Below are 53,527 nucleotides of genomic sequence, written 5' to 3'. Positions count from 1 at the left end.
CTCCAATGCGCCTGAACGGACGGCGTGAAACGCCATCCGTTCAGCACAAAGCGTCGTGACGTCGTCGCGGATCAGGCGCCCGCGAGCGAGGCCTGGACTTTCTGGGCGACGTCGTTCGAAACCCACGACTTCCACATTTCCGGATGATCGTGGAGGAACTGCTTGGCCATCGTCTGACCGTCGATCTTCTTGCTGGTCATTTCGAGGATGGTCTTGTTCAGGAAGTCCATCGAAAAGCTGACTTTCCCGAAGGCCGCCATCATTTCAGGCTCAGCCTGGTAGAAGGGCGTCGAGACACCGACTTTCAGATGCGACACCAGATACGACGACGCGCATTGCGACGTGCTCTTGTCGGCCCGCAGCGTCTCCCAGCATTTCTGGTCGAACGGCGGCATCTTCAGTTGCACGAACTTGTACTTGGCCATCAGCGCTGCCGGTTCCCAGTAGTAGAACAGGATCGGCTTGCCACGCTGATAGGCGGACGAAATGGCTGCGTCGAGCGCGGCGCCGGTGCCCGGGCGGAAATTCGTATAGCTGTCGTCGAGATTGAGCACTTTCAGCAGACGCGTGTTGACACGCTCGCAGTCCCAGCCGGCCGGACAGTTGAGGAAGCGGCCCTTGCCCGGTTCTTCGTCGTCTTCGAAGAGATCCTTGTACTTCGGCAAGTCGGCAACCGATGTCAGGTTCGGTGCAATCGGCTTGATGCCGCGCGCCGGGTCGCCCTTGATGACGTACTCCGGCACGTACCAGCCTTCGTTGGTGCCGCCCGGCAACGTATCGCCGACCAGCTTGACCTGGCCGTCCGCGACGCCCTTGGCGATGATCTCCGAGCGACCCGTCCATTGTTCGCCCCAGACCTGCAGGTCATTGCGCGCCAGTGCCGTTTCGGTGGCGGCGGTGCTGCCGGGGATTTCATCGGTCTTGCAGCCATAGCCTTTCTCGGCGATATAGCGCAGCACTTCCGAGGTGAACGAACCGCTTTCCCATGTGACGCCGGCAAAGTGCACCGGCTTGCCGCTCGAGCACCAGGTGCCGGCGTGGGCGGCGGCCGGGAATAGGGCGCTGGCGGCAAGCGCTACACAGGCCGCGCGCATCCAGGGTTTGATCTGCATTGTCTGTCTCCGTTATGGGCGTTCGGGTGGGCCTCGTGCGAGGCGTCAATTGTCAGGCGTAAGTACTGCGTGAGCTTTGGGTCGCGGCCAGCACGTCTTCGTCGAGCGTGAGGCCGAGGCCGGGTGCGTCGGAGAGCGTGAGCCAGCCTTCGTGGTCGACATCGATCGGTTGCGTCAGCATGAAATCGCGGCGCTCGATCGACCATTCCGGCGGATCGTAAGGAAACTCGATAAAGGGCGCCGAAGCAGCGCCGGCCGTCAGATGCAGATTGGCTGCGAGGCCGATGCCGTTGCCCCACGTATGCGGCGTGAACACCTTGCCGCGCGCTTCGACCGCTTGCGCGAGCTTGCGCAGGCCTTCCATGCCGAGCGAACAGGCCACGTCGGGCTGGAACACGTCGAAGCAGTCGCGTCCGAGCAATTCATCGAATTCATAGCGCTCGCGGGTCATTTCGCCACCGGCGATGCGCAGCGTCGTGGCACGGCGCAACGCGGCGTAGCCGTCGTAGTCGCCGCGATGCAGCGGTTCTTCCATCCAGTAGACGTGCTGTTTTTCGAGTTCACGGGCGACTTCGAGCGCTTCGCTCACCGACCACGGCGTGGCGGTGTCCCATGGCATGCGCCAGCCCTGATTGCAGTCCACCATCAGTTCGAGACGGTCACCCACTGCGTCGCGCACGGCGGCGAGCGCGTTGAAATCGTCGGCGAGACTTGGGCGGCCAAAGCGGATTTTCAGCGCCGGGAAGCCGCGTGCAGCAATGTGCAGCGCCATTTTCGCCATGTCATCCGGGTGCCGATGCACGCCGCTCGAGGCGTAGGCGCGAATCCGGTTGCTGCGTCCGCCCACCATCTTCCAGCAGGGCTCGCCACGAATCTTGCCGGCCAGATCCCACAGGGCGATATCGAGCGGCCACGGACGGCCTGCGTGAAAGCCGATGTTATCGAGGACGGCGCTATGGCGCGCGAGGTCGAGCGGATCAGTGCCGACGAACAGGTGCTGGTAGTCGGCGAAGCCGTACATGGCGTCGCCGGAGCCAATTCCGACGTGGCCCGCGTCGTCATAGACGCGCACGATGGTGGCGGGGAATTTACGGCGCGGCTGGCTATCCCACGACGCCGGGAACGGCGGGTCGAGTTCGAGCTGGTGGTGCGTAATTTCAATCCGGCTGATACGAGGTGTCTCACGGCTCATCAAGCGCTCCAAAGTGGATGACGCAGTGCCGCATCGAGGCGGCATCTTGAATTTAGGAATGACGCCATGCTATGGAGGCCAACCGAGCAACTCAATCGCTTCAATTAAAATAAATGACTGCATGCAATGTGGTGAGATTGAATGCGTATCATGTTAATGACACCCATGGCATAGCAATGCCGCCGAGAAGGAGACCGTCGCATCATGGCGATGAACGCGTGGCTGCCCCGAATTGAAGCGGGCAGCGATCCCAAATACCAGGTTATAGCGCGAGCATTTGCGCAGGCCATCCTCAACGGCCAACTGCCAGCAGGCGAGAAACTGCCGCCGCACCGCTCGCTTGCCAACGAATTGCACGTGACCACTGGCACCATCAGCCGCGCGTATGCCGAGCTGGAACGCCAGGGGTTGGCGAACGCGCGGGTCGGCGACGGCACGTATGTGGCACAGGCACGGGCGCGCGAGATGTCGCCCGGCGGGGTGCATGGCATGGTGCGTCCGGGCATGCCGCAGCCGCCGGCGCTGATCGATCTGGGCCAGAACGTGCCCCAGTCGACCGGCGAGGCCGCTGCGCTGTGCGCCACGCTGCAGGAGATCGGCAGCGACGAACGGCTTGCCGCCGAATTGCTGCAATACGCGCCGGAAGCGGGCTCGATGCGGCATCGCCTCGCGGGCGCGGCGTGGCTCGGGCGCGCCGGCAGTCCGGCGAGCGCGTCGCGGGTGCTGGTGACGCAGGGTGCGCAGCACGCGCTGGCGTCGGTGCTGCGCGCGGTTGCACGGCCGGGGGATACCGTGCTGGCCGAGGTGGTGAGCTATCCGGGCATCATTGCGCTCGCGCGGCAGTTGCGGCTGCATCTGGTGGGCGTTGAAATCGATGCCGAGGGTCTGGTGCCTGCTGCGCTCGAATTGGCGTGCAAGTCGCTGCATCCGCGCGCCATCTTCTGCGTGCCGACTATCCACAATCCGACCACGGCGACCATGTCGAGCGAGCGGCGCGACGCCGTCGCCGAGATATTGCAGCGCCACAGCGTCTTGCTGATCGAGGATCTGGTCCCAGCCATGCTGCTGGAGGCGCCGCCCGAGCCGCTGGCGACACGTCTACCGGATCAATCGTTTCTGATTGCGGGCCTGTCGAAATCAGTCGCGCCGGGATTGCGCGTCGGCTACCTGCAGGCGCCGGCCGCGTGGTGTTCGAAGATTGCCGCGGTGATTCGCAGCGATTGCTGGATGACTGCCCCGTTGATGGCCGAGGTGGTTTCGCGCTGGATCGAGAACGGCGAGATGGAGCGATTGAACGGCTTGCAGCGTGCGCACATCGAGACGCAGCACGAGGTAGCAAACGAGGTGCTCAGGGGCGTGTCGTACCGGGCGGCCGCGACCAGCGCGCACTTGTGGTTGCCGCTGCCGGAACCGTGGCGCGCGGCGGAATTCGCGGCGGCGCTGCGTCAGGAGGGCGTGCTGGTGAAGACGGCGGATAGTTTCGTGATTGGCCGCAATGCGGCGCCGCATGCGATTCGCGTCTGCATGACCGGCGCACCCTCGCGCGAGGCGTTGGCGCGCGGTTTGTCGATGATCCGCACGACGCTGGATCACGGCCTGGAGAGCGGCATGGCGTCGTCATACGCGCCGTGAGGCGCCAGGCACCCGGCTTTCCCGAGTAAACCCGTCCGCGACACACGGCGTGCGGAGTGGGGTGAATGAGCCCTTTGTCACGAGCGGGGAAGGTGCGAGGACGCGCCTCGTCTTGGGCCGTTCCCGGCTCCGAACAGAGAGGGCTCACTGCGAGCTAGCGGTGTGAGCCCGCTTTCTTTTGCCTACTTTTCTTTGCGGCGGCAAAGAAAAGCAGGTGCCGCCCCGCACAGGGGCAACGCAAATAGACCCATAACAAAGCAAGGAAAGGCCAACAAAAACAAAAAAACCGAACTAAAACCCAAGCCACCGCAGGCACTCAACCCCAAACCTGGACGACAATACCCAAACCCAGCACCTTGACCCCTCGCGGAGCGGACAATGAGCACCCAGACCATCGCAGACCACCTGGCAAAAACACTTCACGCAGCCGGAGTCGAACGAATCTGGGGCGTGACCGGTGACAGCCTGAACGGCCTGTCGGACAGCCTCTACCGGCTGGGCTCGATCCGCTGGATGCACACCCGCCACGAGGAAGTGGCCGCCTTCGCGGCTGGCGCGGACGCCGCCACCACCGGCGAACTCGCCGTCTGCGCAGGCAGTTGCGGCCCCGGCAATCTTCACCTGATCAACGGTCTATACGACTGCCATCGCAATCATCAGCCGGTGCTCGCCATCGCGGCGCACATTCCGTCATCGGAAATCGGCCTTGGCTACTTCCAGGAAACGCATCCGCAGGAACTCTTCAAGGAGTGCAGTCACTACGTCGAACTCGTGACGAATCCCTCGCAGTTCCCACGCGTACTGGCCACCGCCATGCACACGGCGATCGTTCAGCAAGGCGTCGCCGTGATCGTGTTGCCGGGCGACGTTGCACTCGCCGAGGCGCCCGACGAAGTGCAAGGATGGGCGGCCACGCCGGAGCCCGCCACGCTGCTACCCGCCGCGGCTGATATCGACAGACTCGCCGATCTGCTGAACGAGGCCGAAGGCGTCACGCTGCTGTGCGGCAGCGGTTGCGCGGGCGCACACGACGAAGTGGTGGCCCTCGCCGACGCGCTCGGCGCACCGACCGTCCACGCGCTACGCGGCAAACAATACGTGGAGTGGGACAACCCGTACGACGTCGGCATGACCGGCCTGATCGGATTCAGTTCGGGGTACTACGCGATGATGTCGTCCGACATGCTGGTAATGCTCGGCACCGATTTCCCCTATCGCAACTTTTATCCATCGCACGGCAATATCGTGCAGATCGATCGCCGCGGCAGCGCGCTCGGAAAACGCGCGCCGCTGAAGCTGGGGTTGGTTGGCGATATCAGGCCCACCTTGCAGGCGCTGTTGCCTAAGCTCACTCGCAAGACTGACCGCGACTTTATCGAGCGGGCGCGTACCCATTACTTCGCGGCCCGCGTCACCCTCGACGATCTTGCGCGGCCGTCGGATCCCGGCAAGCCGATTCATCCGCAATATCTGACGAGTATCGTCGATGAGGTGGCCGACGAAGATGCGATCTTCACCGTCGACGTCGGCACGCCCACGCTATGGGCCGCGCGTTATCTGACGATGAACGGCAAGCGCAGCCTGCACGGTTCGTTCAATCACGGTTCGATGGCCAACGCCATGCCGCAGGCGCTGGGGGCGAAAGCGGCGCAACCGGGCCGCCAGGTGATCTCGCTGTCGGGCGACGGCGGCCTGTCCATGCTGCTCGGGGATCTGCTGACCGCACGTCAACTCGATCTGCCGATCAAGGTGGTGGTCTACAACAACAGTTCGCTCGGTTTTGTCGCGATGGAGATGAAGGCGGGCGGCTATCTCGACACCGGCACCGACCTCAGCCCGACCGATTTTGCAGCCATCGCGCAGGCCGCCGGAATCTACAGTGTGCGTGTAGAGGATTCCGAATCGATCGGCGATGCGTTGCGCGATGCCTTTGCGCATCCGGGGCCGGCGCTGATCGATGTGGTGACGGCCAAGCATGAACTGGCGCTGCCGCCGAAGATCCAGTGGGCCCAGGCGAAGGGCTTCAGCCTGTACATGTTGCGCGCCGTCCTGAACGGGCGCGGCGACGAGGTGGTGGAACTGGCGAATACGAATCTGCGCTAGCCGGGTGTGCCGTCAACGGTTTCGCGGAGGGCGTGGCTCGTATCGGAACACAGTAAAATATTGGGCTTTTCCAGCGCAAATCATCCGTTTGTCTGGGTGATCGACATGCCTATACATGCCTATAGCGGGGCGTAATTTTGAATAGTCCACAGCAGCAAGAAGGCCTGAAGCGCGGGCTGAAAAACCGTCACATTCAATTGATCGCGCTGGGCGGGGCGATCGGCACGGGCTTGTTCCTCGGCTCGGCCAGCGTGTTGCAGGCGGCCGGCCCGTCGATGATTCTGGGCTACGCAATCGGCGGCATCATCGCCTTCATGATCATGCGGCAACTCGGCGAGATGGTTGCGCAAGAACCCGTGGCCGGCTCGTTCAGCCACTTCGCCTACAAGTACTGGGGCGATTTTCCGGGCTTTTTGTCGGGCTGGAATTACTGGGTGCTGTACGTGCTGGTCAGTATGGCCGAGTTGACGGCAGTGGGGACGTATGTGCATTTCTGGTGGCCGGCGGTTCCCGCCTGGGTCTCAGCGCTGGTGTGTTTCGTGGGCATCAATGCGATCAATCTGGCCAACGTGAAGGCCTACGGCGAGACCGAATTCTGGTTTGCGATCATCAAGGTGGTGGCGGTGATCGGCATGATCCTGTTCGGCGGCTACCTGCTGATCAGCGGCCATGGCGGCCCGCAGGCGTCGATTACCAACCTGTGGGCAAACGGCGGCTTCTTCCCGCATGGTTTCCATGGTCTCTTCATGATGCTTGCCGTCATCATGTTTTCGTTCGGCGGTCTCGAACTGATCGGCATCACGGCGGCTGAGGCGGACGAGCCGCGCAAGAGCATTCCTAAGGCGGTGAATCAGGTGATCTACCGGATTTTGCTGTTCTACATTCTTTCGCTGGTGGTGCTGCTGTCGCTGTATCCGTGGAATCAGGTGGCCGCCGGCGGCAGCCCGTTCGTGATGATCTTCTCGCAGATCGGTTCGACCCTGACGGCGAACGTCCTCAACGTCGTGGTGTTGACGGCGGCGCTGTCGGTCTACAACAGCGGCGTGTACGCGAATAGCCGCATGCTGTACGGGCTCGCCGAGCAGGGCAACGCGCCGCGCGCGCTGATGAAGGTGGATCGCCGGGGCGTGCCGTATCTGGCGATCGGCCTGTCGGCACTCGCTACCTTTACCTGCGTGATCGTCAATTACCTGATTCCGTCCGAAGCGCTCGGCGTGCTGATGGCGCTGGTGGTGGCGGCGCTGGTGCTGAACTGGTCACTCATCAGCCTGACGCATCTGAAGTCGCGCAGGGCCATGGTGCAGGCCGGCGAGACGCTGGTGTTCCGGTCGTTCTGGTTTCCGGTCAGCAACTGGATCTGTCTCGCGTTCATGGCGATGATCCTCGTGATTCTCGCCTTGACGCCAGGCTTGTCCGCGTCGGCGTGGCTGGTGCCGATCTGGCTGCTGGTAATGTGGGGCGGCTATACGGTGAAGCGGCGGCGGGCAGGGGCGGCGCTTCACGCCACGCGCTAGGGTTCGTCAATCGCGTCGGAGAACGCATCAACGACGATGCGGTCCCACGATGTCCAGTTTCGCGATCCGCCGGTACAGGGTCGCCCGCGACATGCCCAAGGCCTGCGCCGCCGCGTTGGGCCGCCATTGATGATGCGTGAGCGCTTCGACAATGCGCGTACGTTCGTCGCGAGCGTCGTACTCGCGCGCTGGGATCGTCATGGTCAACGGCGGCTTGCCCACCGCCTCAGGATCGAGCAGCGCCGCAACGTCCGGCGCGACGTGACGCATGTCGACCCGCGACGAATCGCAAAGCGCACACGCATAACGCAACACATTGCGTAACTGCCGGATATTGCCGGGCCATGCGAAGCTTGCGAGACGCTCGGCGAGGCGCGGGTCGAGCGTCAAAACGTGGCCGGCCATTTGCGCTTCTTCGTCGAACACGGCTGCAATGACGTCGCGCACATCCGCGCGTTCGCGCAAGGGCGGCATCGGTAAGCAGGCGCCGCTCAAGCGGTAGTACAGGTCCTCGCGAAACGATCCTTCTGCGACCATCTGCGCGAGATCGCGGTGAGTCGCGCAAATCACGTCGATATCGACCCGCACCGGCGCATCGCCGCCGAGCGGCATCACCTCGCCCTCAGCCAGCACGCGTAGCAGGCGCGTCTGCAGATTGAGCGGCATATCGCCGATTTCGTCGAGAAACAGCGTGCCGGTATGCGCCTGGGCAATCTTGCCGCGCGCGCCGCGACTGCGCGCGCCGGTGAAGGCGCCGGGTGCGTAGCCGAACAGTTCGCTTTCGATCAGCGATTCCGGAATCGCACCGCAATTCACCGCGATGAAAGGCCGCGCGCGCCGCGCGCCTGAATCGTGCACGGCGCGGGCGAAGACTTCCTTGCCGACACCGGTCTCACCGAGAATCAGAATCGGCAGCCGCTTGCCGATCAGACGCAGCGCGACCGACGCGTTGTGGGCGATGCGGGCATCCGCGCTGCCCAGAAACCGGCTCAACGCGCCGACCTGAAGAGCGGCATGAGCGCCATGATGTGACGCACTGTTCGCGCCGGAGACGGCAGCCACGCGAGTCGAGATGCGCAACGGACGTTTGAGCGGCGCGCGAATCCGCGCATGGAGCGTCGAACCGGTGGCCCGCAGACGCAAACAGACAATGCCGTCGCTGCGTGCGGCGTCGTGCAGATCGAGATCGGCGGTGTCGAAGATATCGTCGATATGACGCGGACCGTTCAAGGCCGGAATGCATTCGCGCGCTTTGCGATTTGCCGCCACCAGGTTGCCGCATTCGTCGAAAGCGATCAGCACTTCCGGTTGCGCTTCGACGAAGTTGCGGCTTGCATGCCCGAACAGAATCCAGTGCTGCGTGGTTTGATTGAGGAAATAGCCGTCTTCGATCAGCCCCGCGCTTTGCCGCACCAGTTGAAACACGAGGCGTTGACTGTCGCGGTTATCTGGCGAGCGCACCGCGGAGGCGTCGAGCACGCCGATTATCTCGCCGGTGGGCGCAAAAATCGGCGCCGCGCTGCAGGTCAACGTCGTAAAGGCCGCGCGGAAGTGGTCGGTCTTATGTACGGTGATAGGCGCGAGATCGGTCAGTACGTTTGCAACGCCGCAGGTGCCTTCTTCGCGTTCGGACCAGCATGAGCCGATATACAGGCCCGCGTGCTTGAAATCGCTGCGGCGCTCGCGGTCGATCCGGTAGTCGATCGTGACGCCGTGCGCGTCCGTCAGCAGGACGCAATAGTCGGCCACGCGAATCATGTCGTGCAGTTGCGTCAAACATTGTCCCGAGGTGCGCAGGAAGGTTTCTTCCTTACCTTGGATCTCGCGCAATTCCGCCGAGGTCAGAACGCGGGGCCCGATCACCGCGCCCGGATCGAGCCGGTATTGTTCGAACGAGCGCTGCCACGATGAGACGAGCCGCGCGGAATCGGCGGGTGCGGGCAAGCGTCCTTCGATCGCGCCGCGCACGCGCTCGATATGCTGGGTTTGCGAAACGTATGGCATGGTCGGCTCCGGTCGAGCGACACACAGTCGGTTCAGGCTGATCTTGTAGCACATCCCGCTGCGTGAATCACACTGCAATGCAGCATGCGAGACACGTGAGACGGTCGTCTCACGATTGCATGAGACGCTGTTGCCAGGCGCCGCAATGCAGGCGCCATAAGGTTCAGCGCGACATTGACCGGCGCGGCTGTCTCGCCTCGGACGCGAGACGCGGGCCACGTGAGACATGTTGCGCGACGCGACGCGGTTCATTTGCCTTCGCTTTTGCACCTTTGCCGATAGTCACCACCACGCTGTTCAGCAGAAACACCCTTTAAACAAGGCACTTTCGCCGGACATCGTGCTGACTCCGAAACTTTGGCACACCCCTTGCAGTGTCTCCCGCACGACAAACGCGTCCAGGCGTGAACCCTGATCTCAGGAGACAAACACAGTGCCATCGCCTTTCACCGTTGGCGTCGTCGCGAATCCGGCGTCGGGACGCGACATCCGGCGCCTCACCAGTTACGCATCCGTGTTCCCGACCTCGGAGAAGGCCAACATGGTGGCGCGCCTGCTGGCGGGACTCGGTGCGCTCGGCGTGGACCGCGTGCTGACCTTGCGCGACCGCACCGGCGTCGCGGCGCTGTTGTTGCGCGCCATCGAAACACACGCGGTGGTGGGCACCCAGCAGCGTTGGCCAGCAGTCGATTTCATCGAGCAGCCGATCACCGATAGCGCCGCCGACACGCACGCAGGCGTTGCCGCGATGCTGCGGGCCGGTGTGGAACTGATCGCAGTCCTTGGCGGCGACGGCACGCACCGCGCGGTCGCCGCGCACTGTGGGCGGGTGCCGTTGCTGACGTTATCGACCGGTACCAACAACGCCTTTCCCGACTTGCGCGAGGCGACCGTCGCGGGGCTCGCCGGCGCGCTGGCCGCCTCCGGTGCCGTGCCGCCCGATGTGGCCTTCACGCGCAACAAGCGTCTCGTGGTGCGCTGTGTCGATGGCCGCAATCGCGGCCGGGTCGAGATTGCGCTGGTGGATGTCTGCGTGACCCGGCAACGCTTCGTCGGCGCGCGGGCGATCTCCGAGCCGTGCGATATCGAGTCGCTCTTTCTCACCTTCGCGTCGCCCGACGGCATCGGCCTGTCGTCGATCGGCGGCGCGTGGGCGCCGGTCGAGCGTACGGCTTCGCATGGCCTGCATCTGCGTTTTGCACGCCCCGGCGAGTCGGGCGTGCCGCTGGTCGCACCCATTGCACCGGGCCGCGTCGAGCGGGTGCTCATGCGCACCTGCGAGCGTTTCGAAGTGGGCGGCTGGACCCCGCTCGAGGCCGAACACGGCACGCTCGCATTCGACGGTGAACGCGAAATCGAACTGGAGCGTGGCGATCGATACGAAATCTTACTCGACTGGGACGGCCCACTCACCGTCGACGTCGAACGCACGCTGCGTTACGCGGCGTCGCGGCAACTGGTTCGTGAAGTGGCACACGTGGTCATGCAGCAAACGTAGTGGCGTAGAGGCAGGGCATTCATTTCAAGGAGACACACCATGTCGGTTGCAACGGATTTGAGCAAGGACGAACTGCTGAACGCGTATCGCATGATGCGTACGATCCGCGAGTTCGAGGAGCGTCTGCACGTGGAGTTCGCAACTGGCGAAATACCCGGTTTCGTGCATCTCTACGCGGGCGAAGAAGCGTCGGCGGTGGGCACCATGCTGCATCTGAACGATGCGGACTATGTGGCCACCACGCACCGGGGACACGGCCATTGCATCGCAAAGGGCGTCGACGTGCGCGGCATGATGGCCGAAATCTACGGCCGCAAGACCGGCGTGTGCCACGGCAAAGGCGGCTCGATGCACATTGCGGATCTGTCGAAGGGCATGCTCGGCGCGAACGGTATCGTCGGCGCGGGTGGCCCGTTGATCTGCGGTGCGGCGCTCGCGGCCAAGTACAAGAAATCGGGCGGCGTGGGCGTGTGTTTCTTCGGCGACGGCGCGTCGAATCAGGGGGTGATTTTCGAGTCGTTGAACCTGGCCTCGGTCTGGCGTTTACCGGCGATTTTCGTCGCGGAAAACAACGGCTATGCCGAGGCGACTTCGTCGACATGGTCGGTGGCGACCGACAACATCGCCGATCGCGCGAGCGGCTTCGGCATGCCGGGCGTGATCGTCGACGGTTTCGATTTCTTCGCGGTGCATGAAGCGCTCGGCGAAGCGATCGAGCGGGCTCGTCAAGGCGGCGGGCCGACGCTCGTCGAAGTGAAATTCTCGCGGTATTTCGGCCATTTCGAAGGCGATGCGCAAACCTATCGCGCGCCGGGTGAAGTACAGAAACTGCGTGACGAGAAAGATTGCCTGAAACGTTTCGAAGAGCGGGTGGTGCGCGCGGAGATGCTGGACAAGGATCAGTTGCGTGGCGTCGACGCGGAAGTGAAAGCCTTGATCGATTCAGCCGTGAGCGAAGCCAAGGCCGCGCCGTTGCCCACCACCGAGGATCTGTTGAGCGACGTGTACGTGTCGTACCCGTGACATCCGTCGCAGACCTAATCGATTCTCGCAGTTATTTTCATGGGATCAGAGTCAGCGCTCACGCGCCAACCCTGATCGACAGGAGACAGACATGGCACGCAAAATCACCTTCTCTCAGGCAATCAACGAAGCGCTGAGTCAGGAAATGGCCCGCGACGAAACCGTCATCGTAATGGGCGAGGACAACGCGGGCGGCGCAGGCTCGCCCGGCGAGCAGGACGCTTGGGGCGGCGTACTTGGTGTGACGAAGGGCCTGTTTCACAAGTATCCGGGCCGTGTGCTCGATACACCGCTTTCCGAGGGCGGCTATATCGGCGCGGCAGTGGGCGCGGCGGCATGCGGGATGCGGCCGGTGGCGGAGTTGATGTTCATCGATTTCATGGGCGTGTGTTTCGACCAGATCTTCAATCAGGCCGCGAAATTCCGCTATATGTTCGGCGGCAAGGCAGTCACGCCGGTCGTGATTCGTGCGATGCAGGGCGCCGGTTTGCGCGCGGCTGCGCAACACTCGCAAATGTTGACCTCGCTGTTCACGCATATCCCGGGTCTGAAGGTGGTGTGTCCATCCACGCCTTATGACGCGAAAGGCCTGCTGATTCAGGCGATCCGCGACAACGACCCGGTGATTTTCTGCGAGCACAAGCTGCTGTATGGCCGCGAAGGCGACGTGCCTGAGGAGTCGTATGCAATTCCGTTCGGCGAATCGAATGTCGTGCGCGAAGGCGACGACGTGACGATCGTCACATATGGCCGGATGGTGCATTACGCCACCGAAGCCGCAGAGAAGCTCGCCAAGGACGGCATTCAGGTGGAGGTCATCGACTTGCGCACCACCTCGCCGCTCGACGAGGAGACGATCCTCGAGAGCGCGGAGCGGACCGGGCGCGTCGTGGTGGTGGACGAAGCCAATCCGCGCTGCTCGATTGCCACCGACATCTCCGCGCTGGTCGCACAACGCGCGTTCCATTCGCTGAAGGCGCCGATTGAAATGGTGACGGCGCCGCATACACCCGCGCCGTTTGCCGGCGTGCTTGAAGATCTGTACATCCCGTCGGCCCAGCAGATTGCCGACGCCGTGCTGAAAGTGAGAGGGTGAGCGATGCCGATTCATATGATTACGATGCCCAAGTGGGGCCTGTCGATGGAGCAGGGGCATGTGAACGGCTGGCTCAAGGCGATCGGCGACAAGGTCGCCAAGGGCGACGAAATACTCGATGTGGAGACGGACAAGATTTCGTCCGGCGTCGAGTGTGCGTTCGATGGCATCTTGCGGCGGCAGATCGCGCAGGAAGGCGAGACCTTGCCGGTGGGCGCATTGGTCGCGGTGGTGGCAGACGCTGAAACGCCCGACGCGCAGATCGATGCCGACGTGGAAGCGTTTCAGCGCGACTTCGTGCCGGCCAGCGCGGAAGCGGGCGAAAGTGGCCCGCAGCCGCAGAAAGTCCAGATTGGTGGACGCACTGTGCGGTATCTGAAACTGGGCGAAGGCGGCACACCCGCGCTGCTGATTCACGGCTTCGGCGGCGATCTGAACAACTGGCTGTTCAATCACGCCGATCTTGCCGCGCATCGAGCCGTGTGGGCGCTGGATTTGCCGGGCCATGGCGAGTCGGGCAAAGCCGTGGATAGCGGCAGTCCGAAAGAACTCGCGGACGCCGTGATCGCCTTCATGGACAATCAGGGCATCGAGCGCGCGGATCTCATCGGCCATTCGATGGGCGCACTGGTGGCGATGACGGTGGCGGACCAGGCACCCGCGCGGGTTGCTTCGCTCTCCTTGATTTCCGCTGCGGGCCTCGGCAAGGAAATCAACGGCGCCTACATCAGCGGATTTGCAGAGGGCAGCAATCGCAACGCGCTCAAGCCGCAACTGACGAAGCTCTTTGCCGATCCTACGCTCGTCACGCGTCAACTCGTGGAGGATATCGTCAAGTACAAGCGGCTCGAAGGCGTGCAGGATGCGTTGCGCAAGATTTCCGCGGCCGCCTTCGAAGGTGACGTGCAGCGTGCGGGCTATCGTGAGCGGCTTACGGGGCTCGCACCTCGCATCCTGGTGATCTGGGGGGATCAGGATCAGATCATTCCGGCTTCGCACGCGCAGGGATTGCCGGGCGATATCCGCGTGCATGTGCTCGCAGGCAAGGGGCATATGGTGCAGATGGAAGCGGCCGCGGAGGTGAATCGCCTGCTCAACGACTTTGTCGGGCGCTGAGATGGACGCCGCCCTGCACGACGCGGGCGTCACTGCGCTTGGCCAGCACGGCAAGCGCAGTGGCGACAAACTTGCGCGGATTCCGGTGAAGGTCGTCCCGCTCACGAGCAGTGAGGTCTTACCGAAACCGCCCTGGCTGCACGCCCGGCCGATGATGAGCGAGACGGTCGCCGGGATGGCGGCGATCCTGCGCGAACACCGCCTGCATTCGGTGTGTGAGGAGGCGATGTGTCCGAATATCGGCGAATGTTTTGCCCAGCGCACCGCGACGTTCATGATCATGGGCGGCATCTGCACGCGCCGTTGTGCTTTCTGCGACGTCGCGCACGGCCGCCCGGAGCCGCTCGACGAGCGCGAGCCACAGCGGCTCGCCGAAGCGGTGGCGGCGCTCGGTTTGCGCTATGTCGTCGTGACTTCGGTGGATCGCGATGATCTGCGCGATGGCGGCGCGGGGCATTTCGCGCGCTGTATCGAAGCGTTGCGCGAGCACGTGCCGGGGATCCGTGTCGAAGTGCTGACGCCGGATTTTCGTGGCCGGATGGAGCGGGCCTTGCTCGCGCTGTCACAGGCGTGGCCGGATGTGTTCAATCACAACATCGAAACAGTGCCGTCGCTTTATCGGGCGGCGCGGGCGGGTGCGGATTATCGCGGCTCGCTGGAACTGCTTTTGCGCATGAAGCAGGCGAACGAGGCGGTGCTGACGAAGTCGGGCTTGATGGTCGGGCTTGGGGAGTCGGATCAGGAGTTGATCGGGACGCTGCACGACTTGCGTGTGCATCAGGTCGATGTCGTCACGATTGGACAGTACCTCGCGCCGTCGCGCTTTCACATGCCGGTGCGCCGGTATGTGGAACCGGGACAGTTCGCGGCATTGCGCGAAACGGCGCTCAAGATGGGATTTCGCGAAGTCGTGGCGGGGCCGCTGGTGCGATCGTCGTATCACGCGGATCAGGTGGCTGACGCAGCGAGGGGAGCGCTTGCGTGAAGGGGTGAGGTTGGCCGAGGTGACGCTCAGAAACGACAAACCCCACAGGCACGAAGCGCTTGCAGGGTTGGCGGTAAAGCTTTGCGAGACGAATTGCTGGTGCAGGGCCGGAATGGAAAAATTCCTGCTATCGCTTTGCTGGTGCGGGTTTGAGGAATTTTACTGGTATGGATAGCACCAAAAATACCACCGGGCGTAGGCGTTTGCGAGAAAGAGCGAGAGAAGGCCTATCGGCGAACTGGGCATACTGCAGTCGGACGAGTTCGACCCATAACCACCTTTCGATCTAGTGCAAGGGCTATGGAGGGTTGCAAGATGGAACGGCCATTCGCGCGGTCTCCCGGCTGGCAAGTTGTCGGCCGGAGCCGCCATTGATGCGAGCTGGGTTCTACGTCAGCAATGTGTTCGATTGCTGACTGTGGCGGCATCAAGCAGCCGAACGGCAGCTTCCTACATCGGCGAACTCACACTCCCGACCCGGAGCGGACTCTCGACACGCGGGTGCCACCGGTCGCTATCGCGACGTGATCGGTCATTGAAACCTTGGAACGTGCGCTTCGATCGGCGCGAAAGACATTTATCCGTCGCCGAGGCGAGGTGTGCGTCTTCAAAATTTGGTGGGTCACTCGATCTGACTTTCTTGAGACAAGTGCGATCGTCAATAGACTTGCCTTACGACCGCAGGAACCGTTCGACTTTCTTTTTCAGCACCGTAACGAGTTCGGGTTGCATAAATTCGTACCGGTCTGGTATATCGAGGCACACGATCTTTTTACCCCTAATCTGGGACGAAAACCCCTTCGAAAGCTTGGTCTTGTGCGCGCGTTCCATGACAAAGATCACCTGCGCCCACTCTATTTGCTCTGCTGACAGGACGGTCTCTGCGTCCGGTGCGAGTCCTGCAGAATCGGTCTCGACTCCTGGCCAAGCAGCGAACACCGCTTCTGCAGTTGGACTTCGAAGCCGATTACGGCTGCAAACGAAAAGCGCTCGATTCAATATGGCCCCGGGGATGTGACGTTCGTCGTATGTTAGCGGACACGACCGCTATCGGCGGACAACCGGTCATTCGTCTGACACTGCTGAAGGACCGAAGTTGGCCGGGAGGCCGACCAGCGGCTGTTTGGCATGAGTGACTTCCGCTGATGTGTCGGCGCACATTCCCTGCCGGCAGCATACAGGTTTTGCTGTGCCAATTTGCGGCATAGTGCGGCATAATGTGGCTCTCTCAGGTTCTGGCACGGCCCTCGGAATAGCCAGAATCTTCAGCCGACCCTAACCCGGTCGGCTTTTTTTCGACCTGAGCGTACGCACCGGCGGCTACGAGCGTTCGCTGCGACCGCCCACCTAGAAGCCATCGGCACCACGCGACCCGGAACCGCCTTTCGGATTCGCGACACCGCAACGACCGCTTCCAGAGGCGAACCGGCGTCTGACCGGCGCATTGGCCAGACAAGCGAATGACGCTTGCCGGCCGCATCGGGGCGATCTGAAGGGGTGCGTTTTTCGACTGGAGCGATCGACTTGCGTTTGCACACAGCCTCAACCCGAATCAGTCTTACGTGCCAGGCCGTGCCCGCTCATACGGTAGCACCGACATTCCGGGTTTTCGGCATGCGAAAAAGACGGGGTGCAAGTTGTCTACTCAGTCGTAGAATTTGATTCTGAGTCCATTCCTGACGACCAGGAGAGCACCGGTGGAGCGCCCTGAGCGTACGAGTCGAGGCGCGTCCGGTGTCAGGGCGCGGACTTGGTTAGAGGAGCGCGAAATGGCAAGTGAAGAATACGAAACGGACTATCTCGTGGTCGGTGCCGGGGCCGCCGGGATGGCGTTTACCGACGCGCTGCTCACGCATTCCGACGCCACGGTCACCATAGTCGATCGCCGCCATGCTCCCGGCGGACACTGGATCGACGCCTATCCCTACGTCCGTCTCCATCAGCCCTCCGCCTTCTACGGGGTCAGCTCGGTGCCGCTCGGGCAGGACGCGCTAGACGTGGCCGGGACGAATGGGGGCTACTACGAACTCGCCGGGGCAGACGAGATCCGGGCCTACTTCGCGCAAGTCATGCATCGCCGTTTTTTGCCCAGCGGGCGCGTCCACTACTTTCCGGGCAGCGATTACCTGGGAGGAAACCGCTTTGTGTCCCGGCTCGCGCAAAAGTCATGGAAAGTGCGTGTGCGGCGCAAGGTCGTCGACACCACGTATATCGAAGGCACCGTTCCCGCGACGAGCGCTCCCCCCTTCGAAGTAGCCAATGGCGTTCGCTGCGTGCCCGCAGGCGAGATCACGCGTATCACGGAGCGGCCTGAGCGCTTCGTCGTCATCGGTGCAGGCAAGACGGCCCTCGACACCTGTGTATGGCTGCTGGAACAGGCCGTGCCCGCTTCGTCCATCCGCTGGATCAAACCACGAGAGGCATGGTGGGTGAACCGCAGGTTCCAGCAGCCGCAAGCGCTGCTCCCAGACTCTTATCGCGGCATGGCGATCCAGCTCGAGGCGATGGCACAGGCGACGTCGATCCAGGATCTCTTTGCCCGCCTCGAAGCGGAAGCGTTCTTCCTTCGCATCGATCCCGGCCTCACTCCCACCATGTTTCGCGGTGCGGTGATCAGCGAGGCCGAGTTGGAGCTTCTGCGCCGGATCGAGGACGTCGTTCGCCTCGGCCACGTGCGCAGCATCGGGCGTGGAGAGATTGTCCTGGACGAGGGCCCCGTGTCGACGAACGAGGGGACGGTGCATGTCCACTGCGCGTCGAGAGGGCTGTCGCGACCACCTCTGCGCCCGATCTTCGAGACTGGACGAGTGACCGTCCAGCCATTCCTTTGGGGATTCGTGTGTTACCAGTTCGCGATGCTGGGCGTAATCGAGGCCACTGTACAGAGCGACGAGGAGAAGAACCATCTCTGCCCGCCCATCGCTTACTGGGACGCGAACACGGACTACTTGTCCGCGTTCCTTGCGACTCTTGCGAACGAACGGGCCCGGGCCGCCTACCCGGCACTTGCCAACTGGGCAAAGGAAACACGGCTCAATCCGTTCAGTGGGCTCGCGCACTACCGCGATGCCCCGAACGTCGTGGAAGCTCGTGAACGCATCAAGCGCTTCGGGGCGGCGGCAGTGGGCAATCTCGCGCAGCTACTGAGGACGAGCGCCGCTCAGGCAGGGGGCATCAGACACGCAAATTGAAACGTGGCTTGGATCGCTTCGGGCTGTTCAAGATCGCTCATGGCGTAAGGGCGAAGAGCGGCGGCTGATCGGGTTGGCCGATGATGAGATTTGTGTCATTGCCACGTCTGCGTCAGGTAACTGAGCGGAGCCGACGTCCAGATGGCCGACATGCGACCTGCGCCAACATCTCTTCATTGCCGTACCCGGAAGTACAGCCGGTCCGGTCATCGCGGATTTCGGCCGGGTGTCGAACTACCGTACCGACCCTGAGCAGCCAGTGGTTCCCCCGCAAGTTGTGTGGCCGCTTTCAAACTTGGAGCGGTCGGTCCCGTCCACAGGTTGACTGATCGAAAGCAGTTACCACGCTTCATGCAATCCGTCTCGGCGTGGGGACCTTCGACATCTCCCGATCCGTTTGCATCCGTGCCCGCGCTTTATGCCTGCCAGGAATGACTGTTATCAACGGCGCCTGCCTTCTTCGAGCGGACGCCGACCTTCATCATTTGCTCATCGTCAACCAACAGGAGCAAAACGATGATTAACTTCCAAACCTACACGATCGATAATGCACCGGCCGCTTCGAAGGCCAGTCTCGAAGGCACGAAGCGCGCCTTTGGCTTCGTCCCCAACCTGCAGGCGTATATGGCTGAATCGCCGGAACTGCTGGCCGGTTACTCCGCGCTGTGGGACCTGTTCTCCAAAAGCACGCTGACACCGCACGAACAGCAGGTCGTCTACCTCACCTCGAACTTCGAGAACGACTGCCACTACTGCATGGCCGGCCACAGCACGCTCGCGAAGATGATCAAGATGGACCCGGCTGTGATCGATGCCCTGCGCGCCGGCACTGCGCTGCCTGATGTGAAGCTCGAAGCGCTGCATCGCTTCACGACGATCGTCGTGCGTGAACGCGGTTTTGCGACCGACGCTGAAGTCGACGCTTTCCTCGCCGCCGGCTATACGCGCCGCAATGTGTTCGAGGTGATTCTCGGCGTGGCGACAAAGGTGATGAGCAACTACACGAACCACATCGTGCATACGCCTTACGACGCCTTCATGAAGGGCAACGAGTGGACCAAGCCCCAGACGGCTGTTGCGGCCAGCGTCTGAGCGCAGGTTCGAACTCAATCACCCGATACAGGAGAAGATCATGTCATTGCAAGACAAACTCGACGCGTTCAAGGCGGACTTCAAGGGCGGCAAGCCGCCGTTCTACGCACCGCCTGAGATTCACCCGATCATGGAGCGCGCCACCGCCGAGCTGATCGCAAGCGGACAGGCGGCTCGCGCAATCAAGGCCGGCGACCGCGCACCCAGTTTCACGCTCAAGGATCAGGACGGCAATGAAGTGTCGTCGACGGAGCTGCTACGGCGCGGACCGCTGGTCATCACGTTCTATCGCGGCGTATGGTGTCCGTACTGCAACATCGAACTGCAGGCGATCAACGAAGCGCTGCCGCAGATCGAAGGATACGGCGCGAGCGCTGTGGCCATTTCGCCGCAGACCGCTGTGAACAGCCGCAAGTCTGTGCGTGATAACAAGCTCGGCTTTCCCGTGTTGAGCGACACGAACGGCGAGGTTGGCGCAGCGTTCGGCCTGCGCTTCGCGCTGCCTGACTATCTGGTCGATCTTTACAAGGCCCTGAAGAACGATCTGCCCGCGTTCAACGGTGTTCCGTCATGGACATTGCCGATGCCCGCGCGCTACGTGATTGGCCAGGATGGCATCGTGCTGTATTCGGAGGTGAATCCCGACTACACGTATCGTCCGGATCCGGTCGATATGTTCCCTGTCCTAGAGCGTGCGAACGCAAAGGTTTAAGCGGGCGCACAAGCCGTCGCCGCCTTCGGGCGGCTTTTCTTTTCCCTCATTTTATTCACACCCACTGACCATCATGACAAAGCGTACTTTTCTGGTGACGGGCGCCACCAAAGGCATCGGTCTCGCGCTCAGCGAGCGGCTCGTCGCGGCAGGGCATCAGGTCATCGGCATCGCTCGTTCGCACGCGGCGTTTCCTGGCGAACTCGTCACGCTGGACCTCGGCGATCGCGGCGCAACCGACGCAGCATTGCGCGAGTTGGCGCAACGCCGTCGCGTCGACGGCATCATCAACAACGTCGGACTGGTTCGGCCGCAACGTGTTGAAGCGGTCGATCTCGATGTGCTCGACGAAGTCTTCTCCGTGAATCTTCATCCGGCCATCCAGACAGCGCAAGCATTTTTGCCCGGCATGCGCGAGCGCGGCTGGGGGCGCATCGTCAATATCTCCAGCCTCACCATTCTGGGCATCACGCAACGCACGGCTTATGCCGCTGCAAAGGCCGCGCTCGTTAGCTTCGCCCGTACATGGGCGCTGGAACTCGCCAAGACAGGCGTCACGGTGAATTCGGTGGCACCGGGTCCGACCGAAACGGAGTTGTTTCGCGCCAACAACCCTCCCGGAAGCGAAGGCGAACAGCGCTATCTGTCCGGGGTGCCCATGGGGCGCTTCGGAAAGCCGGAAGAGATCGCCGCCGCAATCGCGTTCCTGCTTTCCGATGATGCGGGTTTCATCACCGGGCAGACGCTCTTTGTCGACGGCGGCGCCTCAGTCGGCAAGGCCGGAATCTGAAGGCAAGCTGTCGGTCGGTCTGGCAAACAGGCTTTCGACGAAGGCGACAAAGGCGCGCGCTTTCGTCGTTGCCATACGCCCGGAAGGAAAGACAGCCCATACATCGACGCCCGGCAGCGTCCAATCCGTGAGCGCCGCCTGCACGGAGCCGTCCGCGTGTCCGAAAGCCCATGAGTCTCCACCGCTGCGCATCGCGTGAACGATCGCCCGATGCTGGCTGAGTTCGGCGGGCGAACGCGGCACCCCATGTCGCGCGAAGTACGCCTTCGTGCCGACAACCATCCGTTTTCCGCTTGCGACACGACGCGCCGTCATCGCGGAGTCGTCGAGTCGGCCCATGCGCAACGCGACGTCGACGCCTTCCTCAAGCAGATCGATCGGACGGTCGTCCATGACGATCTCCACGTCGAGGTCCGGATGCTGCTCGAGGAACGCCCCAAGCGCTGGGATGACATGCAGCCTCGCGAAGGTCACGGCGGCGCCCACGCGTAGCCTCCCGACCAGTCCCTCCGACGACTCACGCACCGAATGTTCCGCGCGATCGGCTTCTTCGATCGCCAGGCACGCATGTTCATAGAACCGCTGGCCAGCATCGGTGGGCGTCAGGCCACGAGTTGAGCGCAAGAGGAGCCGGGCGTTCAGATGCTCTTCCAGTTGCGCGATCGATTTCGATACGGCGGGCTGTCCAATCTGAAGCCGACGCGCCGCAGCCGAGAACGAGCCAGCCTCTACGACGGCGGTGAAGGTTTCCATTGCGGCCAGGCGATCCATGCGGGCGGTGTCTCGGTAGTGGAAAAAGGTATTGAAAAAAAAGGGAGGGCCAGTCCCGCTGAGCGCGAGCGATATCGCGTCGCACGCCGACGACCGCGCAACTCTACCGCAGCCAGATGCTCTGACCGCCGCGCGGCGACAGCGTGCCTTGCCACAGTCTCCGTCAGCGTCGGGATGGCACCGCGCGACCGACCCCAAGGTGTGCTCATGCCTGAGCGGAATAGCTTCTATCGCCGCGACAGTGCTTCCGGGACAGACGCCAATCGCCGAAAGTCACGTCATCCCATTCAAGGTTTCAGGAGTCAAATCCATGTATCAGGTCTACGCATTTTCCACGCCGAATTCCGTCAAGGTGCCGATTGCGCTCGAAGAACTTGGCTTGCAATACGAACTGCACGCGGTGAACGTCCGGAAGGGGGAGCAAAAGCGCGCCGATTTCGTCGCCTTGAATCAGAACGCCAAGGTGCCGGTGCTTCGCGACGATGAACGTAGCTTCACGCTGAGCGAGTCGGCCGCGATCCTCGTCCATCTCGCGGAGCGTCACGGCGCGTTGCTGGCGCAGGAGCCGCTCACGCGCGCGCGTACCTTCGAGCAGCTGTTTGTACATGCATCCGGCCTCAGTCCGGCATTCGGCCAGGCGGGATATTTTCTGCGCTCCGCACCAGCCGGCTCGTCGGAGCACGCGCTGGACCGCTTCGCGCAGGAGGCCCGTCGCCAGCTCGGATTGCTCGACGCTGTGCTTTCTACGCGGACCTTCGTCGCGGGCGAAGACTTCTCCATCGCTGACATCGCCCATTTCGGCTGGATCTGGCGCCGGACGTTTCCGGATCTGACACTGGACGATGTGCCGAACGTGCAGCGCTGGTACGACGCAGTATCGAATCGCCCGGCGGTCGGACGGGCAATCGCAAGAATCGAATCGCTCGCCGAAGACAGGCAGGCAGCGTGAAAAATACCGTGTCGAAATCCCGTTTGTTGATTGCGTTCGCCACTCTTTCGATCGCAGTGGGGATCGTTATGAGCCGTCCGACATCGATGCAACGATCCGTGCCGTTATTTGGCGCCGCGGTGAGCGCGGAGCTTGCCCGCGTCATAGGCTTCGGCATGGTCTAGATATCGCGCAGCATTTGCCAACCTCGAATCAACGCCTACGTGAACAAAATGGACAAACTCTTCAGCAGTATCAATGTCGGACCTTTCGAACTCGATCACCGCGTCGTGCTCGCCCCGCTCACGCGTATGCGCACCGAACATGGCAACGTCCCGGGCGATCTGATGGTGGACTACTACATGCAGCGAGCGTCGAGTGGTGGTCTCTTGATCAGCGATGCAACCGCCGTCTCGCCGCTCGGCATTGCTTATGTCGACGCACCGGGGATCTTTAACGAAGAACAGATGCGAGGATGGAAGCGCGTGACCGAGGCCGTGCATGCGAAGGGCGCCCGCATCTTCCTGCAAATGTGGCATGCGGGGCGTCAGGCGCATCCGGCCAACACGGGCGGGCTGATGCCAGTAGCACCGTCGGCGTTGCGATCACTCGAACATGCGGCGATCCGCGACGGGAACGGAAACGTCGTCGAAGCGGAACTGGTCGTGCCGCGCGTACTGGAGATTGACGAGATCGCGGTCATTGTCCAGCAGTTCCGCCGTGGTGCCGAGCTTGCAAAACAGGCTGGCTTCGACGGTGTGGAACTGCATGGCGCGAATGGATACCTGTTCGAGCAGTTTCTGCTGGACGGAACCAACCAGCGTACAGACTGGTATGGCGGCGAGATCGAGAACCGCGCGCGCTTTCTGTTTGACACGCTCGACGCCGTCGTGTCCGTGTGGGGACCGGGTCACGTGGCGCTTCGTCTGTCGCCGAGCGGAACGTACGGAACGATGTCAGACAGCGATCCGCACGCCACGTTTGGCTATGTAGCGCGCCGTCTCAACGACTATGAACTGGCGTACCTGCATGTCATCGAACCCCGCATTCGCGGCATCGTCGAGCAGGCAACCCAGGAGGGCGACGTGATGTCGAAGGACATCAGACGCATCTATCGGGGGACCGTCATCGCGGCCGGCGGGTTTACGGGAGACAGTGCGGAACAGATCATTGCCGATGGCCACGCTGATATGGTCGCTTTCGGACGGATGTTCATTTCCAATCCGGATTTACCGCACCGTCTGCGCAACCGGAGTCCCCTTACACCGTACGACCGCTCGACGTTCTACGGTGGCGATTCGCGAGGTTATACCGACTACGCACGCGATTCTGCGACCACGGCGTAACAGAGCGCGTGGGTCACCGGTCGGGCGCGCGCCGGAAATGGTAGACGGGGCCACCGGCGCGTCTTCGGTGCAAAGCGGCCATTTGAACGTCCGATGTTCGAAGTGGTCGAGCGACTGCTCCTGGCCGCACTCTGTCTACCAGTGATCGGCAGCACGCGACCCGCTGCTCCTCGACGAACTCGCGCAGACTTCTCAAATACAGCTTGAAACGGACGGTCAAGGCCATCCAGGCGGTTCGAAGTTTAGTGTCGATCGGGACCTCCGTTGACGAGCAAAAGGACTTATTCGCCCGTTCGCTCGCGCATGCAGGGATGCTCGTTCCGCTGGTGGACCTTCGCTCTTACTGAATGGGTCCCGGTTTAACTTCCCCGCTCGGAAGAACAAGTTTGAAAACCGCCCCATGGGGCGCGTTTGCACACGCCCAAAGTCGCCCTCCGTGCGCCTCGACAATCGACCTGCAGACCGACAAGCTTATGCCCAGGCCATGTTCCTTCGTCGTGTAGAACGGATCGAAGACGCGCTCCGCCTCCGCTGGTGGTAGTCCCGGGCCAGAGTCCCTAACGGCGACATACACACCATGCGATGAATCCGCGGCCGTGCAGATCCGCACCTCGCGCGTACCCATGCTCGTTGCGCTTATGGCTTCGACAGCATTGACGATAAGGTTGAGTACCACCTGTTGCAACTGAATACGATTTCCTACGACGAATGGCAAGCGATTTTCGAACAACGTCAGCATCGAGACATTGTGCTGCGCCGCTTCGCTCCGCGTCAGCTCGATTACCTCACGGACCGCGTCGTTAATGTCCACGTTGCTCTTGTGTGGGGGCGCTTTGTTGATCAGATCGCGAATCCGGCTTACGACACCGCCAGCTCGCATGTTGTCTCTGATGATGCGTTCGAGCGCCTGCCTGACCTCCCCGAGATTTGCGGGGTTGGAGTCCAGCCAGCGTAGGGCGGCGGAAGCATTCGCTGCTGTCGCGCAGATCGGTTGCTGGATTTCGTGGGCGATCGAGGCAGTGAGCTGGTCCATCGTCGCAGCACGATTCGCACGCGCGAGCTGCACTTGCACTTCGCGGAAGCGTCGTTCGCTCTCCAGCGCAACTTTCTGCTCGGTGAAGTCCCGCGTGACCTTCGCGTAGCCTATCAGTTGACCGGCGTCATTCCTTATCGAGTCAATAACGACATGAGCCCAGAAACGTGTGCCGTCCTTTCTCACGCGCCAACCCTCAGCTCTGAATTTCCCCGTCTCGGCGGCTATGCGCAGGGCGCGGACCGGAATCCCGGCCTGCCGCTCCTCGCCGGTATAAAACAGCGAAAAATTCTGTCCGATCACCTCTTCGGCCAAATAGCCCTTGCAACGCTGGGCACCCGCGTTCCAGCTTACGATTGTCCCGCGAGGGTCAAGCATGTAGATTGCGTAGTCGCTGACGCTTGTGACAAGAAGTTCGTAGCGCTGGACTTCGCTAAATCCTACAGCCGTCGAAGCATTGGTGACTGTCATGGTGTCGAAATCAAGGTCGGACGGCCAAATTGTTTCCGCCTTATCTCGCCTTGCTTGGCAAGGCAGTGGTGGAAAGATTGCTGACGATAGACGATTGGTATTTGGCCGCTGGCCATAACCTGATTTCTCCAGAGCTCAAAACCCTAAATAGTGCGGCGCACCACTTCGTTTTCCATCCGCAGCGCCTGGGTGGCGTGATCCAGATTTACCATCGCGCGAATCGATATGGCACTATGCATCTCGGCCCGTCTGCCGCTTTTGATCTACGTCAAGGCGGTCCTTCCACGATGTCGCGGTCACATGCATTTGCCGGTGTCCTGATGAAGTGCTCGCGAATATATCTTTCGGGCGCGATGAAGGGCTGGGAGCATTTATTGTTCCGAAGCCGGCATGACAGCAGCCATTAGCTCGACGCTCGCAAGCATCGCGAAGACCACACTTGAAGGAAAAAATATCGTCGTGCGCGCCGAAGGTATAACGTGGAAGAGCGTGTATGCTCGTGCCGGATCACCCGCCTGATAGCAACCCCTCTACGCGACCGAATCCATGGTTGCTTTGGCTGTATCGGCAAAGAGAGTAAGTACGCGGTGATGACCAAGAAAAATGCTCGCGTGTCCCCGACACGACCGCCGCTCTGAAATCGGCGGAACGACGCGTCGGTGATGCCACAATCGACTGCGGGCCGGTCAGGACGTTGTTCGCTGTGTACTAGAAGGCTGATCGCTTCGTAGCTCAGCCTCGGCCAAGATGCCTCCCCATCGCGTGTTCAAGGCGACACGATAGTTCGCGCGAGGTCACATTATGAACGACGAAAGTGTGCTCAGTAATGCTATTGCTCATGAAGTCACGGAGCCATTGACGCCGATGATGGCCAATGCCGCTGCCGGCTTGCTCTGGCTTGAGTGCGCAACGCCTGATCTCGATGAGGCGAAGACGGCGTTTCACCGGATCGTTGCGGACGGCCAGCGCGTGGCAGCGGTAGTCGAAAGAATCCAGACAATCTTGAGGAAGCGTGATCTGAACACGGCCGCGTTAGACATCCAAGCGCTCGTCGGTGAAATGAATAAGTTGGAGAAAGATTCACTGCATCGCGCGAAACGAGTGACGGTTTCGGAACAGAAAGCAGTGAAAACTTGCCGGCTATATGCTAAAAGGCGATGGACACGCACCAAGTACATCGGCAGGATTAAGCCGCGCAATTGGTCGTCCTAAGGCAGTCACCTCTTCGAGTTTGCGAGCTGTCGCTCGTCGGGTGAACGTCTCTTGTAAATTCGGTTGCGGCCATCCGATCCACTGTTGCGAACGTCTCCTGTTGGCCGATGGCTGTCCGATGCAATCGGTATATGCTGCCCGAAACTCGCGGGTCGGTGATCGACAGCACGCGACCCTCAATTGCCTTTCGAGCCGACGCAACGGCTACGGCCGGTTGCAAGGTGGAACGGCCATTCGCGCGGTGTCCCTGTTGGCAAGTTGTCGGCCTTAGCCGATACTCGCGGGGAGCATCGACGCGCCATCGCGATTGGCAGTCGTAAAAAAACACCCCCGATCACGCTCGGAAAATATACGTGGACCATGAAGTCGAACCATTCGAGCGCGCCGCCTACCACTGGCGAGACAATGTTTTTCTAGATCTTATGCCGAGAGCCGTGGGCGGCCACGGGCTTAAGCCCAAGCTCCCAACACGCGCAACACCGGCGCAAAGAAGTCCTGATCCGGAAATTGCCTCGTAGTGATGCAATCGGCTCGATTCGTGACAGGACGATTTTCACGAGCTACAACTAGAATTAAACAGAAAGCGGAGCTTTCTTTTCGAAAGAAAAGAAGAAGTTGAAATTGGAATGTTCTTTCTGGTGAACTGCCTTGTATGGTGAGGACAAAGCGGTGGGCGCGACATTTCTTTTTGGACTCTTTCGGCTCATACCGGCGCAACAACTATTACTCAAAGACAACGTGCGTGTCCCACTTGGCGGTCGCGCATTGGACATCCTGACTGCGCTCGTTGAACGTCCGGGTAAGCTGGTCTCAAAGCGGGAACTGATGGCCCGCGCATGGCCAGGTCTGGATGTTGAAGAGAGCAGTCTGAAGATTCAGATCGCAGGATTGCGTAAGTCTCTTGGAGACGGGCAAACAGATGACCGCTATATCGCTACCGTCAAGGGTCGAGGCTATCAATTCGCAGCACCTGTTATATGTGAAGTCCTGACGGACGATGGCGACAGCCGATCGGAAGTTCAAACCGTGTGGGAGGATGGCGAGCGCGTCTTTAGCCGGATACAACGGTCGGCCGATGGCGGCGAGACGATACTCGTTGCCCGGCCCGCCGGGGAGGAGCCTTCTCCTGCCAGTCTTGACCGGCTCGCTCACGAATTCGGATTGAAAGATGAACTCGATAGCGCGTGGGCGGTGCGGCCTCTAGAGTTGGTGCGCGAGGGCGGTGGGACGCTGTTGGTACTCGAGGATCCGGGCGGCGGGCCGCTCGATAAGCTGGTCGGCGCGCCCATGGCGGTGGGCAGCGCGGTGCGCCTCGCCATCGGCATTGCCGTGGCGCTGGGCAAGCTTCACCAGCGCGGCCTCATCCATAAGGATCTCAAGCCTGCCCATATTCTCGTGAACTGCTCGGACGGTCAGCCGCGACTGACCGGATTCGGCATCGCCTCGCAGCTGCGCCGGGAGCGACAGGCGCCCGAGCCGCCAGAGACCCTCGCTGGTACGTTTGCCTACATGGCCCCCGAACAGACCGGGCGCATGAACCGCTCGATCGACACCCGCAGCGATCTCTATGCACTCGGCGTCACGCTCTACCAGATGCTTACCGGTTCGCTGCCGTTCACTGCAGCCGATCCATTAGAGTGGGTGCACTGCCATATTGCGCGCAAGCCGGTTCCGCCCACCGAGCGGCGTGAGGGGGTCCCAGCCCCAGTGTCCGCCATCGTCATGAAGCTGCTTGCCAAGACGGCCGAGGAGCGCTATCAGACCGCCGGTGGAGTGGAGCGCGATCTGCTGCGCTGCCTCGCCGGCTGGGAAGCCCTTGGCTACATCGACAACTTCGCACTCGGTCAACAGGACACGCCCGACCGGCTGCTCATTCCGGAAAGGCTTTACGGGCGCTCCATCGAGATCGAGACCTTGCTCACGGCCTTCGATCGCATCGTCAAAGATGGCGCGCCGGAACTGGTGCTGGTCTCCGGCTATTCGGGCATTGGCAAGTCCGCCGTTGTGAACGAACTGCACCGGGTGCTGGTGCCACCGCGCGGACTTTTCGCCGCGGGCAAGTTCGACCAGTACAAGCGCGACATTCCGTATGCGACACTCGTCCAGGCTTTCCAGAGTCTCGTCCGACCGCTGCTCGGCAAGCCCGACACTGAGCTGTCCAGCTGGCGCGACGCCTTTGTCGAAGCACTCGGACCGAATGCACGGCTGATGGTTGACGTCGTGCCCGAGCTCAGGCTCATCATCGGCGAGCCGCCCCCCGTCCCCGAGCTTGGGCCACAACACGCACAACGTCGTTTCCAGCTGGTGTTCCGGCGTTTCATCGGTGTCTTTGCCCGGGCGGACCATCCGCTGGCGCTCTTCCTCGACGACCTGCAATGGCTCGACTCAGCCACGCTCGATATACTCGAGGACCTGTTGACCCGATCGGATCTGCAGCACCTCATGCTGATCGGTGCCTATCGCGACAATGAGGTGAGCCCCGACCATCCGCTGAGGCGCAAGCTTGAAGCCGTCAAGGCTAACGAAGGAAAGGTCACGGAGATTGCGCTGGCGCCGCTCGGTCAGGCGGATCTGGGGCAGTGGCTCGCGGACGCGCTTCACTGCGAGCCCGCACTCGCCACGCCGCTTGCGCAACTGGTCCACCACAAAACCGGCGGCAATCCGTTTTTTGCCATCCAGTTCCTGTCGTCGTTCGCCGACGAGGGCTTACTCCTCTTTGACCACGGTGCTGCGCGCTGGTGCTGGGATCTCGACCGCATTCACGCCAAGGGTTATACCGACAACGTCGTCGACCTCATGGTCGCAAAACTCACACGCCTGCCGGGCGAAACACAGAATGCGCTGCAGCAACTGGCGTGTCTTGGCAATAGCGCCGGGACGGCGACGATCTCACTCGTCCTCGGCAAGTCAGAGGAGCACGTTCACGCGGCGCTCTGGGCCGCCATCCGGCTGGAATTGGTCGAGCTCCGGGCGGCCGGCTACCAGTTCGCGCACGATCGCGTTCAGGAAGCCGCGTATTCGCTGATCGAAGAAGGACTGCGGGGCGTTGCCCACCTTCGTATCGGCCGACTGCTGGCGGAACACACGCCAGTCGGGCAGCGAGAGGAGGCGATCTTCGAGATTGTCAATCATCTGAACCGCGCGACCCCCTTGATCACGACACAGGAGGAGCGGGATCAGCTCGCCGGGTTCAACCTGATGGCCGGGACGCGCGCCAAGACCTCCACCGCCTACGCCTCAGCACTCAGCTATCTGGTAGCGGGCGTGGCGCTCGTGGGTGGCGATGGCTGGGATCGGCAGCGAGAACTCCTCTTCGCGCTGGAATTGCAGCGAGCCGAATGCGAATTCCTGACCGGTGCGCTGGCTGCTGCGGACGAGCGTCTGACGGCACTGGTCGCCCGCACGCAAGATGCGATGGAAGCTGCGCGCGTGGCGTATCTGCGCGTGGATCTGCTCTTGACCCGCGATCAGAGCGGTCGTGCGATCGATGTCGGTCTGGAATACCTCAACAATCTTGGCATCGAATCGTCACCGCACCCGACGGAAGAGGAAGCGCGCCGCGAGTATCAACGGATCCGATCCACCCTCGGAGACCGCCCACTTGAGGCACTGATCGATCTGCCCTTGATGAGCGATCCGGCATCCATCGCGGCTCTCAATGTTCTGGCCAGGCTCGCAGTGCCTGCCCTTCATAAGAGTCCGACGCTCGCCTGCACGATCATCTGTCGCATGGCCAATCTGAGTCTCGAGCGCGGCAACGCTGACGCATCCACATACGGCTATGCCTGGCTTGGCGCGATCGCGGTGCAGCGCTTCGGCGACTACGAGGCCGGATATCGATTCGGCAGGATCGGTTACGAGCTGGTCGACCAGCGCGGGCTCAAACGCTTCCAGGCGCTGACCTATATCACCTTCGGGAGCGCGGTCCTCCCGTGGAAGCGACATATCCGCGATGGCAGTGAGCTGGCGCGTCGCGCATTCGAGGCGGCCAACCGAAGCGGAGACCTGAATTACGCGGCGCTGATCTGTGGTCAGCTGAATACCAACCTGCTTGCCGCCGGCTACCCGCTGGAGCAGGTTCAATCCGAGGCTGAACGGGGTCTCGCGTTCTCGCACAAGATACGATTCGGCGCCGCAATTGACCGCATCCACGCCCAGCTCGGTCTGGTACGTACGCTGCGGGGGCTCACGCCGGTGTTTGGCCACTTCGACGACGCCAGTTTCGATGAGCTTCAGATAGAGCGACGCTTCAGGGAGAACCCGGATCTGGCCAATGCGGAGTGCTGGTACAGCATCCGCAAAATGCAGGCGCGGTACTTTGCAAGCGATTACCGTGCAGCGGTCGATGCCGCCTTGTGGGCGAGATTGCTGCTCTGCGGGCCTCCGACCTTCGAATTGGCCGAATACCACTTTTACGGTGCGTTGTCTTACGCGGCCCATTTCGATACGGCAACGGCTGAGGAGCGACAAATTCATCTACAGGCGCTTGCAGACCATCAACGACAACTCGAGATTTGGGCGGCACATTGCCCGGAGAATTTCGAAAGCCGTGCGGCCCTGGTGAGGGCGGAGATCGCCCGGATCGAAGGACGTGCGCTCGATGCAGAAGCGCTTTACGAACAGGCAATCAAATCGGCCCAGACAAACCGCCTGGTGCACATCGAGGCCCTCGCCAACGAGCTTGCGGCGCGCTTATTTTCGACGCGAGGTTCTGAGAGAGCAGCGCGCGGCTACCTGCAGGATGCCCACGACGCCTATCTGCGCTGGGGAGCCCAGGGCAAGGCGCGACAGCTTGAACAGTGCTACCCCAACCTCAAGCCCCATGCGGGCAATCTGCGCCAGACGGCCACACCCGGAACGCCAATCGAGCAACTAGATCTCGCTACGGTTCTAAGCGTCTCTGAGATTGTTTCGGGCGAAATTGTGCTCGAGAAGCTGATGGAAGCGCTGATGCGCACCGCAGTGGAACACGCAGGTGCACAGCGCGGCCTGCTCGTGCTCCCGCGGGATGCCGGGCTATGGATCGAGGCGCAGGCCGATACCGACGGCGGCTCAATCACGGTCGCGCTGCCCGAAGCACCGGGGTCTGCGGCGGAGCTGCCCGAGTCAGTTCTCCTGTATTGCGCCCGTACACAGGAAAGCGTCATCCTCGACGATGCCTCTGCCCGGGGCAGCTTTTCCAGCGATCAGTACATTACCCGCGTGCACGCGCGTTCAGTCCTTTGCCTGCCACTCATCAAACAGGGCAGGCTGATTGCCCTGCTTTATCTGGAAAACCACCTCACCGCCGGCGCCTTTACCCCGGCAAGGATCGCGGTGTTGAAGGTATTGGCTTCGCAGGCTGCGATGACGCTGGAAAATGCGCGTCTGTACCGCGATCTCACGAAACGCGAAGCGAAAATCCGGCGCCTCGTCGACGCCAACATTGTGGGAATCGTGATTTCCGATATCGAAGGGGGAATCCTCGAAGCCAATGACGCGTTCCTTCGTATCGTAGGATATGACAGGGATGATCTGTTGGGGAGGCGTCTGCGCTGGGGCGACCTTACGCCACCGGAGTGGCTTGAGCGCAACCGGAAAGAGTGGATGCCGGAGCTCACGATTACGGGGACACTGCAGCCCTATGAGAAAGAATACTTCAGGAAGGACGGCAGCCGGGTACCCGTGCTAATTGGCGTTGCGATGCTGGACGACAGCAGCGGGACGCAATGCATCGCCTTTGTGCTCGATCTGAGCGAGCGTAAGCAGGCGGAGGCAGACGCACGCCAGATGCAAATCGAGCTCGCGCATGCCAACCGCCTCACAGCGCTCGGGCAACTCGCGGCCTCGATCAGCCACGAAATCAAGCAGCCAATCGCAGCGACGGCCTTCTACGCGTCAGCGGGTCTGCACTGGCTCGATCGCGAACCACCTGATGTGGAGGAGGCCCGCCGGGCATTTGATCGGATTGCCCGTTCCGCCGAGCGTGCAGACGACGTGATAACGCGCATTCATGGTCTTGCAAAGAAGACCTCGACGAGCACCGAGATCGTGCAGCTTAATGAGGCGATTCGCGAGGTCAATGCCCTCACGTCAAGTGAAAGCAACGGGAAAGGCGTCTCTGTTCGGATGCAGCTTGCGGATGACCTTCCGTCCATCAGAGGCGATCGGGTGCAAGTCCAGCAGGTGATGCTGAACCTCATTATCAATGCCATTGATGCGATGAGCGCGGTGGACGATGGGCCTCGAGAATTGACGATCAGCACTTCCATTAATGAGCCGGGTGCTGTCTTGGTGACGGTGTGCGATTCAGGGCCGGGCATCGCTCCTGGAAACATCGAGCGCCTCTTTGAGCCGTTTTATACGACAAAGACTAGCGGGATGGGGATGGGGCTGTCGATTTGCCGCTCGATCATCGAAGCACACGGCGGCCGATTGTGGGCGACCGCAAATGAACCCCACGGCGCTGTCTTTCAGTTCACGGTGCCCGTCCATCTGACTGTTTCAGCGTAAGCCGGCCCCGCATTGCACACCCGAAGGTATCGCATGGCTGGCCACTTCGAGTGTCCGGTGTTTGGCTTCGTAGGGACATCCGAATGCAGCCCACGGCTCACGGTCGAGAGTCTGAAGATGGCCGACTTGTGCCCGACGCGATCGGCTCTAGTCGGCCCGTTGCAGCCGTCTGCCGCGCAATTCCCAGCGTCCGGAGTGCCTCCAATAGCGTACGCCTGACATTCGGATCTCTGGCAATAGCCGAAGGATCATCCTTGGCAGTACGATTCGCGCGAAGAGGTTCAGCCCGTCGGAACCGCAGCGAGCGATGGATCTGCTTCAACGTCGGCGGCATTCCCCAGCGCGGGCAGGTATCTGCCAAAGTTCATCTCAAAGTCGCTGCGTACTCCATAGGCGAGGCCGTGAAGCTTGGCGCGTCTCGCCTGCCCAGCAGGCGAGACGAGCGCCGGAAAGAACAGATCAATGCTCGACTGTAGTTCCGCAGCCGTCGGAATTCCGAAACGATTGATCTGGGTTTTTGCCGCGCCGAGCGTCTCGCGGTCGAACGAGGCTAGACGCTGCGCGAGAGTATCGACAAACGAGTCGAGGTTGGCATCGTCCAGCGCACGGTTTATCCAGCCATAGCGTTCGGCAATGTCGGCGTCGAAGTCGTCTGCGCTGTGTACAAACTCAAGCGCCCGCGAGCGGCCGATGAGACGCGGGAGCCACTCCAGCGCTCCGCCGGCCGGGACTAGGCCGACGCCAACCTCCGGATTGCCAAAGATCGCCTTCTGGCGGCTGGCGAAACGCATGTCGCATGCAAGCACGAACTCTGCTTGCACCCCGTGGGCGGCTTCAGCATACAAACAATCAACGGGAAGCAGACTTTCGAGGTATGAGCAGAGTCGTTTCTGATCGACACCATCGCTTGCGAAACCGTCTGGTAAAGCCGCTAGATGATGCCACCCTTGTATAAGTTGATCCTTTTGAGGAGCCGTTTGACCCGTTCACGACTCGGCGAGCGCAACGCCCCAATCTAAAGTGTGGGCTCCTATCCACACATCGAAGGAATCCATCATGAACAAGATTGAACAGGTCCTCTTTTCAGGCAACAGCCACGCCACGATCAATCACGATCCCAATGTCCCGCGCGGTGAACACGGTGTACTCGATCTCGAACTGTCAGCAGCTGGCGACGAAAGCCGCGCGTTCATCGGCACCAATCTACACCCGAGAGCCGAGCAGTTGTTTTCTGGCGCATGGTCGGCCTGTTACATCAGTGCATTCGAAATCGCTGCATCGCTCAAGAAAGTCTCACTGCCTGCCGATTATTCCCTGGACATCAAGGTCAGCATCGGCGAGGTCGGCAACGGACATTGTCTGGGCGCCCAGTTCACTGTACGCGCGCCTGGCCTGCAACCCGAAATCGTCAAGGCCGTCGCCGAACTGGCCCACCAGATCTGCCCGTACTCGAAAGCCGTGCACGGAAACATCGAGGTAGGCTTGAACGTCATTACGGCGTGATTGGAACGGACACTCGGATCTCGGGCTTTCCCACTAAGGGAGACTGCAGAACCGGAAGTCGTCACCTCTGCGAGATTAATATCGTATGCGATTACATCCCATGCGCTTTACATGCAGGCGTTCCCTACATAGCAGTGACGCATGCTAACCAGATAAACATTACTTAAACCGTCTTATTTACACAGGTATTCATCATGGAAAAGATCGAGAGAGTCCTCGCCTCAGGCAACACCCACAGCACAGTGAATCGCGCGCCTGAGTTGCAGCGCGGCGAGTTTGGCGTCTATGACCTCACCCTTTCGGCGCCCGGAGTTGAAACCATTGAGCTCATCGGTACCAAACCGCATCCGACAGCCGAGCAGTTATTCGCGGGTGCGTGGTCGGCCTGCTATACCACAGTGTTCGGGATGGCTGCCTCGCTGAAGAAGGTTGCGCTGCCACCGGACTATTCCGTAGACATCAAGGTCAACATCGGGCAGACCGGCACCGCGTGGTTTCTCGGCGCTCAATTCAATGTCCGCGTACCTGGACTCGCAACGGAAGTCGTCGAGTCAATCGCGCGTCTGGCCCACCAGATCTGCCCGTATTCGAAGTCTGTGCGTGGCAACATCGAGATCGTTACGAACATTGTCACGGTCTGATCAGGAAAGGCTCGCGCCTCTTACTTATCGGCTTACCGGTTAGCCCCAGCCGCTGGGGCGGCGCACATCATCATGCTTCATGTGCGTCGCCCCGAGTGAAATCCAGCGAAACGGACCGACCATTGCCTTCGAAGCGACATAGGTCATGCTTTCGAAGCATCACGACAAGTCGCAGTACGTATGTCTTTTGAAGCACCCTCCTACGGACAAAGACGATGCCTACGAAACCTGATGAACAACTGGAACCCACGAACCGTTTGCACTCCAACTACCTGTGCTTTGCGGTGTACTCGACGAACCTGGCGTTCGGCAAGGCGTATCGGCCGATACTGAAAGAGCTCGGACTGACTTACACACAATCCATCATCCTCACTGCACTGAGAGAGACGGACAATCAGACCGTCAGTGAACTGGGCGACAAGGTGTTTCTCGAATCCAACACGCTCACGCCAATATTGAAGAAGCTCGAAGCAATCGGTTATCTGCTAAGGCTGCGCGATCCCGAAGACGAGCGCCAGGTACGGATCTCCCTGACAGAAAGCGGCCGACGTTTGCATGAACAAGGGCCGAAAATGGATCTTGAGGCAGCAATGGAACTGGATCCGTATAGGTTCGATGAGTTGCAGAAGGCCATGGTGCCGCTGCGGGGCAGCCTTATCGATCTAGCCGAAAACTGCAAGTAAGCGCCGAATACCAGTCGCATTACACTATTCACGAGGCATCCGATATGCAACAGATCGATTGGCTCACCCGTTTCATGGAACTCACGACCGTCACCGGGAAGGTGGAAGTTCGGTGCATGATGGGAGCGCCGTGGATCCTCGAATATCCTCAGGCTGCGGCTCAGGAAATGCCGTATCACGTCGTCCTGACTGGCAGAGCGGTATTCGAGAACATGGACAATGGAGCGACCTACGAAATACAGGCAGGCGACATCGTGCTATTGCCCCATGGCTCGGCGCACACAATGCAAGACGGTAGCGGCGCGCTCTCCATGCCGTCCAAAGTACGCACATCAGGATGTCTGTTGATTAGCGAAAATGGAGGGGACGGTGACGCATTTGATATGTTGTGCGGACGATTTATGGTGTCACCGCCGCATGATCGCTTGATCCGGAGCTATCTACCATCGGAGCTCGTGATTCACTCCGAGGATGTCACCATAGCTGCAAGGAAGCTACCGCAGGCGGAACGTCTGGGCCGACTCGTCGCGCTGATGCGGGCCGAAGCGATAGACAATGAAGTGGGGAGCGGCGCAATCCTGAACGGCCTTTCCTCTGCAATGTTTGCGTTGACGCTGCGGGTCGCCGGTGAAGCTGGTGAGGCCCGCACCGGAATGCTGGCGCTTGGCGCTCACCCAAGGCTTGCACCTGCGGCCGCCGCGATGTTCAACGACCCGGCTCGAGGATGGACGCTTCCCGAATTGGCAGGACTCTGCAGTATGTCGCGCGCCACGTTCATGCGGCAATTCCAGGCAAGCCTCGGCCGTTCGGCAATGGACCTGCTGACTGATATTCGTGTTGGCGCCGCTGCTAACGCGCTAAGGAAGACTACGTCATCCACTGAGTCCGTTGCCGATCTCGTTGGATATCAGTCAGTATCTGCCTTTCGCCGCGTTTTTACTGAGCGCATGGGCATGACGCCAGGCGAATGGCGCCACCGCGCGCTCAAGGGTGACACTCCGCACCTATCGAACGAAGAAGCAGGCGGAACCAGTGATTTTGATCGCGGAAGAGGGTGAACCGTGCGCGCGATTTTTTAAAACCCCAGTAGATGGACAACCGTGAAATCGACGCGTATAGGCGAGACACGCTATTGCGTCCGCGATGCGCGTCTCCTGTCCTTCGATGACCGGACGGTCGCGGACATTGGTCGAGTGGCTCTTCATGGCCGGTTGTACCCACTGGGCCGTGATGCCACAAAGTCGCCGCTGGTTCGGGGAATGTTTTTGAACGACAGCTTACGGCGCAGTCATCGAGCGCGTGCAGTCGGCCATGAGCTGCCGCTGGACAAACGACTCGGTCGGACATTCGAACGTCCGCTTCACCGAGGCAAGAGGATGCTCATCTCGACATCTTCCATTGCCCGTCCTGATTTACATATTGAATAACGCAGTTTGCAGAGGTTGAGGCGGATCTTCTGCCTTGAAAAGCAGCGCATTCGAGTATCACTCCCTTCCGTTTACAAAAACACGCGCCGTCTTAACGCCGCGTTTACGCCGGTTCTCCTAGATTTCATGGTGCAGGAATCCGTTATGGGAGACTGGCCATGGATCTGCTCTATCTCGCCGGAATTGTCGCGTTCGGCGCGCTCGTCGCCGCCGCCATAGTGGGCTGCGAGAAGCTTCACGGCACACCAGGGGGCCGGCCATGACCACCTGGATGACGTGGCTTTCCGGGGCGGCGACGCTGATTCTGTTCGCCTACCTCGTGTATGCGTTGCTGCGCGCGGAGGCCCTCGAATGAACTTCAACAACCTGTTTCAGCCCGGCGTTTACATCGTCGTGCTGATCGCGCTCGCCATCCCGCTCGCGCGTTACATGACTGCGGTGCTGGATGGTTCGTCGGCAGTTGTGCGGCGCCTCGCTCCGGTCGAAAACTTCGTCTACAAGCTGGGTGGCGTGAACCCCGACGCGGAGATGTCGTGGAAGCATTACGCGCTAGCGGTGCTGGCGTTCAACACGCTTGGCGTGCTTGCCGTCTATGGATTTCTGCGGCTGCAGCAATGGCTGCCTGTCAACCCGCAGCGATTCGGACCCATGACGCCCGATGCGGCGTTCAACACGGCCTTCAGTTTCGTGACCAACACGAACTGGCAGGACTACACGCCGGAATCCACGGTTAGCTACCTCACGCAAATGGCCGCGTTGACGGTGCAGAACTTCCTCTCGGCAGCCACGGGCATAGCGGTGGTGATTGCGCTGATTCGCGGTTTCGTGCGCCACAGGGCCACGACCATCGGCAATTTCTGGGTCGATCTGACGCGAATCACGTTGTTCATCCTCGCGCCTCTTGCGACGGTGATAGCGCTCGTATTCGTGAGCCAGGGCGCCATTCAGAACGTGGCGTCCTATCTGGACGTGCCGACGCTCCAGGTGACGACCTATCAGACGCCGAAGACCGACGCGCAGGGCAAACCCGTGAAGGACGCCAAAGGCAATCCGGTGATGGTGGACAACAAGGCCGACAAACAGACCATCGCAATGGGACCGGTCGCGTCGCAAGAAGCGATCAAGATGCTCGGCACCAACGGCGGTGGCTTCTTCAATGCAAACTCGGCGCACCCGTATGAAAACCCGACGCCGTTTGCCAATTTCGTTCAGACGATTGCGATGCTGGTGATTCCGGCTGCGCTATGTCTTGTGTTCGGGCGGATGGTCGGCGATCAGCGTCAGGGTTATGCGGTGCTGGCCGCAATGACGATCGCCTTTGCAGTTGCCTGCTGGGGTGAAATTTCGTCCGAGCAAAGCGGCAACCCGCTGTTCACGTCGCTGCAAGTCGATCAAACCGCATCGGCGAGCCAGGCGGGCGGCAACATGGAAGGCAAGGAAACCCGTTTCGGCATCGCGCAATCAGGCATTTTCACAGTGGCTACCACGTCCGCATCGTGTGGCGCTGTGGTGAACGCGCACGATTCACTGACACCACTGGGCGGGTTTGTGCCTTTACTGCTGATCGAACTTGGTGAAGTGATCTTTGGCGGCGTCGGCTCGGGCCTGTACGGCATGCTGGTTTTTGCGTTGCTCGCGGTGTTCGTGGCTGGCCTCATGATCGGACGGACACCTGAATATATCGGCAAAAAGATCGAATCGTATGAGATGAAGATGGTTTCGATTGCCGTGTTGCTGACTCCGCTGCTGGTGCTGGTTGGCGCATCGATCGGCGTGCTTTCGGCAGCCGGTGTGGCGGGCATCGCCAACTCCGGGCCGCACGGCTTCTCGGAGATTCTCTACGCCTATAGCTCGGCCGCGAACAACAACGGCAGCGCGTTTGCCGGCCTGTCGGTCAACACGCCGTTCTACAACACGACACTCGCCGTGGTGATGTGGTTCGGCCGCTTTGGCTCGATTGTGCCGGTGCTGGCAATCGCCGGATCGCTGGCTGCAAAGAAGCGCATCTCCGCGACCGCCGGTACGTTGCCTACGCATGGCCCGCTCTTCGTCGTGCTGCTCCTCGGCACGGTGGTGCTGGTCGGCGCCCTGACTTACGTGCCGGCGCTGGCGCTCGGGCCCATTGCCGAGCATCTGACGATGATCGCGGGACATTGACTGCGAGGACAGCATGACTAACGGTATTCTGCCGCCGGTCCATCAATCCGGCAACATCGGGCAGGCGCGCACCGCCGCGCGTTCGATGTTCGATCCGGTGATCGTCCGGCCCGCATTGCTCGATTCGTTCAGAAAGCTCACGCCACGCCACCAGCTGCGCAACCCGGTGATGTTCTGCGTGTACGTGGGCAGCATTCTGACCACCATTCTCTGGATCGCCGCGCTAGGCGGTCAGGCAGAGGCGCCGGCCGGCTTTATCCTGGCCATCGCGCTGTGGCTCTGGTTCACGGTGCTGTTCGCGAACTTTGCGGAAGCGCTTGCCGAAGGACGCTCGAAGGCGCAGGCGGCAGCGCTGCGCGGTGCGAAGCGCGACGTGATAGCGAAGAAGCTCGAGACGGCGCATCCCAAGTCGCCGATCCGCATCATGACCGCAACCGATCTGCGCAAAGGCGATGTCGTGCTGGTCGAAACGGGCGACGTCATTCCGGCGGACGGCGAGGTGATCGAAGGCGTCGCGTCAGTGGACGAGTCAGCCATCACCGGCGAATCCGCGCCGGTGATCCGCGAGTCGGGCGGCGACTTTTCTTCGGTGACGGGCGGCACACGCGTGCTGTCCGACTGGATCGTCGTACGCGTCAGCGTAAATCCTGGCGAGGCGTTTCTCGACCGGATGATCGCGATGGTCGAAGGCGCGAAGCGTCAGAAGACGCCGAACGAAATCGCGCTCACCATCCTGCTGGTTGCGCTTACGCTCGTGCTGCTGTTCGCGACGGCGACGCTGCTGCCGTTCTCGATGTTCTCCGTCGGAGCGGTCAAGGCAGGACATGTGGTGACGATTACCGCACTCGTTGCGTTGCTCGTGTGCCTGATTCCGACAACCATCGGCGGCCTGCTGTCGGCCATCGGCGTGGCCGGCATGAGCCGCATGATGCAGGCCAACGTCATCGCGACATCAGGACGCGCGGTGGAAGCCGCCGGGGACGTGGACGTGCTGCTGCTCGACAAGACCGGCACGATTACGCTGGGTAACCGGCAGGCATCGGCCTTCGTGCCGGCGCCGGGTATCACTGAAGAAGCACTCGCCGACGCTGCGCAACTGTCGTCGCTTGCCGACGAAACGCCGGAAGGACGCAGCATTGTCGTATTGGCGAAGCAGCGCTTCAATATCCGCGAGCGCGACCTGCACGCACTGAAAGCGGTCTTTCTCGCCTTCAGCGCACAGTCGCGCATGAGTGGTGTTGATCTGCCCCATCGTCAGATTCGCAAAGGCGCATCGGATGCCGTCAGGAATTTCATTGATGCCAATGGTGGCCGCTTCCCGACCGAATTGACCACAGCGGTGACGGACATCGCGCGACGTGGCAGTACGCCGCTCGTCGTCGCGCAGAAAGTGCAAGGCGAGAACGCGCAGTGCCTCGGCGTGATCGAGTTGAAGGACATCGTGAAGGGTGGCATCAAGGAGCGTTTCGCCGAACTGCGCAAGATGGGTATCAAGACCGTGATGGTGACGGGCGACAACCGTCTGACCGCGGCGGCGATAGCAGCGGAGGCGGGCGTGGACGACTTCCTCGCGGAAGTGACGCCAGAAGCCAAGCTGACAACGATCCGCGCGCATCAAGCCGAAGGACGCCTCGTTGCGATGACCGGCGATGGTACGAACGATGCCCCGGCGCTCGCGCAAGCAGACGTCGCGGTAGCGATGAACACGGGCACGCAGGCGGCGAAGGAAGCCGGCAACATGGTCGACCTCGATTCGAATCCGACCAAACTGATCGAGATCGTCGAGATCGGCAAACAGATGCTGATGACGCGTGGCTCGCTCACCACGTTCTCGATTGCCAACGACGTGGCGAAGTACTTTGCGATTATCCCGGCGGCATTTGCGACGACCTATCCGCAACTGCGAGTACTCGATGTGATGCATCTGAGCTCGCCTTCGTCGGCCATTCTGTCGGCGGTGATTTTCAACGCGTTGATCATCGTGGCATTGATTCCGCTGGCGCTCAAAGGCGTGAAATACCGGCCGCTTGGCGCGGCATTGCTGCTGCGGCGCAATCTGCTGATCTACGGGTTGGGCGGGATTCTGCTGCCATTCCCGTTCATCAAGCTGATCGACATGATCCTGAACGTATTCGGTTGGGTTTGACCACAACAGAGTGGACATCATGAAAACGTTGCTTCGCCCCGTACTTGTTCTGTTCATCCTGATGACCGTGATTACCGGGCTGATCTATCCGGCCGTCGTGACCGCCGTCAGTCAGGTGGTGTTTTCGAAGCAGGCGAACGGCAGTCTCATTGAACGGAACGGCAAGTCGGTCGGCTCGTCGCTAATGGGCCAGCAGTTCGACGCGCCGTACTATTTCTGGGGACGTTTGTCGGCCACCACGCCTATGCCCTACAACCCGCAGAATTCGGGCGGTTCGAACCTGGGCCCGACCAACCCCGCACTTGCCGACGAAATCAAGGGCCGGCTCGATGCGTTGAAGGCGGCGGGCAACGACATGTCGCAACCGGTGCCGGTTGACCTCGTGACATCCTCGGGCAGCGGGCTCGATCCGGAGATCAGCCCGGCCGCCGCAGCGTATCAGGCGGCGCGGGTGGCGAAAGCGCGCGGCTTGAGTCGCGATCAGGTGACGAATCTCATCGCCAGCAATACATCAGGGCGGCAGTTCGGCCTCTTTGGTGAGGCGCGCGTGAACGTGCTGAAACTCAATCTCGCGTTGGACGACCTGAAGCCGATGCATTGACCGGGCTTCAGTCGGTCGATATGAGCGATCCCGTCATTACGATTGTCGTGATCGACAGCGACAAAATCATCTGCCGCTTCATACGCGCGAGTCTCACCGCGAGCGGCATGCGGGTGTTCGATGCGTCAACGGGCGCAGAGGGGTTGTCACAGGCCGCGACGCGTCTTGCCGATCTGGCGATCATCGACCTCGCGTTGCCCGACATGGATGGCCTGGAAGTGATCCGCGAACTGCGTGGATGGTCTGCGATACCGGTGATCGTACTGTCTGCGCGCAGCCGAGAGGAAGACAAGGTGGCTGCGCTCGACGCCGGCGCGGACGACTACCTCACCAAACCGTTCGGCTTGCCTGAACTGCGCGCACGCATTCGTGCGCATTTGCGCCGGCAGGTGTGCGGTTGGCGAGTGAGCGAGCCGCAGGTGCAGTTTGGCCTGATCACAGTCGATCTCGGCGAGCGCAGGGTCGCGCGCGGCAGCCATACCATTCACCTCAGCCCGACCGAATATCGTCTCCTTTCGACGCTGCTCCGTCATCCGGGCCGTGTGGTGACGCATGAGCAACTGCTCGGCGAAGTTTGGGGGCCGGCGCAAACCCGCAACCATCACTACCTGCGAATCTACATGGGGCACCTGCGTCACAAGCTCGAAAGCGATCCTGCGCGGCCCGAGTACATCATTACCGAGTCGGGCGTGGGTTACCGGCTCGTTGGTGTGCGATGAGATGCCGTACTTTTTACGCAGTTTTAACGTGGAGTGGGATAAGCTGGAATCATCGGAAAGTGGTTTGGAGTATCTGATGATACGAATGCTGATTCCCGTCCTCGATAATGGCGGAGCGGTCGAGGCGGCGCGTTACGCAGCGTTCCTGTTCCTTGAGCGGGGCGTTACCGAAGTCGAATTGCTAGAGGTGCTTGACCCTGTCGACCAGGGACGAGCCGCAGCGTTTCACACACGCAGCGCGCTGATGCGCCAGGAAAAACACGCGATGCTGAAGGCGCTCATCGATGCGCGTTCCATTCTCGAAGAAGCCGGCGTGCCGTACCGGTGGAAACGGGTCTTTGGCAGCCGTACCCAGGCGATAGCCGACTACGCCGCGCTGACCCGCCCCGACGCAATGGTGATCGACGCGAGCCGTATGGGCTTCCTGCGCAGAATTACCATGCTGATGTCATTGGCGCGGCGCACTGCTACCCCGGTGACGTGGGTGCATTAAACAGCCCCTTTGCTTTAGCTCGAACAGCGTCATCCGACGTTCATCGGCAGTAACACCATCTGTTTGCCCTGCAGATGCAGGCGTGTCTGGATCTCCACGGGCGTGTGATTGTGCAGCCACGCGGTGAGTATGTTCACCCGCTTGAAAATCAGCTTGCTCGCGAAGCAGACGCTCGTCGGGAATTCGTTCATCGTGGTATCGGCCAGTTTGATGAACTCATCGACAGGCGCGGTGCCGAATGCCACCCGGTATTCCGCCGCGATGCCATGCCGCCTGCAGTGCGCAACGTAGTATTCGAGCGAGGCCGTCATGGTCTTTTGCAGCTTCTCCAGATGCTCGGAGCCTTCATAGCTTTGCGCGTCCACTTCGCCCACCGCGACAAAAATCACGTTCTTGAAGTGATCCGGAAAGAGCCGGTTCACCCACAACAGCGCATGCATGCTGGCGCCGCGGTGCTTGCCGACGAGCAGGATCGCAGTCGGCAAAGCCGGATCGCACTTTGCTGATCTGGATGCGTCATCGAGCGCGGGCGGCGTGCCGCTGAAGAGGCTGTCCTCTTTTGCGATTAGCGCGCGCGTTTCCAGGTAGTGACGCCGGATGGCAAAACACAGCGCGACAACCGCACCGGTGACCAGTACGGTCAGCCAGCCGCCCGCCGTAAATTTCTCGGTCAGTGTGATGACAAGCACCGTGGCAGTGACCGACAGTCCAAGCGCGGATAGCGCGAAATGCTTGATCCAGGTGGTGTCTTCATGGCGATGACGCCACCAGTATGTGCACAGACCCAGCAATGAAAGACTGAAGGTCAAAAAGACGTTGATGCTGTAGAGCACCACGAGAATCGAAACATCGCCGTGCGTCCAGAGCAAAATCGCGAGGCTCGCGACACCCATGACGATGATGCCGTTCTGTCTGACGAGACGCGTAGACAGGTCGCGGAAATGTCGAGGCACCCATGAATCCGAAGCCATGTTCGACAGTACCGCGGGCCCGTCGAGAAAGCCGGTTTGAGCGCCGACCAGCAGAAGCCCCGCCTCGAACGCCAGCACGGCGGCAAGAAGCGCGTGACGTGCGAAGGCGGAGCCAAGTCCGAGGTGATCGATGACGCTGCCAAACACCACCGCATTCAGTGTCTGCCCCTCCACGGCCTGCGCATGCCACAACATGTACAACAGGATGATGCCGCCGGCCGTAAACGCCAATGACGTGGACATGTAGAACATGGTCGTCTTGCCGTTTGGCACGCGCGGTTCGGCCAGCATGTTGACGTTATTGGAGACCGCTTCGAGGCCCGTATACGTGCCGCCGCCGAGTGAAAAGGCGCGCATTAGCAAGGCCACTACAACGAGCGGGCCGACGGCGTGGGACATATCGTGCGCATCCCTGACAGCACCCGGGACGACGCCCGCCAGATGGTCACCGTGTACCGCGATTCCATAGACGATCAGGCCAAGATGCAGCACGACGAAACCCAGGAAGATGGGTAACAGCACCATGATCGACTCGCGCATGCCGCGAAAGTTGAGCCCTGTCATCAGGACAATCATCGTGAGTTCGGTGGCGAGCTTGAGAGCCTGCGCGCTGACGGGCAGCAGACTGAAGAACGCATCGACGCCACTTGCAAGGGACGTTGCGATGGTCAGCACATAATCGACCAGCAGCGCAGCGCCGGATACGAGACCGGGATGCGGTCCGAGCAATGCAGTCGCCACACGGTAGCCACCGCCGCCGGTCGGAAACAGCTGGATCACCTGGTTATAGCCAAGCGCGATGATGAACACGGTCGCGGCGGTCGCGAACGCAAGAAACAACGCGAGTGACGTGTGCTGGCCAAGCGCGAGAAAGGCCTCTTCGGGCCCGTAGCACGACGATGACAGGCCATCCGCTCCGAGACCCACCCAGGCCAGCAGTGGGGTCACGGCAATCGCATGGCGCGTACGCGGATCGAGCGGGTCGAGTGGCTTGCCGACTATCAGACGCCAGTACTTTCCGAGGACGGCCATATAGTCTCCCTGCTGGGAAGGCACGGAGCGCAACGTGCCGTTGCGCGTTACCCCGGCATTGCTATCGCGCCGAATGTGACGATGGCGCGGATGCCTGGCCGGCTCGCCGTAGGTCTCTCAACTGCCCGACCGCTCCCGGGGCTTCCATCCTTGCGAAAAACATATAAATTTTTCGTAAACTGACCGCAAGAACGTATAAACAAAGTATTAAATCGAACGGCGGCGCTCCTGTCGGGAGCAATACAGCCCCCACACAAGGCCAGCGCATCCGGCAACGAAGGATCTGACAAGCACGCCGAGCTTTGCTGCGTCGAGCGCGTTCGGTTCGGAGAAGGCCAGTGTGGCGATGAAAATGGACAGGGTGAAGCCGATGCCTGCAAGGAGTGCAACAAGGCTAACGCTGCCCCAGGTCATCCCTTCCGGCAAACGGCAGAGTCTCAGCTTGACCAGAATCCAGGTGGTGAGAAAAACGCCGACTGGCTTGCCCACCACGAGCGCGAGCGCAATGCCGAACATGATCCACGTTGTATCGTGGTTTGAAAAATCAGCACCATTGAGCAGTACGCCTGCATTGGCAAGCGCGAAAAGCGGCATCACTCCGTAGGCGACCCACGGATGCAGGGCCCACTGCACCCTGACAACGGGCGGCAAAAGATTTCTCTGCGCGACGCGGAGTATCTGCAACGGCTTCTCGAGACGGTCAAATTCCTGCCCACCCGGATTGTCAGCCTCTCTCACGTGATGTGCGGCTTCCGAGAGTTGGGTAAGCACGCGTTCGTGCCCGCGAGATGTTCTGATCGGTGTTATCAACCCAAGCACGACGCCGGCAAGCGTCGGATGTACATCGCTACGGGGTGCGTGGCGAAACGGGGCGGCGTGTGCTGCTGCTTGTGCTGCCTACCACGGTGTCGCTTTCGCTGTCGTTGATTGCTGACATCGACAGTCCGCACGGTGGCCTTAGGGGTATTGCTTCTCGATGAATTCAACGCCCAGCTTCGGAATATGCGGAAAGCCGATTCGCAGCGTGTTCAGCGAGTACAGGAGATTGCCGATGTACCACTGACCCGCGCGAAACTCTGCCCAAGTCTGCGGCATTGGAAACCCGACGCGTGAGAACCACTGGCCCAGTTCCAAGGCGCCGTCCCCGTCTATCGTAATCGGGTCCGACTTTCGTGGCTGCTCGTCGTCTGAGATGTGGCGCGTAACGGCGGAGTCCCACAAGTCAGGCAGCACATCAATGACGCCTCTGTCGCGCTTCAAGCGATTCGTGAACTGCTTCCAGAACTTGTCGCTCTTGATGTTGATGACGTTCGACGCTTTCTTGGCCATGGTGAGGTGCGTGCGGACTGGGGCCGATATGTTAACGGCACGACCGGCGGGAAATGAAGCGGGCGCCAAGAAGAAGCCCTCCGGATTAGGAACCGGGGTGTTTTGCTTCGTTTCTCACCTGGCTAAACGAGTGGCTGTACTGCGACGCGACGAGCGAAGGGGCCGCGTCGCGACACGGAATTGCATGGCCACGTTATCCGCCAAACCCAGATGTGAACGTTATTGCGACGATGGCGGCCAATGCTGCGTCGGACGCCGAAGTGGTCCTCGATGACGCCGCCCAAGTGCTGCTAGTGCGGGAGATGTAATTCAATGTTCGGCCGGCTGCCAGAAATCTGTCGGATTTAAAATTTCGCGCGTTTCGTGTGGGAAATTTGTGGGAAACCGTACTGCAGCGGGATTCTTGTGGGAAAGGAAAATTCTGATTTTGTGCGCTGAAACCCTGTAAATATAAGGGCTTGCTGGCTTTGGTGCCAGGGCCGGAATGGAAAAATTCCTGCTATCGCTTTGCTGGAGCGGGTTTGGGGAATTTCGCCGGTACGGATACCACCAAAAATACCACCGGGAGTGGGTGTTTGCGAAAAAGAGCGAGCGAAGGCCTATCGGCGAACTGGGCATACTGCAGTCGAACGAGTTCGACCTACAACCACCGTTCGATCTAGTGCAAGGGCTATGGTCGTTTGCAAGATGGAACGGCCATTCGCGCGGTCTCCTCGCTGGCAAGTTGTCGGCCTGCTCGGACGTTCAGGCTGCGATGTTGGTGAGGCTACTGTGAGCCAGTCTCCTGTCGTTCGCACACCGATGGCCGCGAAGGTCAGGTCTCACCGTCGGCGACTGCGTGCTCCCGAGCTTCAGAGGCTGCCAACTTCCTTGGTTGCGAACGCTCACGGTCCGGTGTAGTTCTCGATCCGAATCTTCCGTGGCTGCCGTCGACCGCTATCGTTAAATTTTTATACAACGGGAAAATCGATGGTCGAACTTCGATGGAATTCTCACGTTTTCAGCGAATCGGGCGTGAACGAACGTTCCGACAGGAAGCGGCTTGACTACGAGGAAACTCTTCCCACAGTGAGCGCCATCAATCGCTTCGTGAGCGAACGACCATTTGTGTTGCTCGCTCACGAGGTTGCGGAATCTGAGGCGACAGATAATACGCTTAGATGCGACGTTCATGTATTGATCGCAAGGTGCTTGTGATCAAGAGAAATTGTTGCAATGATGGATTCAAACTCAGAGAACAGGTCGGGGTGATGTCGCTGCAGATAGTGACGCGCTGACTCGTTTTCTAGAAGCTTGGCAAGGTAACCTTTTGCAAGCACCAGGTTTAACACGTCCTGACCGTACGTTTGCTCCACGAGCTTGTATTGTTCTTGCAGATTTGTCATCTCGGATTCCATCTTAAGCATTTGCTCCGAGCTGATCCCTATTAGCTTCTTGGGCTTTCTACCAGTGACAAGGCCCGTGGCGGGCGTCGCAACGAGAAGCGCTTCGGCATATCGCACGGTCACGCTGTTTGCCGCAACCATGAGTTCCACACACTCAACCTGCCGCGTCGGCTTCATTTTACGTAGTACGCGTGACAGCTCCGCAGAGAACTGACGGTCCCCGAGAAGTTCGGCCGCCTCTACACAAATACCGTCAAGGAGTGACATTTTTTTCACAATCGAGGACACATCCACTGCGAGCGCTCTTGCGAGACGCTCCGGTGAAACACCTCGTTCAATCACTCTGCGGATCATGTGGTGTTCCTGGATTGTGGAAAGCCGGTTCACGCGGTTGTTGTAGGTGTAGGCTTCATCGTCCGTGGCGATCAGGCATGCAGCGTCCGAAAACTCCAGTTCCCGCATCGCTAGTAAACGTAAATGTCCATCCAGTACCACATGTTGGCCAGAAGCCTTATCTGAGGGTGTTACGGACAGTGGCTCGATAAGTCCGACTTCGCGAATGGACGCCTTGATCTGTTTGAACTTCCCGGATCCAAAAATGCTTGCGGACAGCTTTCTCGAAGGAAGAAGATTGTCGAGGACGACGAACAAGGGTTCGGGAATAAATGCCAAAGTAACGCCCGTCATACCGGGCTCCCGTTCGACCAAACGCGTTCGGAAAGATATTTTGGCAACGTCGCCAGTCCCTCTGCACGAAGGAGATTGATGAAATTTTCATCGGTATACAGTTGCCGAAGCGCGCCCACCACAAAAACGAGGCGCTGCTGTGCGAACTCGGCTTTCCGTACCATTGCTTTTTGACGCGCGACTTCAGTTTGATATGCCCTCAATAGACTTGAACTGGTCACTTCCGGCGCCTTGGGTGCCATAATCCGGTTGGCAGAGCGTCCGAGCGTTTTTCTTCGCTCTATGATGCGCCGGGCTACCATTAGGGGCCTGCCCCGTAATTTCCCAGATTCGTACGCGTCCTGAAGCGCTGCCTGAACAGCCGCATCGTTGTCCCCAGCCCCAGCGATCGTGAGCGCCGCGGTCAGGGAAATGCGACCGGCTTCCACCGCTATTACCAATCTCTCCTCGTCCTGATGAAGCAGCCTCAGGATTCCAGCAACGTAGTCCGGCTTCAGCCCCGTTTTTTCTGCAATTGCTCTGGCGCCGTAGCCATGCTCCTCTAACCGTCGAATGCCAGCAAGTAACTCCAGTGGACGGTAACACCGGCGGGCAATATTCTCGGCTAGGCTCATGATAAACGCGTCCTCGTCGCTGACATCAACGACCAACGCGGGGATGGTCGTCTCGCCCAGTGACTTGTACGCCTTAAGACGGCCTTCTCCGCACACGAGAAGGTATTTTTCTGCGTTGCCCGTGCCGACACGCGGTGTGACCTTGATCGGCTTTTTCAGGCCAATAGCCTGAATATTTTTGACGATCTCGCCAAACGTATGACTGTCGCGCTCCCGCGGATTGATGACTTCAATCTTGTCTATCGCGACCATGCGGACTTCATCAGTCGGCTGTGAGTGACTCACACGATTCTCCGCAACTTTGAGCGTTCGGCCATGCCGTAGAGATAATCGAGCGTGTCGAACCGGTAGCTTTCGAACTCGATGGGGTTCCGGTCGCCCAGGCGAATTCTAGGTTGACCGAAATCGAGACGCGGCAGCAGGTAATAGTCAAGTGATGCAGAATTGTCGTGGTTCAACCTTACGGCCACTGTGATGTCTGGCAACAGGCTTGTATCAAACCGGACCTTCCAATGATTGTGAGATGTCGCCTGAGTCTGGCATCGGGCAAGTACCAGGCAGGCAGTGAATTCACCGTTAACGGTAAGAAGGTCGGTGGCCGGATCGCGCCTGATGGCGCCGCCGAGGTCGGCAATTTTCTTTTCGGTCTCCGCGATAATCTCCGGATGCATCTGTCGGAGAAAGCGGTTAGTTTCGATGTAACGATAGTCGCGGCCAGGTGTAAATCCGACGGTTTGATAGGCACGAATAAGACTGCCGAAGCGGTACATATATACGGAGGTCGACGGCATGCCTTCCGTTTCGTCGATTACAACGCCCGACAGAAAGCCGCGATTGCGATACAGATTTCGGAGGCGTTCAATCAGTTCCTCATCTGTATAGCGTCGGGCACGCGCCCGCATGATGCCTTGGGCCGTATAAAAAGTTTCGCTTGCGATAATTGATTGAAACGCGCCATCCTTCCGAATCCACATCTCCGGTGTGTTTATCACGCGCATCTGCTTAAGTTTAAAAGAGACGCGGTTATAGACGTTGTTCCCAATGTATTTTTCGTTGGTCAGCACCTCCCTTATGGTGGCTCGCGTCCATTCACGGTCAAGGTCTGTGCGTACGCGCATGCCGTTGAGGCGGGCTGCGATTTCATATTCGTTGAGCGACTCTTCAATGAACCACGTGTAGATGAGGTTGATGATCCGAATCTCGTTGTCTGGACCAGGCATCAGAATGACTCGATCCGTCTGCAGACTCTTGTGCTCACCTCGGCTGAGTTCTCCCTTCATTAAGCCGTGCTGGTCGATCAACGCTCTGCGCAAGCCATAACCGGCCGGCCCTCCTTGCCGAAATCCGAGTTCGATCAGGCGGCACTGGCCTGCAAATACTTTGGCCGAAAGCTCCCGGCTGTATTCGCCAGCCATCGCGCGCTTTACGCCCTTGACGATGGTAGAGACGGGTGATCCGTCGTTTTCGAACTGCTCCGCGCAATAGGCGACCTGGATACCAGCGCGGCGGCAGATGTATTCGTAGTAGGCGCTTTCGTCCGCGTCCTGGAATCGTCCCCAGCGGCTCACGTCGTAGACAAGAATTGCCCGAAACTCGGCGTCACCATTTTCCACGTCACGGATCAGTTGCTGCAGCGCGTGACGTCCGTCTATCCTGAGACCGCTTTTTCCCTCATCGGCATACGTGCGGACGATCTCGATCCCATGTCGCGCTGCGTACTCCCGGATTTTGTCGCGCTGGTTTTCGGTCGAATACTGCTGATGCTCGGTCGACATCCGCACGTACTCGGCGGCGCGCACCGTCGGAGCCTGCCTCACAGCTAGATCGCCTGCGTTGTCGGGTGTCATGCTCTTGCTCCCGGGGAATCATCCCCCTCTCGGAAGCTGCCGGCCCGGTCGCGTTGGCCATGGCAGATTTTTACTTGCAAAAAACTACATCGCGGATCGCGTCCGACGATCGATTGACAGCGGGTACAGGTAGAAAAGTAGCAGGCGCGGCGCTGTTGTTGATCACATCATCTCTTTGCAATCAGGAGCCGATGGCCCGAAGGGCTGTAACAGGACAGCGATATGCACGATGTACGCGTTCATCTTTGCAATCGCGACCTCGGACGCAGGGCTCAATATGTAAAGACCGTCAGTCAGCGGTCGAGCGTTCTGGGACCCATCCATATTTGCATCCACGCCAAGGCGTCGCCGCGCGTTGCGCTTGCTTTGCAAGACGGAATTTCTTTCGCGATAGGCAGGATGGGCTGCCCGGTACTGTCGCCAGTAGTCTGGATGGCGGGCACGCCAGCTTGCCTGCGCGCGGTGCTGGTTGTCGCGATAATCGGCGTCGGTGCGCATGTGCTGCTGTTGCCACCGCCTGCGTCGCTCTCGCTGACAGGGCGGCGCCGAGCAAAAGCGTTGGTTTGGGACGTTAGACAAGGGACGAAATATGCTGCCACAGGCGAGGCACCGGCGGGTGTTATTCATCACGCGCTCCATACGTTGATAGTTATCTGGAGTACGTTACCCAAGCTGAACACCCGATCCGCTGAAGATGCGGAAATACGTCGAGTAACCCCGCGGACACACCCTCGCCACTCCTTTAGATGGGCGGTGTTCATGAAAGTATTGACGAAGCGATGACTCGTGGGGTCACGTCCACGCGGCGACGGCAGTGCTTCCCGATTGGGCGACAGTTCCGGCTTGCGGAGGAGTAGGCAATACTCGCAGGCGACGGTGAGGCGCTGTGCGGGCCCAGACGGCTATTCGTTGTCCTCTGCGAATATCCGGACACGAGCTACGCGTCACTGCGGCACCCCGTTATGCGCATATCCGGCCTGAAGGGCTATATCGGACCAACCGCGGGTACAGCGTCTTCGCCAAAATCCTGCGAAGACGCCGGTCCTTCACCTGGTCGTGACATAACCAGATGCTGGTGCAAGAATCACCCGCTACGTGGGAGTTCGATGGCGGTTATGGCGACCTGATGCAACCCCGACCTGTGGGGATGTCTTGACATCCTGTCCGAAGCCACTATCACATAACTTTACGCCTGTATGGTACTTCAGATGCGATCCGGCCAAAGTCGATCGGGATATGTCGCACAACTGCGTGCCGCGCAATATATCCGCATGTCGACTGATCATCAGCAATGTTCACCGGTGTTTCAGAGACAGGCTATTGCCGAATACGCTTCGGCTCACAATATCCGAATCGTGCAGGACTACGAGGACGCTGGCATCAGTGGGCTCACATTGCGCGAACGGCCCGCGCTTATGCGGCTGCTGGTAGATGTCGAAAGTCCGGCTCGAAAATTCACAACGGTGCTCGTCTATGATGTGAGCCGATGGGGACGATTTCAGGACGTCGATGAGGCTGCCTTCTATGAATACTCCTGTCGACGGGCCGGGGTAAAGGTGGTTTATGTCGCCGAGCCATTTGAAAACGACGGGAGCCCCGCGACATGCGTCATGAAGGCGCTCAAGCGCGCAATGGCGGGCGAGTTCAGTCGGGAAATCTCGCGCAAGGTGTTTCTCGGCCATTGTGTCAGCGTGCAGCGCGGCTACCATTCCGGTGGGCCGCCCGGATATGGCTTGCAGCGCATACTCGTAGACGCAAACCGCGGGGTCAGACGCCCGCTTGCGCGCTACGAGTACAAAAGCATCCAGACAGACCGGGTCATTCTCAAGCCCGGTCCGGACCACGAGGTCGCGCTGGTAAGAAAGATGTTCGAGTGGTATGGCATGCGTGGAGTCAATACCGCGAACATCGCGGCGCGATTGAATGATTTCGGAATCTGCAATGGCGCGGGTCGCCCGTGGCTCGCGCGAAACATTCTT

44 protein-coding genes (1 of these 44 running past the window's edge) are annotated in these 53,527 nt (G+C 60.5%); 30 read left to right on the top strand and 14 right to left on the bottom strand.

Going from position 1 to position 53,527, the window contains the following annotated elements; genetic code table 11:
- Window positions 1-71: 71 nt before the first annotated feature.
- Both P3T43_RS22775 and P3T43_RS22770 read right to left on the bottom strand, forming a co-directional pair.
- Window positions 72-1,112: an ABC transporter substrate-binding protein gene (locus P3T43_RS22775; RefSeq protein WP_429283294.1), complete on the bottom strand. Its 1,041-nt coding sequence runs from the start codon at window positions 1,110-1,112 to the stop codon at window positions 72-74.
- A 52-nt stretch (window positions 1,113-1,164) separates the two neighbouring features.
- Window positions 1,165-2,304 (bottom strand): mandelate racemase/muconate lactonizing enzyme family protein, encoded by a 1,140-nt coding sequence (locus P3T43_RS22770; protein WP_429283293.1) that lies wholly within the window; start codon window positions 2,302-2,304, stop codon window positions 1,165-1,167.
- Window positions 2,305-2,508: 204 nt separating this feature from the next.
- Here P3T43_RS22770 and P3T43_RS22765 point away from each other — a divergent pair, with 204 nt between their 5' ends.
- The 3 genes from P3T43_RS22765 to P3T43_RS22755 all read left to right on the top strand — a co-directional run bounded on the left by P3T43_RS22765 (window position 2,509) and on the right by P3T43_RS22755 (window position 7,553).
- A complete protein-coding gene (locus P3T43_RS22765) occupies window positions 2,509-3,936 on the top strand; it encodes a PLP-dependent aminotransferase family protein (RefSeq protein ID WP_429283292.1) in 1,428 nt (475 codons plus the stop codon).
- Window positions 3,937-4,314: 378 nt separating this feature from the next.
- Window positions 4,315-6,039, top strand: coding sequence for a ubiquinone-dependent pyruvate dehydrogenase (gene poxB / locus P3T43_RS22760; RefSeq protein ID WP_429283291.1), 1,725 nt, complete (start codon window positions 4,315-4,317; stop codon window positions 6,037-6,039).
- A 137-nt stretch (window positions 6,040-6,176) separates the two neighbouring features.
- A complete protein-coding gene (locus P3T43_RS22755; protein WP_429283290.1) occupies window positions 6,177-7,553 on the top strand; it encodes an amino acid permease in 1,377 nt (458 codons plus the stop codon).
- A 27-nt stretch (window positions 7,554-7,580) separates the two neighbouring features.
- Here P3T43_RS22755 and P3T43_RS22750 read toward each other — a convergent pair whose 3' ends face one another.
- A complete protein-coding gene (locus P3T43_RS22750) occupies window positions 7,581-9,557 on the bottom strand; it encodes a sigma-54-dependent Fis family transcriptional regulator (protein WP_429283289.1) in 1,977 nt (658 codons plus the stop codon).
- A gap of 433 nt (window positions 9,558-9,990) precedes the next feature.
- Between P3T43_RS22750 and P3T43_RS22745 the strand changes: the two genes are divergently transcribed.
- From P3T43_RS22745 to lipA, 5 genes are all read left to right on the top strand, one after another.
- Window positions 9,991-11,055: an ATP-NAD kinase family protein gene (locus tag P3T43_RS22745; protein WP_429283288.1), complete on the top strand. Its 1,065-nt coding sequence runs from the start codon at window positions 9,991-9,993 to the stop codon at window positions 11,053-11,055.
- Between the two features lie 39 nt (window positions 11,056-11,094).
- Window positions 11,095-12,078: a thiamine pyrophosphate-dependent dehydrogenase E1 component subunit alpha gene (locus P3T43_RS22740; RefSeq protein ID WP_429283287.1), complete on the top strand. Its 984-nt coding sequence runs from the start codon at window positions 11,095-11,097 to the stop codon at window positions 12,076-12,078.
- Window positions 12,079-12,169: 91 nt separating this feature from the next.
- Window positions 12,170-13,174: an alpha-ketoacid dehydrogenase subunit beta gene (locus P3T43_RS22735; RefSeq protein WP_429283286.1), complete on the top strand. Its 1,005-nt coding sequence runs from the start codon at window positions 12,170-12,172 to the stop codon at window positions 13,172-13,174.
- A gap of 3 nt (window positions 13,175-13,177) precedes the next feature.
- Window positions 13,178-14,290, top strand: a complete 1,113-nt coding sequence (locus P3T43_RS22730; RefSeq protein ID WP_429283285.1) for an acetoin dehydrogenase dihydrolipoyllysine-residue acetyltransferase subunit — start codon at window positions 13,178-13,180, stop codon at window positions 14,288-14,290.
- A 1-nt stretch (window position 14,291) separates the two neighbouring features.
- Window positions 14,292-15,275 (top strand): lipoyl synthase, encoded by a 984-nt coding sequence (gene lipA, locus P3T43_RS22725; protein WP_429283284.1) that lies wholly within the window; start codon window positions 14,292-14,294, stop codon window positions 15,273-15,275.
- Between the two features lie 672 nt (window positions 15,276-15,947).
- On the opposite strand, the gene P3T43_RS22720 is transcribed toward lipA, so the two are convergent.
- On the bottom strand, window positions 15,948-16,274 hold the full coding sequence (locus P3T43_RS22720) for a low molecular weight protein tyrosine phosphatase family protein (RefSeq protein WP_429283283.1): 327 nt from the start codon (window positions 16,272-16,274) through the stop codon (window positions 15,948-15,950).
- A gap of 770 nt (window positions 16,275-17,044) precedes the next feature.
- Between P3T43_RS22720 and P3T43_RS22715 the strand changes: the two genes are divergently transcribed.
- From P3T43_RS22715 to P3T43_RS22700, 4 genes are all read left to right on the top strand, one after another.
- Window positions 17,045-18,466, top strand: coding sequence for an NAD(P)-binding protein (locus P3T43_RS22715; RefSeq protein ID WP_429283282.1), 1,422 nt, complete (start codon window positions 17,045-17,047; stop codon window positions 18,464-18,466).
- A 516-nt stretch (window positions 18,467-18,982) separates the two neighbouring features.
- Entirely contained in the window at window positions 18,983-19,558 is a 576-nt protein-coding gene (locus tag P3T43_RS22710; protein ID WP_429283281.1) for a carboxymuconolactone decarboxylase family protein, read from the top strand.
- Between the two features lie 40 nt (window positions 19,559-19,598).
- The gene (locus P3T43_RS22705; RefSeq protein WP_429283280.1) at window positions 19,599-20,270 is read left to right on the top strand and encodes a peroxiredoxin-like family protein; all 672 of its coding nucleotides are present in this window, start codon (window positions 19,599-19,601) and stop codon (window positions 20,268-20,270) included.
- A gap of 73 nt (window positions 20,271-20,343) precedes the next feature.
- Complete coding sequence (locus P3T43_RS22700) at window positions 20,344-21,060, top strand: SDR family oxidoreductase (protein ID WP_429283279.1); 717 nt, start codon at window positions 20,344-20,346, stop codon at window positions 21,058-21,060.
- On the opposite strand, the gene P3T43_RS22695 is transcribed toward P3T43_RS22700, so the two are convergent.
- Entirely contained in the window at window positions 21,037-21,831 is a 795-nt protein-coding gene (locus tag P3T43_RS22695; protein WP_429283278.1) for a LysR family transcriptional regulator, read from the bottom strand. The two genes, P3T43_RS22700 and P3T43_RS22695, sit on opposite strands and share 24 nt — an antisense overlap.
- 310 nt (window positions 21,832-22,141) lie before the next feature.
- Between P3T43_RS22695 and P3T43_RS22690 the strand changes: the two genes are divergently transcribed.
- The 3 genes from P3T43_RS22690 to P3T43_RS22680 are packed head-to-tail and all read left to right on the top strand — an operon-like array spanning window position 22,142 to window position 24,105.
- The gene (locus P3T43_RS22690; protein WP_429283277.1) at window positions 22,142-22,780 is read left to right on the top strand and encodes a glutathione S-transferase family protein; all 639 of its coding nucleotides are present in this window, start codon (window positions 22,142-22,144) and stop codon (window positions 22,778-22,780) included.
- Complete coding sequence (locus tag P3T43_RS22685) at window positions 22,777-22,944, top strand: hypothetical protein (RefSeq protein WP_429283276.1); 168 nt, start codon at window positions 22,777-22,779, stop codon at window positions 22,942-22,944. Before P3T43_RS22690 ends, P3T43_RS22685 begins: the two co-directional genes overlap by 4 nt.
- Before the next feature lie 48 nt (window positions 22,945-22,992).
- Entirely contained in the window at window positions 22,993-24,105 is a 1,113-nt protein-coding gene (locus P3T43_RS22680) for an alkene reductase (RefSeq protein ID WP_429283275.1), read from the top strand.
- A 340-nt stretch (window positions 24,106-24,445) separates the two neighbouring features.
- Here the strand turns inward: P3T43_RS22680 and P3T43_RS22675 are convergent, their stop codons facing one another.
- Complete coding sequence (locus P3T43_RS22675; protein WP_429283274.1) at window positions 24,446-25,609, bottom strand: PAS domain-containing sensor histidine kinase; 1,164 nt, start codon at window positions 25,607-25,609, stop codon at window positions 24,446-24,448.
- A gap of 29 nt (window positions 25,610-25,638) precedes the next feature.
- Between P3T43_RS22675 and P3T43_RS22670 the strand changes: the two genes are divergently transcribed.
- The 3 genes from P3T43_RS22670 (at window position 25,639) to P3T43_RS22660 (ending at window position 33,313) form a co-directional block, all read left to right on the top strand.
- The gene (locus P3T43_RS22670; protein WP_429283273.1) at window positions 25,639-26,016 is read left to right on the top strand and encodes a hypothetical protein; all 378 of its coding nucleotides are present in this window, start codon (window positions 25,639-25,641) and stop codon (window positions 26,014-26,016) included.
- A 394-nt stretch (window positions 26,017-26,410) separates the two neighbouring features.
- A complete protein-coding gene (locus P3T43_RS22665) occupies window positions 26,411-26,821 on the top strand; it encodes a hypothetical protein (RefSeq protein ID WP_429283272.1) in 411 nt (136 codons plus the stop codon).
- A gap of 669 nt (window positions 26,822-27,490) precedes the next feature.
- Entirely contained in the window at window positions 27,491-33,313 is a 5,823-nt protein-coding gene (locus P3T43_RS22660) for an AAA family ATPase (RefSeq protein WP_429283302.1), read from the top strand.
- A gap of 281 nt (window positions 33,314-33,594) precedes the next feature.
- Here the strand turns inward: P3T43_RS22660 and P3T43_RS22655 are convergent, their stop codons facing one another.
- A complete protein-coding gene (locus tag P3T43_RS22655; RefSeq protein WP_429283271.1) occupies window positions 33,595-34,134 on the bottom strand; it encodes an enoyl-CoA hydratase/isomerase family protein in 540 nt (179 codons plus the stop codon).
- A 235-nt stretch (window positions 34,135-34,369) separates the two neighbouring features.
- Here P3T43_RS22655 and P3T43_RS22650 point away from each other — a divergent pair, with 235 nt between their 5' ends.
- From P3T43_RS22650 to P3T43_RS22600, 11 genes are all read left to right on the top strand, one after another.
- The gene (locus P3T43_RS22650; protein WP_429283270.1) at window positions 34,370-34,816 is read left to right on the top strand and encodes an OsmC family protein; all 447 of its coding nucleotides are present in this window, start codon (window positions 34,370-34,372) and stop codon (window positions 34,814-34,816) included.
- A 194-nt stretch (window positions 34,817-35,010) separates the two neighbouring features.
- Window positions 35,011-35,457 carry an OsmC family protein gene (locus P3T43_RS22645; protein ID WP_429283269.1) on the top strand — a complete coding sequence of 149 codons (447 nt, stop codon included), beginning with the start codon at window positions 35,011-35,013 and terminating at the stop codon, window positions 35,455-35,457.
- 215 nt (window positions 35,458-35,672) lie between these two features.
- A complete protein-coding gene (locus P3T43_RS22640) occupies window positions 35,673-36,140 on the top strand; it encodes a MarR family winged helix-turn-helix transcriptional regulator (protein WP_429283268.1) in 468 nt (155 codons plus the stop codon).
- Window positions 36,141-36,184: 44 nt separating this feature from the next.
- Complete coding sequence (locus tag P3T43_RS22635) at window positions 36,185-37,198, top strand: cupin domain-containing protein (RefSeq protein ID WP_429283267.1); 1,014 nt, start codon at window positions 36,185-36,187, stop codon at window positions 37,196-37,198.
- Window positions 37,199-37,725: 527 nt separating this feature from the next.
- On the top strand, window positions 37,726-37,830 hold the full coding sequence (locus tag P3T43_RS22630) for a potassium ABC transporter ATPase (RefSeq protein WP_429283266.1): 105 nt from the start codon (window positions 37,726-37,728) through the stop codon (window positions 37,828-37,830).
- Complete coding sequence (gene kdpF, locus P3T43_RS22625; RefSeq protein ID WP_429283265.1) at window positions 37,827-37,922, top strand: K(+)-transporting ATPase subunit F; 96 nt, start codon at window positions 37,827-37,829, stop codon at window positions 37,920-37,922. Before P3T43_RS22630 ends, kdpF begins: the two co-directional genes overlap by 4 nt.
- Window positions 37,919-39,724 carry a potassium-transporting ATPase subunit KdpA gene (gene kdpA / locus P3T43_RS22620; protein ID WP_429283264.1) on the top strand — a complete coding sequence of 602 codons (1,806 nt, stop codon included), beginning with the start codon at window positions 37,919-37,921 and terminating at the stop codon, window positions 39,722-39,724. The genes kdpF and kdpA overlap by 4 nt, the downstream gene beginning before the upstream one ends.
- 13 nt (window positions 39,725-39,737) lie before the next feature.
- Window positions 39,738-41,870, top strand: coding sequence for a potassium-transporting ATPase subunit KdpB (gene kdpB, locus P3T43_RS22615; RefSeq protein ID WP_429283263.1), 2,133 nt, complete (start codon window positions 39,738-39,740; stop codon window positions 41,868-41,870).
- Between the two features lie 19 nt (window positions 41,871-41,889).
- Window positions 41,890-42,471, top strand: coding sequence for a potassium-transporting ATPase subunit KdpC (kdpC, locus tag P3T43_RS22610; protein ID WP_429283262.1), 582 nt, complete (start codon window positions 41,890-41,892; stop codon window positions 42,469-42,471).
- A gap of 20 nt (window positions 42,472-42,491) precedes the next feature.
- Entirely contained in the window at window positions 42,492-43,190 is a 699-nt protein-coding gene (locus P3T43_RS22605) for a response regulator (RefSeq protein ID WP_429283261.1), read from the top strand.
- Window position 43,191: 1 nt separating this feature from the next.
- A complete protein-coding gene (locus P3T43_RS22600; protein ID WP_429283260.1) occupies window positions 43,192-43,683 on the top strand; it encodes a universal stress protein in 492 nt (163 codons plus the stop codon).
- 29 nt (window positions 43,684-43,712) lie between these two features.
- On the opposite strand, the gene P3T43_RS22595 is transcribed toward P3T43_RS22600, so the two are convergent.
- The 7 genes from P3T43_RS22595 to P3T43_RS22565 all read right to left on the bottom strand — a co-directional run bounded on the left by P3T43_RS22595 (window position 43,713) and on the right by P3T43_RS22565 (window position 52,046).
- Window positions 43,713-45,686: an APC family permease gene (locus P3T43_RS22595; protein ID WP_429283259.1), complete on the bottom strand. Its 1,974-nt coding sequence runs from the start codon at window positions 45,684-45,686 to the stop codon at window positions 43,713-43,715.
- Window positions 45,687-45,893: 207 nt separating this feature from the next.
- Window positions 45,894-46,505, bottom strand: a complete 612-nt coding sequence (locus tag P3T43_RS22590; RefSeq protein ID WP_429283258.1) for a Na+/H+ antiporter NhaA — start codon at window positions 46,503-46,505, stop codon at window positions 45,894-45,896.
- Window positions 46,506-46,643: 138 nt separating this feature from the next.
- Window positions 46,644-47,015 (bottom strand): hypothetical protein, encoded by a 372-nt coding sequence (locus tag P3T43_RS22585; protein WP_429283257.1) that lies wholly within the window; start codon window positions 47,013-47,015, stop codon window positions 46,644-46,646.
- Window positions 47,016-48,184: 1,169 nt separating this feature from the next.
- Window positions 48,185-49,087 carry a plasmid partitioning protein RepB C-terminal domain-containing protein gene (locus P3T43_RS22580; RefSeq protein WP_429283256.1) on the bottom strand — a complete coding sequence of 301 codons (903 nt, stop codon included), beginning with the start codon at window positions 49,085-49,087 and terminating at the stop codon, window positions 48,185-48,187.
- Window positions 49,084-49,953 carry a ParB/RepB/Spo0J family partition protein gene (locus P3T43_RS22575; RefSeq protein ID WP_429283301.1) on the bottom strand — a complete coding sequence of 290 codons (870 nt, stop codon included), beginning with the start codon at window positions 49,951-49,953 and terminating at the stop codon, window positions 49,084-49,086. Before P3T43_RS22575 ends, P3T43_RS22580 begins: the two co-directional genes overlap by 4 nt.
- 29 nt (window positions 49,954-49,982) lie before the next feature.
- Window positions 49,983-51,548: a recombinase family protein gene (locus tag P3T43_RS22570; protein ID WP_429283255.1), complete on the bottom strand. Its 1,566-nt coding sequence runs from the start codon at window positions 51,546-51,548 to the stop codon at window positions 49,983-49,985.
- A gap of 162 nt (window positions 51,549-51,710) precedes the next feature.
- Window positions 51,711-52,046, bottom strand: coding sequence for a hypothetical protein (locus P3T43_RS22565; RefSeq protein ID WP_429283254.1), 336 nt, complete (start codon window positions 52,044-52,046; stop codon window positions 51,711-51,713).
- A 710-nt stretch (window positions 52,047-52,756) separates the two neighbouring features.
- Here P3T43_RS22565 and P3T43_RS22560 point away from each other — a divergent pair.
- Window positions 52,757-53,527, top strand: the start of a protein-coding gene (locus tag P3T43_RS22560; protein WP_429283253.1) for a recombinase family protein. Its footprint extends 846 nt past the window's final position; the window shows 771 of its 1,617 coding nt (coding positions 1-771); the start codon lies at window positions 52,757-52,759; the stop codon falls past the right edge of the window.

The sequence above is a fragment of the Paraburkholderia sp. GAS41 genome, from assembly GCF_050436545.1.
Classification (GTDB): Bacteria; Pseudomonadota; Gammaproteobacteria; order Burkholderiales; family Burkholderiaceae; genus Paraburkholderia.
Note: the sequence above shows the minus strand (reverse complement) of the source record. Positions and strands in the feature narration are given on the sequence as shown.

Excerpts from the sequence above, each read along its gene's own strand:
- P3T43_RS22730 (WP_429283285.1), top strand. The coding sequence starts at position 13,178 with ATGCCGATTCATATGATTACGATGCCCAAGTGGGGCCTGTCGATGGAG.
- P3T43_RS22575 (WP_429283301.1), bottom strand. The coding sequence starts at position 49,953 with ATGGTCGCGATAGACAAGATTGAAGTCATCAATCCGCGGGAGCGCGAC.
- kdpF (WP_429283265.1), top strand. The coding sequence starts at position 37,827 with ATGACCACCTGGATGACGTGGCTTTCCGGGGCGGCGACGCTGATTCTG.
- P3T43_RS22635 (WP_429283267.1), top strand. The coding sequence starts at position 36,185 with ATGCAACAGATCGATTGGCTCACCCGTTTCATGGAACTCACGACCGTC.
- P3T43_RS22710 (WP_429283281.1), top strand. The coding sequence starts at position 18,983 with ATGATTAACTTCCAAACCTACACGATCGATAATGCACCGGCCGCTTCG.
- P3T43_RS22740 (WP_429283287.1), top strand. The coding sequence starts at position 11,095 with ATGTCGGTTGCAACGGATTTGAGCAAGGACGAACTGCTGAACGCGTAT.
- P3T43_RS22570 (WP_429283255.1), bottom strand. The coding sequence starts at position 51,548 with ATGACACCCGACAACGCAGGCGATCTAGCTGTGAGGCAGGCTCCGACG.
- P3T43_RS22600 (WP_429283260.1), top strand. The coding sequence starts at position 43,192 with ATGCCGTACTTTTTACGCAGTTTTAACGTGGAGTGGGATAAGCTGGAA.
- P3T43_RS22585 (WP_429283257.1), bottom strand. The coding sequence starts at position 47,015 with ATGGCCAAGAAAGCGTCGAACGTCATCAACATCAAGAGCGACAAGTTC.
- P3T43_RS22605 (WP_429283261.1), top strand. The coding sequence starts at position 42,492 with ATGAGCGATCCCGTCATTACGATTGTCGTGATCGACAGCGACAAAATC.
- poxB (WP_429283291.1), top strand. The coding sequence starts at position 4,315 with ATGAGCACCCAGACCATCGCAGACCACCTGGCAAAAACACTTCACGCA.
- P3T43_RS22650 (WP_429283270.1), top strand. The coding sequence starts at position 34,370 with ATGAACAAGATTGAACAGGTCCTCTTTTCAGGCAACAGCCACGCCACG.
- P3T43_RS22705 (WP_429283280.1), top strand. The coding sequence starts at position 19,599 with ATGTCATTGCAAGACAAACTCGACGCGTTCAAGGCGGACTTCAAGGGC.
- P3T43_RS22695 (WP_429283278.1), bottom strand. The coding sequence starts at position 21,831 with ATGGATCGCCTGGCCGCAATGGAAACCTTCACCGCCGTCGTAGAGGCT.
- P3T43_RS22750 (WP_429283289.1), bottom strand. The coding sequence starts at position 9,557 with ATGCCATACGTTTCGCAAACCCAGCATATCGAGCGCGTGCGCGGCGCG.
- P3T43_RS22675 (WP_429283274.1), bottom strand. The coding sequence starts at position 25,609 with ATGACAGTCACCAATGCTTCGACGGCTGTAGGATTTAGCGAAGTCCAG.
- P3T43_RS22770 (WP_429283293.1), bottom strand. The coding sequence starts at position 2,304 with ATGAGCCGTGAGACACCTCGTATCAGCCGGATTGAAATTACGCACCAC.
- kdpC (WP_429283262.1), top strand. The coding sequence starts at position 41,890 with ATGAAAACGTTGCTTCGCCCCGTACTTGTTCTGTTCATCCTGATGACC.
- P3T43_RS22690 (WP_429283277.1), top strand. The coding sequence starts at position 22,142 with ATGTATCAGGTCTACGCATTTTCCACGCCGAATTCCGTCAAGGTGCCG.
- P3T43_RS22775 (WP_429283294.1), bottom strand. The coding sequence starts at position 1,112 with ATGCAGATCAAACCCTGGATGCGCGCGGCCTGTGTAGCGCTTGCCGCC.
- P3T43_RS22595 (WP_429283259.1), bottom strand. The coding sequence starts at position 45,686 with ATGGCCGTCCTCGGAAAGTACTGGCGTCTGATAGTCGGCAAGCCACTC.
- kdpB (WP_429283263.1), top strand. The coding sequence starts at position 39,738 with ATGACTAACGGTATTCTGCCGCCGGTCCATCAATCCGGCAACATCGGG.
- lipA (WP_429283284.1), top strand. The coding sequence starts at position 14,292 with ATGGACGCCGCCCTGCACGACGCGGGCGTCACTGCGCTTGGCCAGCAC.
- P3T43_RS22580 (WP_429283256.1), bottom strand. The coding sequence starts at position 49,087 with ATGACGGGCGTTACTTTGGCATTTATTCCCGAACCCTTGTTCGTCGTC.
- P3T43_RS22665 (WP_429283272.1), top strand. The coding sequence starts at position 26,411 with ATGAACGACGAAAGTGTGCTCAGTAATGCTATTGCTCATGAAGTCACG.
- P3T43_RS22640 (WP_429283268.1), top strand. The coding sequence starts at position 35,673 with ATGCCTACGAAACCTGATGAACAACTGGAACCCACGAACCGTTTGCAC.
- P3T43_RS22645 (WP_429283269.1), top strand. The coding sequence starts at position 35,011 with ATGGAAAAGATCGAGAGAGTCCTCGCCTCAGGCAACACCCACAGCACA.
- P3T43_RS22630 (WP_429283266.1), top strand. The coding sequence starts at position 37,726 with ATGGATCTGCTCTATCTCGCCGGAATTGTCGCGTTCGGCGCGCTCGTC.
- P3T43_RS22715 (WP_429283282.1), top strand. The coding sequence starts at position 17,045 with ATGGCAAGTGAAGAATACGAAACGGACTATCTCGTGGTCGGTGCCGGG.
- P3T43_RS22735 (WP_429283286.1), top strand. The coding sequence starts at position 12,170 with ATGGCACGCAAAATCACCTTCTCTCAGGCAATCAACGAAGCGCTGAGT.
- P3T43_RS22700 (WP_429283279.1), top strand. The coding sequence starts at position 20,344 with ATGACAAAGCGTACTTTTCTGGTGACGGGCGCCACCAAAGGCATCGGT.
- P3T43_RS22680 (WP_429283275.1), top strand. The coding sequence starts at position 22,993 with ATGGACAAACTCTTCAGCAGTATCAATGTCGGACCTTTCGAACTCGAT.
- kdpA (WP_429283264.1), top strand. The coding sequence starts at position 37,919 with ATGAACTTCAACAACCTGTTTCAGCCCGGCGTTTACATCGTCGTGCTG.
- P3T43_RS22765 (WP_429283292.1), top strand. The coding sequence starts at position 2,509 with ATGGCGATGAACGCGTGGCTGCCCCGAATTGAAGCGGGCAGCGATCCC.
- P3T43_RS22565 (WP_429283254.1), bottom strand. The coding sequence starts at position 52,046 with ATGCGCACCGACGCCGATTATCGCGACAACCAGCACCGCGCGCAGGCA.